This is a genomic window from Bradyrhizobium sp. SZCCHNRI20481, assembly GCF_032485055.1.
Lineage (GTDB): Bacteria > Pseudomonadota > Alphaproteobacteria > Rhizobiales > Xanthobacteraceae > Bradyrhizobium.
This window is the reverse complement of the sequence record NZ_JAUEUE010000004.1, coordinates 1-56,185: the sequence shown is the minus strand read 5'-3', so window position 1 is coordinate 56,185 and position 56,185 is coordinate 1. Positions and strand designations below refer to the sequence as shown.

The 56,185-nt window shown below is 66.3% G+C and carries 54 protein-coding genes (1 of these 54 cut by a window edge); 30 read left to right on the top strand and 24 right to left on the bottom strand.

The genetic code is table 11. From position 1 onward, the window contains the following. Positions 1-200: the 5' end (the start) of a hypothetical protein gene (locus QX132_RS07065; protein WP_316160551.1), read on the bottom strand. Its footprint begins 361 nt before the window's first position; only the first 200 of its 561 coding nucleotides appear in the window; it begins with the start codon at positions 198-200; the stop codon falls past the left edge of the window. A gap of 608 nt (positions 201-808) precedes the next feature. Here QX132_RS07065 and QX132_RS07060 point away from each other — a divergent pair. Then, positions 809-2,104: a cystathionine gamma-synthase family protein gene (locus QX132_RS07060; protein WP_316160549.1), complete on the top strand. Its 1,296-nt coding sequence runs from the start codon at positions 809-811 to the stop codon at positions 2,102-2,104. A gap of 18 nt (positions 2,105-2,122) precedes the next feature. On the opposite strand, the gene QX132_RS07055 is transcribed toward QX132_RS07060, so the two are convergent. After that, the gene (locus QX132_RS07055) at positions 2,123-2,476 is read right to left on the bottom strand and encodes a putative quinol monooxygenase (RefSeq protein WP_316160548.1); all 354 of its coding nucleotides are present in this window, start codon (positions 2,474-2,476) and stop codon (positions 2,123-2,125) included. Between the two features lie 544 nt (positions 2,477-3,020). Here QX132_RS07055 and QX132_RS07050 point away from each other — a divergent pair. The 3 genes from QX132_RS07050 (at position 3,021) to QX132_RS07040 (ending at position 6,109) form a co-directional block, all read left to right on the top strand. Next, a complete protein-coding gene (locus QX132_RS07050) occupies positions 3,021-4,259 on the top strand; it encodes an FAD-binding protein (protein ID WP_316160546.1) in 1,239 nt (412 codons plus the stop codon). After that, on the top strand, positions 4,256-5,578 hold the full coding sequence (glcF, locus tag QX132_RS07045) for a glycolate oxidase subunit GlcF (protein WP_316160545.1): 1,323 nt from the start codon (positions 4,256-4,258) through the stop codon (positions 5,576-5,578). Before QX132_RS07050 ends, glcF begins: the two co-directional genes overlap by 4 nt. Before the next feature lie 75 nt (positions 5,579-5,653). Continuing rightward, entirely contained in the window at positions 5,654-6,109 is a 456-nt protein-coding gene (locus QX132_RS07040) for a hypothetical protein (protein WP_316160544.1), read from the top strand. A gap of 281 nt (positions 6,110-6,390) precedes the next feature. On the opposite strand, the gene QX132_RS07035 is transcribed toward QX132_RS07040, so the two are convergent. Then, positions 6,391-6,663, bottom strand: a complete 273-nt coding sequence (locus tag QX132_RS07035; RefSeq protein WP_315779399.1) for a hypothetical protein — start codon at positions 6,661-6,663, stop codon at positions 6,391-6,393. Between QX132_RS07035 and QX132_RS07030 the strand changes: the two genes are divergently transcribed. Then, positions 6,587-7,582 (top strand): TorF family putative porin, encoded by a 996-nt coding sequence (locus QX132_RS07030; RefSeq protein WP_315736549.1) that lies wholly within the window; start codon positions 6,587-6,589, stop codon positions 7,580-7,582. The two genes, QX132_RS07035 and QX132_RS07030, sit on opposite strands and share 77 nt — an antisense overlap. A gap of 329 nt (positions 7,583-7,911) precedes the next feature. On the opposite strand, the gene QX132_RS07025 is transcribed toward QX132_RS07030, so the two are convergent. Beyond that, positions 7,912-9,672, bottom strand: a complete 1,761-nt coding sequence (locus QX132_RS07025) for an ABC transporter ATP-binding protein/permease (RefSeq protein ID WP_316160542.1) — start codon at positions 9,670-9,672, stop codon at positions 7,912-7,914. A 321-nt stretch (positions 9,673-9,993) separates the two neighbouring features. On the opposite strand from QX132_RS07025, the gene QX132_RS07020 reads away from it, so the two are divergent. After that, complete coding sequence (locus QX132_RS07020) at positions 9,994-11,658, top strand: L-lactate permease (RefSeq protein ID WP_315736551.1); 1,665 nt, start codon at positions 9,994-9,996, stop codon at positions 11,656-11,658. Positions 11,659-11,808: 150 nt separating this feature from the next. Then, a complete protein-coding gene (locus QX132_RS07015; RefSeq protein WP_315777951.1) occupies positions 11,809-12,216 on the top strand; it encodes an META domain-containing protein in 408 nt (135 codons plus the stop codon). Between the two features lie 329 nt (positions 12,217-12,545). On the opposite strand, the gene QX132_RS07010 is transcribed toward QX132_RS07015, so the two are convergent. The 3 genes from QX132_RS07010 to groES form a co-directional block, all read right to left on the bottom strand. After that, positions 12,546-13,736, bottom strand: coding sequence for a hypothetical protein (locus QX132_RS07010; protein ID WP_315779067.1), 1,191 nt, complete (start codon positions 13,734-13,736; stop codon positions 12,546-12,548). Positions 13,737-13,878: 142 nt separating this feature from the next. After that, positions 13,879-15,522 carry a chaperonin GroEL gene (gene groL / locus QX132_RS07005; RefSeq protein WP_315736554.1) on the bottom strand — a complete coding sequence of 548 codons (1,644 nt, stop codon included), beginning with the start codon at positions 15,520-15,522 and terminating at the stop codon, positions 13,879-13,881. Between the two features lie 121 nt (positions 15,523-15,643). After that, positions 15,644-15,940: a co-chaperone GroES gene (groES, locus tag QX132_RS07000; protein WP_008961387.1), complete on the bottom strand. Its 297-nt coding sequence runs from the start codon at positions 15,938-15,940 to the stop codon at positions 15,644-15,646. A 331-nt stretch (positions 15,941-16,271) separates the two neighbouring features. Here groES and QX132_RS06995 point away from each other — a divergent pair, with 331 nt between their 5' ends. Then, positions 16,272-16,778, top strand: a complete 507-nt coding sequence (locus QX132_RS06995) for a hypothetical protein (RefSeq protein ID WP_315736555.1) — start codon at positions 16,272-16,274, stop codon at positions 16,776-16,778. 141 nt (positions 16,779-16,919) lie between these two features. On the opposite strand, the gene QX132_RS06990 is transcribed toward QX132_RS06995, so the two are convergent. Continuing rightward, entirely contained in the window at positions 16,920-17,699 is a 780-nt protein-coding gene (locus QX132_RS06990) for a protein phosphatase CheZ (RefSeq protein ID WP_315716668.1), read from the bottom strand. 307 nt (positions 17,700-18,006) lie between these two features. Here QX132_RS06990 and QX132_RS06985 point away from each other — a divergent pair, with 307 nt between their 5' ends. Next, positions 18,007-18,798 carry a L,D-transpeptidase gene (locus QX132_RS06985; RefSeq protein WP_316160541.1) on the top strand — a complete coding sequence of 264 codons (792 nt, stop codon included), beginning with the start codon at positions 18,007-18,009 and terminating at the stop codon, positions 18,796-18,798. 89 nt (positions 18,799-18,887) lie between these two features. Here QX132_RS06985 and QX132_RS06980 read toward each other — a convergent pair whose 3' ends face one another. From QX132_RS06980 to QX132_RS06955, 6 genes are all read right to left on the bottom strand, one after another. Then, positions 18,888-19,688 carry a DUF2076 domain-containing protein gene (locus tag QX132_RS06980; RefSeq protein WP_315777955.1) on the bottom strand — a complete coding sequence of 267 codons (801 nt, stop codon included), beginning with the start codon at positions 19,686-19,688 and terminating at the stop codon, positions 18,888-18,890. 223 nt (positions 19,689-19,911) lie between these two features. Next, on the bottom strand, positions 19,912-20,754 hold the full coding sequence (locus tag QX132_RS06975) for a ChbG/HpnK family deacetylase (protein ID WP_315811150.1): 843 nt from the start codon (positions 20,752-20,754) through the stop codon (positions 19,912-19,914). After that, a complete protein-coding gene (locus QX132_RS06970; protein WP_315736560.1) occupies positions 20,751-21,794 on the bottom strand; it encodes a glycosyltransferase family 2 protein in 1,044 nt (347 codons plus the stop codon). Before QX132_RS06970 ends, QX132_RS06975 begins: the two co-directional genes overlap by 4 nt. A gap of 70 nt (positions 21,795-21,864) precedes the next feature. Next, positions 21,865-22,842, bottom strand: a complete 978-nt coding sequence (gene hisG / locus QX132_RS06965) for an ATP phosphoribosyltransferase (protein ID WP_315777956.1) — start codon at positions 22,840-22,842, stop codon at positions 21,865-21,867. Then, positions 22,839-23,999 carry an ATP phosphoribosyltransferase regulatory subunit gene (locus QX132_RS06960; RefSeq protein ID WP_315777957.1) on the bottom strand — a complete coding sequence of 387 codons (1,161 nt, stop codon included), beginning with the start codon at positions 23,997-23,999 and terminating at the stop codon, positions 22,839-22,841. Before QX132_RS06960 ends, hisG begins: the two co-directional genes overlap by 4 nt. Positions 24,000-24,116: 117 nt before the next feature. After that, the gene (locus QX132_RS06955) at positions 24,117-24,869 is read right to left on the bottom strand and encodes a 16S rRNA (uracil(1498)-N(3))-methyltransferase (RefSeq protein ID WP_316160540.1); all 753 of its coding nucleotides are present in this window, start codon (positions 24,867-24,869) and stop codon (positions 24,117-24,119) included. A 209-nt stretch (positions 24,870-25,078) separates the two neighbouring features. On the opposite strand from QX132_RS06955, the gene QX132_RS06950 reads away from it, so the two are divergent. The 3 genes from QX132_RS06950 to ubiA all read left to right on the top strand — a co-directional run bounded on the left by QX132_RS06950 (position 25,079) and on the right by ubiA (position 27,364). After that, entirely contained in the window at positions 25,079-25,498 is a 420-nt protein-coding gene (locus QX132_RS06950; protein ID WP_315777959.1) for a hypothetical protein, read from the top strand. A gap of 283 nt (positions 25,499-25,781) precedes the next feature. After that, positions 25,782-26,435 carry a hypothetical protein gene (locus QX132_RS06945; RefSeq protein ID WP_315778006.1) on the top strand — a complete coding sequence of 218 codons (654 nt, stop codon included), beginning with the start codon at positions 25,782-25,784 and terminating at the stop codon, positions 26,433-26,435. Further along, positions 26,432-27,364, top strand: coding sequence for a 4-hydroxybenzoate octaprenyltransferase (gene ubiA, locus QX132_RS06940; protein ID WP_316160539.1), 933 nt, complete (start codon positions 26,432-26,434; stop codon positions 27,362-27,364). Before QX132_RS06945 ends, ubiA begins: the two co-directional genes overlap by 4 nt. Here the strand turns inward: ubiA and QX132_RS06935 are convergent, their stop codons facing one another. Next, a complete protein-coding gene (locus tag QX132_RS06935) occupies positions 27,365-27,889 on the bottom strand; it encodes a DUF6101 family protein (protein WP_316160537.1) in 525 nt (174 codons plus the stop codon). A 284-nt stretch (positions 27,890-28,173) separates the two neighbouring features. On the opposite strand from QX132_RS06935, the gene QX132_RS06930 reads away from it, so the two are divergent. Genes QX132_RS06930 through lpxK form a run of 6 tightly spaced genes read left to right on the top strand, consistent with a single transcriptional unit; the run spans position 28,174 to position 33,742 of the window. Then, on the top strand, positions 28,174-29,562 hold the full coding sequence (locus tag QX132_RS06930; protein WP_410052850.1) for a TldD/PmbA family protein: 1,389 nt from the start codon (positions 28,174-28,176) through the stop codon (positions 29,560-29,562). Between the two features lie 58 nt (positions 29,563-29,620). Further along, positions 29,621-30,367, top strand: coding sequence for a 3'(2'),5'-bisphosphate nucleotidase CysQ (locus tag QX132_RS06925; protein ID WP_315777962.1), 747 nt, complete (start codon positions 29,621-29,623; stop codon positions 30,365-30,367). A 59-nt stretch (positions 30,368-30,426) separates the two neighbouring features. Then, positions 30,427-30,666, top strand: a complete 240-nt coding sequence (locus tag QX132_RS06920; protein WP_009031572.1) for a DUF4170 domain-containing protein — start codon at positions 30,427-30,429, stop codon at positions 30,664-30,666. A 17-nt stretch (positions 30,667-30,683) separates the two neighbouring features. Beyond that, positions 30,684-31,424: a lysophospholipid acyltransferase family protein gene (locus tag QX132_RS06915; protein WP_315716682.1), complete on the top strand. Its 741-nt coding sequence runs from the start codon at positions 30,684-30,686 to the stop codon at positions 31,422-31,424. Continuing rightward, the gene (locus QX132_RS06910) at positions 31,417-32,724 is read left to right on the top strand and encodes a 3-deoxy-D-manno-octulosonic acid transferase (protein WP_315777963.1); all 1,308 of its coding nucleotides are present in this window, start codon (positions 31,417-31,419) and stop codon (positions 32,722-32,724) included. Before QX132_RS06915 ends, QX132_RS06910 begins: the two co-directional genes overlap by 8 nt. Continuing rightward, complete coding sequence (gene lpxK / locus QX132_RS06905; protein WP_315811154.1) at positions 32,717-33,742, top strand: tetraacyldisaccharide 4'-kinase; 1,026 nt, start codon at positions 32,717-32,719, stop codon at positions 33,740-33,742. Before QX132_RS06910 ends, lpxK begins: the two co-directional genes overlap by 8 nt. On the opposite strand, the gene QX132_RS06900 is transcribed toward lpxK, so the two are convergent. Further along, entirely contained in the window at positions 33,712-33,939 is a 228-nt protein-coding gene (locus QX132_RS06900) for a DUF2093 domain-containing protein (RefSeq protein WP_315736570.1), read from the bottom strand. The two genes, lpxK and QX132_RS06900, sit on opposite strands and share 31 nt — an antisense overlap. A gap of 201 nt (positions 33,940-34,140) precedes the next feature. On the opposite strand from QX132_RS06900, the gene QX132_RS06895 reads away from it, so the two are divergent. After that, positions 34,141-34,971 carry a dienelactone hydrolase family protein gene (locus QX132_RS06895; protein ID WP_315736571.1) on the top strand — a complete coding sequence of 277 codons (831 nt, stop codon included), beginning with the start codon at positions 34,141-34,143 and terminating at the stop codon, positions 34,969-34,971. 7 nt (positions 34,972-34,978) lie between these two features. Here QX132_RS06895 and xseA read toward each other — a convergent pair whose 3' ends face one another. Further along, a complete protein-coding gene (xseA, locus tag QX132_RS06890; protein ID WP_315811155.1) occupies positions 34,979-36,595 on the bottom strand; it encodes an exodeoxyribonuclease VII large subunit in 1,617 nt (538 codons plus the stop codon). 125 nt (positions 36,596-36,720) lie between these two features. Here xseA and QX132_RS06885 point away from each other — a divergent pair, with 125 nt between their 5' ends. The 8 genes from QX132_RS06885 (at position 36,721) to QX132_RS06850 (ending at position 45,860) form a co-directional block, all read left to right on the top strand. Beyond that, a complete protein-coding gene (locus QX132_RS06885) occupies positions 36,721-37,707 on the top strand; it encodes an alpha/beta hydrolase (protein ID WP_315811156.1) in 987 nt (328 codons plus the stop codon). Between the two features lie 13 nt (positions 37,708-37,720). After that, positions 37,721-38,269, top strand: coding sequence for a hypothetical protein (locus tag QX132_RS06880; RefSeq protein ID WP_315736574.1), 549 nt, complete (start codon positions 37,721-37,723; stop codon positions 38,267-38,269). Positions 38,270-38,273: 4 nt separating this feature from the next. Further along, complete coding sequence (locus QX132_RS06875) at positions 38,274-38,588, top strand: transcriptional regulator (RefSeq protein WP_315771257.1); 315 nt, start codon at positions 38,274-38,276, stop codon at positions 38,586-38,588. A gap of 69 nt (positions 38,589-38,657) precedes the next feature. Then, complete coding sequence (gene purD, locus QX132_RS06870; RefSeq protein WP_316160535.1) at positions 38,658-39,941, top strand: phosphoribosylamine--glycine ligase; 1,284 nt, start codon at positions 38,658-38,660, stop codon at positions 39,939-39,941. 116 nt (positions 39,942-40,057) lie between these two features. Beyond that, positions 40,058-43,288 carry an AAA family ATPase gene (locus QX132_RS06865; protein WP_316160534.1) on the top strand — a complete coding sequence of 1,077 codons (3,231 nt, stop codon included), beginning with the start codon at positions 40,058-40,060 and terminating at the stop codon, positions 43,286-43,288. Positions 43,289-43,339: 51 nt separating this feature from the next. Further along, complete coding sequence (locus QX132_RS06860) at positions 43,340-43,837, top strand: hypothetical protein (protein ID WP_315754702.1); 498 nt, start codon at positions 43,340-43,342, stop codon at positions 43,835-43,837. Then, a complete protein-coding gene (locus QX132_RS06855; protein ID WP_316160533.1) occupies positions 43,834-44,550 on the top strand; it encodes a class I SAM-dependent methyltransferase in 717 nt (238 codons plus the stop codon). The genes QX132_RS06860 and QX132_RS06855 overlap by 4 nt, the downstream gene beginning before the upstream one ends. Next, entirely contained in the window at positions 44,550-45,860 is a 1,311-nt protein-coding gene (locus tag QX132_RS06850; RefSeq protein WP_316160532.1) for a cytochrome P450, read from the top strand. The genes QX132_RS06855 and QX132_RS06850 overlap by 1 nt, the downstream gene beginning before the upstream one ends. A gap of 12 nt (positions 45,861-45,872) precedes the next feature. Here the strand turns inward: QX132_RS06850 and QX132_RS06845 are convergent, their stop codons facing one another. Further along, positions 45,873-46,319 (bottom strand): nucleoside deaminase, encoded by a 447-nt coding sequence (locus tag QX132_RS06845; protein ID WP_315771265.1) that lies wholly within the window; start codon positions 46,317-46,319, stop codon positions 45,873-45,875. 133 nt (positions 46,320-46,452) lie between these two features. Here QX132_RS06845 and QX132_RS06840 point away from each other — a divergent pair, with 133 nt between their 5' ends. Both QX132_RS06840 and rsmD read left to right on the top strand, forming a co-directional pair. Then, positions 46,453-48,564 (top strand): pseudouridine synthase, encoded by a 2,112-nt coding sequence (locus QX132_RS06840; protein ID WP_316160530.1) that lies wholly within the window; start codon positions 46,453-46,455, stop codon positions 48,562-48,564. Positions 48,565-48,573: 9 nt separating this feature from the next. Then, positions 48,574-49,125, top strand: coding sequence for a 16S rRNA (guanine(966)-N(2))-methyltransferase RsmD (gene rsmD, locus QX132_RS06835; RefSeq protein WP_316160528.1), 552 nt, complete (start codon positions 48,574-48,576; stop codon positions 49,123-49,125). Between the two features lie 212 nt (positions 49,126-49,337). On the opposite strand, the gene mutL is transcribed toward rsmD, so the two are convergent. Then, positions 49,338-51,182: a DNA mismatch repair endonuclease MutL gene (gene mutL / locus QX132_RS06830; protein ID WP_316160527.1), complete on the bottom strand. Its 1,845-nt coding sequence runs from the start codon at positions 51,180-51,182 to the stop codon at positions 49,338-49,340. Positions 51,183-51,356: 174 nt separating this feature from the next. On the opposite strand from mutL, the gene QX132_RS06825 reads away from it, so the two are divergent. Beyond that, complete coding sequence (locus QX132_RS06825; protein ID WP_315754714.1) at positions 51,357-51,668, top strand: ribbon-helix-helix domain-containing protein; 312 nt, start codon at positions 51,357-51,359, stop codon at positions 51,666-51,668. Positions 51,669-51,861: 193 nt separating this feature from the next. On the opposite strand, the gene QX132_RS06820 is transcribed toward QX132_RS06825, so the two are convergent. From QX132_RS06820 to arfB, 5 genes are all read right to left on the bottom strand, one after another. Further along, positions 51,862-53,430: a GMC family oxidoreductase gene (locus tag QX132_RS06820; protein WP_316160526.1), complete on the bottom strand. Its 1,569-nt coding sequence runs from the start codon at positions 53,428-53,430 to the stop codon at positions 51,862-51,864. A 36-nt stretch (positions 53,431-53,466) separates the two neighbouring features. Beyond that, the gene (locus QX132_RS06815) at positions 53,467-54,015 is read right to left on the bottom strand and encodes a gluconate 2-dehydrogenase subunit 3 family protein (protein WP_316160525.1); all 549 of its coding nucleotides are present in this window, start codon (positions 54,013-54,015) and stop codon (positions 53,467-53,469) included. 49 nt (positions 54,016-54,064) lie between these two features. Beyond that, positions 54,065-54,460, bottom strand: a complete 396-nt coding sequence (locus QX132_RS06810; protein WP_315754721.1) for a VOC family protein — start codon at positions 54,458-54,460, stop codon at positions 54,065-54,067. 1 nt (position 54,461) lies between these two features. After that, entirely contained in the window at positions 54,462-54,779 is a 318-nt protein-coding gene (locus QX132_RS06805) for a c-type cytochrome (protein ID WP_316160781.1), read from the bottom strand. Positions 54,780-55,226: 447 nt separating this feature from the next. Beyond that, entirely contained in the window at positions 55,227-55,646 is a 420-nt protein-coding gene (gene arfB / locus QX132_RS06800) for an alternative ribosome rescue aminoacyl-tRNA hydrolase ArfB (RefSeq protein ID WP_315777980.1), read from the bottom strand. Positions 55,647-56,185: the final 539 nt, after the last annotated feature.

Below are 56,185 nucleotides of genomic sequence, written 5' to 3'. Positions count from 1 at the left end.
GCACGTCTTTCCGCTGCTCGCCGATAGAAATCGGCAATTGAGCTGCACCACTCCTTGTTTTTCTTTGCCTCCTCTTCCGTGCACGTCGCCATCCCCGCTTGTGCAACAGATATAAAATTAAGAACCAAGGATAACGAGACAAAAATCAATCCGATTAGCTGCTTTCGCATTTGCTCGCCTGTACTTACCGGAATCCCCATGCTATGCTACCAGAGCTTGCGCGCATGGTATAGTAGTCACGTATGGATGCACTCACAGAATTTCGTAGCAAGGGCGGCAAAGCGCGCACCGCAGACTAACGAAAAAGCGCCGTCTCGAAATCTCCGGCAAAGCGAACGAAGCAAAAGCAGCGAAGCGCCGGAAACTTGACAAATAGCTATCCCTACGCCTGATGCTAACCTTGCTTGCAAGGTCGCCGCGGCGTGAGAAATCATCGCAGGACAGAAGGGGCGTGGCGGCGAAATGCAGTGCCATCATGGGCGCGAAAGCCACGAGTGAAATCCTCGGGATTACGGTGTGCACTTAATTGTGGTAGCTCACGGGGCGGGTGCCTTACCGCATTGTCCGAGTTCTCGGCCATATCAAATGCTGTCACGGCTATTCCGCGTTCAAGCACCAACGCGCAGCCGCTTCGCGTCTTCGCATTGACGATTGCCCCGGAATGACGGTGAAAACGCGACCGCTTAGCTCTCGCGGAACTTTGACGACGCTGCAGGCGCACCGCCCATCATCTGGTAGACTAACGACATGATGGCGGCCGCGCGATGTTTGCGGCTGCGGTCCGATCATTCGCACAGTAGGGTGAACCATGACAAAGCCGTTTCCGTCAAAAACCCATATCGGCAACCATGCGCTGCATCCGGAAACGCTGATGCTGAACTACGGCTACGATCCGCAGCTGTCGGAAGGCGCGGTCAAGCCGCCGGTGTTCCTCACGTCGACCTTCGTGTTCAAGAGCGCGGAGGATGGACAGGACTTCTTCGATTTCGTCTCGGGCCGCCGCGAGCCGCCTGAGGGCGGCGCGGGCCTGGTCTATTCGCGGTTCAACCACCCAAACAGCGAGATCGTCGAGGACCGGCTCGCCATCTACGAACGCACCGACAAATGCGCGCTGTTCTCGTCCGGCATGTCGGCGATCGCGACCACGATCCTCGCCTTCGTGCGTCCGGGCGACGTGATCCTGCACTCGCAGCCGCTCTATGGCGGCACCGAGACGCTGTTCAGCAAGACGCTGGCCGGCCTGTCCATCGGCGCGGTCGGCTTCGCCGACGGCGTCGACGAGGCCGCGGTCGACGCGGCGGCGCAGGATGCGATGCGCAAGGGGCGGGTCGCGATGATCTTCATCGAAACCCCGGCCAATCCCACCAACGGCCTGGTCGACATCGCGATGGTGCGCCGTGTCGCCGACACGATCGGCAGGGCGCAGGGACATACGCCGCTGGTCACCTGCGACAACACGCTGCTCGGCCCGGTGTTTCAACGGCCGATCGAGCACGGTGCGGACATCTCGCTCTACTCGCTGACCAAATATATCGGCGGTCATTCCGACCTGATCGCCGGCGCCGCGCTCGGCGCCAAGTCCATCATGAAGGACGTGAAGGCGTTGCGCGGCGCCATCGGGACCCAGCTCGACCCGCACTCTTGCTGGATGCTGAGCCGCTCGCTCGAGACCTTGAGCATCCGGATGGAGAAAGCCGATGCCAACGCGCGCATCGTCGCGGACTATCTGCGCGACCACCCCAGGGCGGCCCAGGTTCATTACCTCGGCCATCTCGACCAGGCCTCGGCCGCAGGCCGCGTCTTCCGGCGCCAGTGCACCGGCGCCGGCTCGACCTTCTCGTTCGACATCGAAGGCGGTCAGGCAGCCGCCTTCAAGTTCCTCAACGCGCTGCAGATCTTCAAGCTGGCCGTCAGCCTGGGCGGCACGGAGTCGCTCGCAAGCCTGCCCGCCAGCATGACCCATTCCGGCGTGCCGGCTGCCGTCAGGCAGAAGATCGGCATCCTGGATTCGACGATCCGATTGTCGATCGGCATCGAGCATCCCACCGACCTGATCGCCGACATTGCCCAGGCCTTGAACGCGGCCGCGCCCTCTCCGGCGTGACTGCGCTGAGGGCCGGTTTCAGGAAAGCGGCGTTTCAATCAGCTCGTACTGCACCCGCTCGCGCCGTGCCAGCAGCGGCAGGGCCTGGCCGGCGATATAGGTCTTGAAGTGGTCGCTGTCTTGGTGGGCCTTGAACGCGGCTTCGTCGCGGAACAGCTCGTAGAACAGGAACTGCGCCGGGTTGTCCTTGGCGCGGGAGATCAGGAACAGTTTTGCGCCGGGCTCGCGCTGCGCCTCGGGCAGGAAGCGCGACAGGATCTCGGCGACGCGGTCGGCTTCGCCGGCCCTGGCCTCCCATTGCGCCACCACCAGCAGGCCGCCGCCGCTGACGGCCTCGTTCACGGTTTTCGTCTCGACTGCATATCCGGTCATCGTGATCGGTCCTTTCGTTGAAGTGCTGCAAGGGCAACGATACCGCGGTTCCTGCACCAGATCCTTCGATGGCGGACGAAGGATGAATGTGCACATGAGGGCGTAGGGCGGATTAGCCGAAGGCGTCATCCGCCATGTGTCTCGGAAGGTCGGCAGGTTACGCTTCGCTAACCCGCCCTACGGGCTGGGGAGTACGCGATGCCTGGGCTTGTTCCGCCTGCGGGGCCTGGCGCCTCGCGGGGCGAAGGCCCGGCATCGACGTCTTTCCTTCTCCGGATTCGACGACGTGGATGGCCGGGACAAGCCCGGCCATGACGACGTTGAAACAGCTCGGCCGGACTCTGACGGCGTCATATGCGATAGTCCTGCAGGGCAGCGAGGCCTCGATGCCGCAGAGCACGACGGCGGGGCCATGCAGATCGCTCGGGAACGTTCCGTCTTGCCCGCCCTTGTGTCCGGCCCGCAACGCTTTAGAAAGGCCCCAACGTCGGTGGCCGCGTCGCGCTGGACCGCCTGTCATCATCAACAAGCAAGGCGAGCAGCGGTGGACGCCCTCAAAGTACGCAACGCAGCCGACGTGGAGGAGGTGGTTCGCGCCGCGATCGCGAGCGAGCAGCCGCTGGATGTCATCGGGCACGGGTCGAAGCGCCGGATCGGCCAGCTCACCGCAACCAACGCCGTGCTCGACCTGTCGGCGCTGAAAGCGGTCGTCGGCTACGAGCCGAACGAGCTGATCATCACGGCGCAGGCCGGGGCGCCGCTCGCCGACCTGCTGTCGCTGATCGATTCGAAGAGCCAGCAATTCGCGTTCGAGCCGATGGATACGGGACCGCTGCTCGGCACGGCCGGCCGCGGCACGCTCGGCGGCATGATCGCGGCGGGCCTGGCCGGTCCGCGGCGCATCCGCGCCGGCGGGGCGCGCGACCATCTGCTCGGCGCCCACGCGGTCTCCGGCTTCGGCGAGAGCTTCAAGACCGGCGGCAAGGTCGTCAAGAACGTCACCGGCTATGATCTCTGCAAGCTGCTGGCGGGCTCCTGGGGCACGCTCGCTGTCATGACCGAGGCGACGCTGAAGGTGATGCCGCGGCCGGAGTCGGAGCGCACCCTGGTGCTGCGCGGGCTCGACGACCTCAAGGCCAACCGCGCCATGACGGCGGCGCTGGGATCGCCGTTCGACGTGTCGGGGGCTGCGCATCTGCCGGCCTCCACGCTGCGGCCGGAGGTCGATGGGCTGGGCCCGATCGGCTCGCCGCGCGAGGCGGTCACGGTGATCAGGCTCGAGGGCATCACGGCGTCCGCGGCGCATCGGGCGGCGTCGCTCGCCAAGCAGCTCGCGACCTTCGGTCCGGCCGAGATCATCGCGGACGACGCCTCCGCCGATGTCTGGAGCGCGGTGCGCGACGTGCTGCCGTTCGCGGCCAATGGCCCGCTCGGCGCCTGGCCGGTCTGGCGCATCGTCTGTCCGCCCGTATCCGGCGGCGTCATCGGGCAGGCGCTGACGCGCCAGACCGGCGGCGAGGTGATCTATGACTGGGGCGGCGGGCTGATCTGGGCGTCGCTGCCGCCGCAGCCCGATGCGTCCGCGGGGCTGGTGCGCAAGCAGGCCGAGGCCGTTGGCGGCCACGCCACCCTGCTCCGCGCGTGGGACGAGATGCGTCTGGCGGTCGACGTCTTCCACCCGCAGCCGCCGGGTGTCGCCGCGCTGGAGGAGCGGGTGCGCGTCTCCTTCGATCCCAAGACCATTCTCAACCGCGGCCGTATCCGGCGGAGCGTTGCGTCATGAAGACCGAGTTCACCCTGGCGCAGCTCGCCGATCCCGACATCGCGGTGGCCGACAAGATCCTGCGCGCCTGCGTCCATTGCGGCTTCTGCACCGCGACCTGTCCGACCTATGTGCTGCTCGGCGACGAGCTCGACAGCCCGCGCGGCCGGATCTACCTGATCAAGCAGATGCTGGAGAAGGACCAGGCGCCGACCGCCGACGTCGTCAAGCACATCGACCGCTGCCTGTCGTGCCTGTCCTGCATGACGACCTGTCCGTCGGGCGTCCACTACATGCACCTCGTCGACCAGGCGCGGGGGCGCATCGAGCAGAGCTACCAACGCCCGCTGATGGACCGGCTGCTGCGCGCCGTGCTCGCCTATGTGCTGCCGCGGCCGCGCGAGTTTCGGCTCGCGATGACCCTGGCGCGGCTCGGCCGGCCGTTCAAGGCGCTGCTGCCGGCGTCCTCCGCGACGCGGGGACCTGTGCCGAGCCTGCTGCGGCGCGTCAGGGCGATGCTCGACCTGGCGCCGGCCGCGGCGCTGCCGCCGCCGGGGCCCGCGGGCGGCAGCGTGTTTCCGGCGCAAGGCGAGCGTCGCGGCCGCGTCGCGCTGCTGCAGGGCTGCGCGCAAGCGGCGCTGGCGCCCCGCATCAACCAGGCTGCGATCAATGTCCTGACGCGGCACGGCGTCGAGGTGGTGCTGGTCAGGGACGAGCAATGCTGCGGTGCGCTGACCCATCACATGGGGCAGGACGCCGACGCGCTGGCGCGCGCCCGCGCCAATGTCGGGGTGTGGGCTGCCGAGGCAAAGCGTGGCGGTCTCGACGCCATCCTGGTGACGACCTCGGGCTGCGGCACCGTCATCAAGGACTACGGACACATGCTGCGCGAGGACCCGCAATATGCAGCGCCCGCGGCGGCCGTGTCGGCCATGGCGAAGGACATCAGCGAGTATCTCGCAGGTCTCGATCTGGTCTCCGCATCTCGGTACGACGACCTCGTCGTGGCCTATCACTCCGCCTGCTCGCTGCAACATGGGCAGAAAATCACGAGCATTCCGAAAGAATTGCTTTCCAAGTGCGGATTCGTGGTGAAAGATATACCGGAGAGTCATTTGTGTTGCGGTTCGGCGGGGACCTACAACATTCTCCAGCCTGACATCGCGATGAAGCTGCGCGATCGCAAGGTCGCCAACATCGCGACCGTCAAGCCGAATGTGATCGCGGCAGGCAATATCGGCTGCATGATGCAGATTGCCAGCGGCACCACCGTTCCCGTCGTGCACACCGTTGAGCTTCTCGACTGGGCGACGGGCGGTCCGCGACCAGGAATGATTTGACGGACGGGCGCGTGCTGACTGCCGGCCCGTCCCGCCGGATGAGTTGATCGATCGGCGGCAACTGGAGGGTTTCTGATGGCGAAGGACAAGAAGGCGAAGAAGGACAAGAAAGAGAAGAAGAAGCTGATGGCGCAGGCCAAGACAGCCAAGAAGGCGACGAAGAAGTCCGCCAAGAAGGCTGCCAAGAAGTCCGCAAAAAAGGCTTCCAAGAAGGCTGCAAAGGCGCCGGCCAAGAAGGCGAAGAAGACCGTGAAGGCCGCGGCGAAGAAGGCGGCCAAGAGCCCGGCCAAGGCTCCTGCCAAGAAGGCTGCTGCGAAGAAGGCTCCTGCCAAGAAGGCCAAGACGTCGGCCGCGAAGGCCCCCGCTGCGCCGAAGAAGAAGGCCGCCAAGAAGCGGGCCCCCAAGATGGCTCCCCTGGTCGAGACCCCCGAAGCGAGCGCAACCGAATCGGCTGCCGAAACCAGTTGGGCGATGCCGAGCGTGGCACCCGAGGCGCACGAGGACGGAGAGGGGACTGCCTCCGGAAGCTGATCTTTCCGGATCGGATCGTTCTCACCACCGAACGAATTCACATCGGGAGGCCGCGGCGGCAACGCTGCGGCCTTCTCGTTTGTTGTTGCCACCGTCTGTTGGCTCTGTTTTGGCTGGCCGTTTTGTCGATCTGCTCGTCGCCAGCGTCGCCCCCGCAGATCTACGGCCGGGCGAATCCGATCCCGATGCGCTGCGGCATTTCGCTTGCGGCACGACGAGTCAGCGTGCCGGCACACCCGAATGTGCGTCCTGGGCTGCTCTAGAACACGGAGATTTGTTGTTCAAATGCAACACGCGCTGACTACCTGCCGTGGAATTGTCAAAACGCCCAAAAAGGCGGCAGATGCCGCGCTTTTTTGCTTCACCTGCGGCGAGACCCTGGCACAAATTGCGTCTGGATGACGCAGCCGGTCTTGTTTGCGCCCTGGGGGGCCAATGTGGGGCAGGCTTTTTCGAAATAGGGTGATGGGGATCGTCATGAAAAAGTGGGCTTTGCTGGCAACGGCGCTGGCAATGGTTTCGGGATCGGCTTCGGCGGCGGACATGGCGGTCAAGGCCTATAAGGCTCCGCCTCCGGTGGCGTTTGAACCATGGGATATCGCGTTCGGCGCGGCGATCATGAACGACTACGTCTTCCGCGGCATCACCCAGTCGAACCACAAGCCGTCGGTCGCCGCCTATTTCGAGCCGCGCTTCAACGTCAACAAGGACCTGCAGTTCTACGTCGGCGTCGCTGGCGAGAGCATCTCCTTCCCGAACCGGGCTGCGGCCGAGATCGACATCTACGGCGGTATCCGCCCGACCTTCGGCGCCTTCGCCTTCGACATCGGCGTCTGGGGCTACCTGTATCCGGGCGGCACCTGCTATTACGGCGGCGGCGCCACGACGGACTTCGCCGGCCGCGCGCTGAGCGCCGAGTGCCAGGCCAACACCTTGACGAACTTCAACACCATGAAGAAGGACGTCAGCTTCTTCGAGGTCTACGGCAAGGGCACCTATACGGTGAACGACAACTGGTCGTTCGGCGTCACCGAATTCTATACCCCGAGCTTCCTGAACTCCGGCGCCTGGGGCAACTACGCCTCGGTCACCGGCAAGTATACCGCTCCGAGCACCCTGTTTGGATCGAGCGGCGTCGGCATGTACGTCTCGGGTGAGTTCGGTCGCCAGTGGTTCGGCACCACCGACAGCTTCTACGGCACCGCGGCCTTCCCGAACGGCATCCACTACGCCGACTACAACACCTGGAACGTTGGCGTCGGCTTCACCTACAAGGTGTTCACGCTGGATCTGCGCTACTCCGACACCAACCTGTCGAAGGGCAATTGCAACGCCTTCACTGGCGACTTCACCGCCAGCGGCACCACCAACGTCACCGCGATCAACCCGGGTGGCCTGGGCTCGAAGTGGTGCGGCGCCACCGGCATCGCCAAGCTCTCGGTCGACCTGACGGCGATGACCAACCTGAAGTAATCGTCCCAAGGCGGATCGAAATTCCTGACGAGGGCGGCAGAGCAATCTGCCGCCCTTCTGCTTTGGTGACGGCAGCTCGCCGTGGTCGCTCGGGCGTCTTGCCGTCCTTCTGGATCGCCATCTTCTGGATCGCCATCTTCTGGATCGCCATGGCTCGGACGCCGCCCGGGCAATTGGACTTCTCATCATGGGCGCAGGGGCGCGATGAGATCCCTGGCGGCGCCCTCGGGACGATGGGCTGGGTTCGGGGCGGATCTCTCAGGCCCCTTGCTGTTGGAGACGCGCCGCTTTGCAGCGCGTCTTAATCCATGAGGTCCGCAGCGTTCGCTTCAGTTGCCTCCACCCGCGGTCGCGTCGGCAGCCTGTCCCGCCGGCCGCAGCGAGAACCGGTCGCCATCCCGAATCAGCTCGACCCTTCGATCATGGAGATCGTGCAGGGTCGAGCGGTGCCCGATCGAGACGACTGTGGTCTGCGGCAGCCGCTCGGCGATGATCCGATACAGCCGGGCTTCGCTCGGCTCGTCCAGCGACGCCGTGGCCTCGTCGAGGAAGAGATATTGCGGCTGATGCAGCAGGGCGCGGGCGATGCCGAGTCGCTGCTGCTCGCCCAGCGACAGCATCCGGTTCCAGTGTGCGTCCTCGTCGAGCCGGTCGGCGAGCTGCGGCAGGCCCACAGCGACGAGCGCCTCCTTGACCAAGTCGATGCTGAACGCGTCGGCCGCTGCCGGATAGACGATCGCGGCCTTGAGCGGGCCGATCGGGAAGTAGGGCCGCTGCGGCAGCATCATCAGCTTGGCATGCGCGGGCACGCTGATCGCACCGCTGCCGAACGGCCAGACCCCGGCGATGGCGCGGAACAGCGTCGACTTGCCGGCGCCCGACGGCCCGGTCAGCAGCGTGCGTTCGCTGCTCTTGAGGCTGAAACCGTCGGCCGCGATCAGCGGCAGCCCGTTCGGCAGCTTCAGCAGCAGCTGGGCGAGGTCGATGCTGTCGTCCGCGTGGTTGACGACATCGATCGTCCGCGGCTCGCCCGAGAGCTTGGCGGCGCTCTCGATCGACATGTCGAAGCCGTCGAGGCGGGCGACGGTCGAGCGCCAGTCAGCCAGTGTACGATAGGCCGACACGAAGAACGACAGCGCGCCCTGCACCTGCGAGAATGCCGACAGTGTCTGCATCACGCCGCCTAGCTGAACCTTCTTGGCGAAATAGGCCGGCGCGACCAGCACGTAGGGAAAGATCGTGGCCGCCTGCGAATAGCCGGCGGTGAAGGCCGTCAGCCGTTTGGTCCGGCTCATGATCTGATACCAGTTCTGGACCACGCGACCGAACCGGCTCGCCAACTGGCCCTGCTCGACGGCTTCGCCGCGCAACAGCGCGATCTGCTCCGAGCTCTCGCGTACCCGCACCAAGTTGAAGCGGAAATCGGCTTCATAGCGCTGCTGCTCGAAATTCAGATTGACAAGCGGCCAGCCGATCCAATGCGTTAGTGCCGTGCCGAAGATCGAGTACAACAGGGCTCCCCAGACCAGATAGCCGGGTATCCGATACTCCGTACCGAACAGCGTCAACGGAGCCTCTTCCGACAGGCCCCAGAGAACCACGACGAACGAGGCCAGCGTCACGATCGAGCTCAGCAGGCCGATCGTGATCGTGAGCGTTTGCTCGATGAACTGCTTCACATCTTCGGCGACGCGCTGGTCAGGGTTGTCTGCCGCGTCTCCCTTGAGCTGCATGCGATAGTGGTTGGCCTCGCCGAGCCAGCGCTTGAGGTAGGCCTCGGTCATCCACCGCCGCCAGCGGATCTGCAGCCACTGATTGAGATAGAGCTGGTACACGGCCAGAATGATGAAGACGGTGGCCAGCACGACGAACACGCCGAGCTCCCAGATGAAGCTGTTCCAATCATACTGCTGCAGCGCGTTGAAGAACCTGTTCTGCCACTGGTTCACCAGCACCTGGATCGCAACGAGCGACAGTTCGATCGCAATGACGGCGGCGAGCAACACGCGGCCGGCGACCTTGTCCTCGGAGCGGAAGTAGGGAATGGCGATCCGCCAGACGGTGGCGACGGTCGAGCGCAGATTGTTCACAGAGGGGCTGCTCCTGAGAAAAGGTCTTAACGGGCTGACGAAAAACGAGAAAATCGCAGTGATTGCCGCCTGTATAGACTAAAGTCGTAATGTGGCGGGTGACCGCCGGCTTGTCGGTCGCGTGTGACAAACCGTAGCATGGGGTAGGGGAGAGGGACTGCGACCGCCGCCAGATTTCGCGAGAATTTGAGCAGAGTTGGGCGTTGCCGGTTTTGTGATCTCCTTTTCCGACCTTTGCCAGGCTTGGGGGCCTGGGCGAGCAGACCTGATCCGTCCCGCCGGACCGGGTCCAACAACAAGAACGTGGGGGGAGAAGTCACGATGTGGAATCAAATCTACGACCCGATGGGGAGCCCGGCGCTGTCGACGCTGGCCGCCGCCGTCCCAGTGGTGACGCTGCTGGTGCTGATCGCCAGCGGCAAGGTGAAGGCACACATCGCGGCGATCATCGCCGTGATCCTGACCAACCTGATCACGATCTTCGTGTTCACGATGCCGGCCAACATGTCGCTGCGCGCGACGTTTCTGGGCGTCATCACCGGCTTCTTTCCGATCGGCTGGATCGTCCTGAACGTCATCTTCCTCTACCAGGTGACAGTCTCGACCGGCCGCTTCGAGTTGCTCAAGCGCGCCATCGGCGGCGTCACGGAAGACCGGCGGCTGCAGCTGCTGCTGGTCGCCTTCTCCTTTGGCGCGTTCTTCGAGGGCGCGTCGGGCTTCGGCACACCGGTGGCGATCACCGGTGCCGTGCTGATCGGCCTCGGCTTCTCGCCGCTCGCGGCGTCCGGCCTGTCGCTGATCGCCAACACCGCCCCGGTCGCCTATGGCGCCTTGGGCACGCCGATCCAGGGCCTCGCCTCGGTCACCGGTCTCGATCCCTACATCCTGGGCGCAATGGTCGGCCGGCAGCTGCCGGTGTTCTCGCTGATCGTGCCGTTCTGGGTGATCTGGGCGTTCGCGGGCTGGAAGGGCATGAAGGACGTCTGGCCGGCGATCCTGGTCACCGCCGTCTCGTTCGCGGTCCCGCAGTTCCTGATCTCCAACTACATCAATCCGTGGATCGTCGACATCGGCGCCTCGCTGATCTCGATGGGCGCGCTGATCCTGTTCCTGAAGGTCTGGCAGCCGAGGCAGCTGTGGCTGTCGCCGGCGTTGCGCGGGCGTGACGAATCGGCCGCCACGATGACGGCGGCGAAGCCGCTGGACCGCACGCCGCTGACGCAAGCCGAGCTCTGGGGCGCGCTGCTGCCCTGGATCATCGTCTGCGTGATCATGCTGATCTGGGGCAACGGCGCCTTCAAGGCCTGGGCGAACTCGATCTTCACCTGGAACTATCCGGTGCCCGAGCTCGACAAGCTGATCAACAAGATGCCGCCGGTGGCCGCGAAGCCGACACCGGAAGGCGCGGTGTTCTCGTTCACCTACCTGACCTTCACCGGCACCGGCATGCTGATCGCCGCGATCATCTCCGGCTTCCTGATGGGTGTCGGACCGGGCAAGCTGATCGCGGAATATGGCCGCACCATCCGTCTGTGCGCGATCTCGCTGATCACGATCTCGGCGATGCTGGCGATCGGCACGCTGACCCGGCTGTCCGGCGTCGACGCAACGCTCGGCCTCGCCTTCGCCGCGACCGGCGTGCTCTATCCGTTCTTCGGCACCTTGCTCGGCTGGTTGGGCGTGGCGCTGACGGGATCGGATACGGCCTCGAACGTGCTGTTCGGAAACCTGCAGAAGATCACCTCCGAGCAGCTCGGCCTGTCGCCTGTCCTGATGGCGGCTGCCAACTCATCCGGTGGTGTCATGGGCAAGATGATCGATGCGCAGTCGATCGTGGTCGCTTCGACCGCCACCAACTGGTACGGCCACGAGAGCTCGATCCTGCGCTACGTCTTCCTGCATTCGATCGTGCTGGCCTGTCTGGTCGGCCTGTTCGTCACCTTGCAGGCCTACGTCTATCCGTTCACGGCGATGGTGCTGAAGTAGCAACACCGGCAGCGACAAAAGCCCCGCGCCGCAGCTGCGGCGCGGGGTTTGCTATGTTTGGAACACATTTGTGCGGGAGCCGTGGCGGCGGGGATCACGGTCGTCGCCTGGAAGGCGCAGCCCTGCGTGTGATTGGTCTGAAGAGGAACGATGCAAGTGTTGAAGCGTGGCTGCGCCGTGGCGATGATGGCGTTGTCGATGTCGGGCCTGCCGCTTGCCGGCGCGTCGGCGGAGGAGTTTCCCTTCGGAATGGAGATGACGCTCGATGCGTTACCAATGCCCGGCTCGAAGCGCGTGCCGGATCTCGACATCGGCGACAACGGCGAGACCGTGCTGGAGCTCTGGTGCAAGGGCGGCAAGGGGCAGTTCTCGGTCGCCGGCAACACCATCGTGTTCATCGCCAGCAAGATCGACGACCGCAACTGCCCGGCGGCACGCGCGCAAGCCGATGACGAGCTGATCGCGGCGCTGAGCGCGACGACGAACTGGAAGCGTCAGGGCGACCTGATCATCTTCATCGGACCGAAGACGCTGCGCTTCCGGCTCAACACCAATTGAGCCGAGACGGGCGTATCGAAAGTCCTAGTCTTGGTCACATCGATATATCGGCATGTGGACCTCGCTGTCATGGTCCGGCACCTGGTCCCGCTTCATGCACGTTCGCGATTCCGGAGCACGCAGCTTTGAGGTCAGCCCCGCTGCCACCCTCCCCTGGAGGGGGAGGGGCGCCTCTCATGAGCGCAGCGAATGGGAGGCGGGGTGGGGTGATCTCTCCACGTGCACCGGTGCCCGCGGCGTCACCCCACCCCGCTCGCCCGCTTCGCGTGCGATCGACCCTCCCCCTCCAGGGGAGGGTGGCATCTGAGATCGCGGCGCCTGCCGTCGCCTTACTTCCAGACGGAGTTGTCCGCATCCCAGCGCTTGGCCTTGAAGGCCTTCGCCAGCTCGTCGATGGCACCGCCGTCGTCGCGGGTATCGCTTTCCTCGTCGCCTGACGATTCGTCCGACAGGATCAGCTTGGCGGCCGAGGTCTCGTCGACGGTGGTCGTCGTCGGGCTGCTGATCCACAGCATCAGCGCGTCCGCGCCGCCCGGCTTGTCCGCCGAGACGAGGCCGGTGACCTCGATGACGTCGGTCAGCTCGAGCGCCGGCATCAGCTGGCTCGGCCGCTTCAACGTCAGCTTCAGCTTGCCGCTGACCGGATTCCACGCCGCACTCGTCGGCCTGGCATTGTAGGTCTTGGCCAGCACGTCGGAGATGGCGCCCGCCAGCTTGTCCTTGTTGATCTTGTCACCGTCGCGCCAGTCGGCCGCCGCAAAGCGGATGGTGCGGTCCATCTCGACCGTGCCGGCGGTCCAGCCGGCGGTGACGACGCCGTTCATGGTCCGCGCCTTCGCGATCAGTGCGCCGGCTCGTTCGGGGTCGACGGTCATGCTGATGGTCTGCTCGCCCGCGCGCAGTGCGTCGCAGCTCACGATGAGGCTCGACAGCGAAACTTCGACGTTCTCGCCCTTCAGGCTCTTGAGGAAGTCGGTCACCGCGTCGAGCTTGAGCCGGACCGAGACCGCCTCGGGCGAGACGTCGGTGAAGTCCTTCGGCTGGGCGCTGATGCCGTCGTCGCTCGACTGGCTCTCCTGGAACTCTTTCTCGCTGACGTCGGAATTGTCGGTCGACGCCACCTCGGTGACGGTCTTGCCGATCGCGATCTGTCCGCGGAACTCGAACGTGTCGCCGGTCGGCTTGCGATTCAGCTTCACCGTGACCGGCTCCTTGGCGCCGTTGCTCTGGGTCGCACCGGTCAAGGTCTGGCCATTGACGGTGAGGCTGACCACGAAGCGGTCCTTGCGATCCGAATTCTTTGCGACGGGATAGCAGACGTCGAGCGTGGCGGCGGTGACGGTCTTGCCCTGGCGCGTCTCCTTCAGGATCACGTCGGCATTGCCGTCCATCAGGCCGTCGATCGCGGTGAAATACCGAGTCTCGTTGGCGGGGGCCTTGGTCCCGCTCTTGCTCTGGGCCCAACCGAGTTCCGGCGCGGCCGCTGCAATCACGGCCAGCGCAAGCAAAATCGCGCGCATCTGAAAATCCTTGTGGGGGCAGAATCGGCCTTAAGCTGTAGCGCCGATTTGCGATCGCTGCACCCCCGGGCGCGGACACTCGGCCAAAAAGAAGGCCGCCCGGAGGCGGCCTTCCTGAACGTCTCGGTGATGCAAGGGGGGCTCAGAAGCCCATGCCGCCCATTCCACCCATGCCGCCGCCGGCCGGCATCGCGGGAGCTGCGTCCTTCGGCAGCTCGGCGACCATCGCCTCGGTGGTGACCAGGAGGCCGGCGACCGACGAGGCGTCCTGCAGCGCGGTGCGGACCACCTTGGCCGGGTCGATGATGCCCTTGGCGACCATGTCGACATAATCTTCGGTCTGGGCGTCGAAGCCGAAGGTCTCGGACTTCTCGTCCAGGATCTTGCCGACCACGATCGAGCCTTCGACGCCGGCGTTCTCGGAGATTTGGCGAATCGGAGCCTCGAGCGCCTTCAGCACGATGTTGATGCCGGCCTGGACGTCCGAATTGGCGTTGGTGATGCGGCCGACCGCCTTCTTGGCGCGCAGCAGCGCCACGCCGCCGCCGGGGACGATGCCTTCCTGCACCGCAGCGCGGGTCGCGTTGAGGGCGTCCTCGACGCGGTCCTTCTTCTCCTTGACCTCGATCTCGGTCGCGCCGCCGACGCGGATCACCGCGACGCCGCCGGCGAGCTTGGCCAGACGCTCCTGCAGCTTCTCACGGTCGTAGTCCGAGGTGGTCTCCTCGATCTGCGCCTTGATCTGGCCGACGCGCGACTCGATGTCGGCCTTCTTGCCGGCGCCGTTGACGATCGTGGTGTTCTCCTTGTCGATCACGACCTTCTTGGCGCGGCCGAGCATCTTCACCGTGACGTTCTCGAGCTTCATGCCGAGATCTTCCGAGATCAACTGACCACCGGTCAGGATCGCGATGTCCTCGAGCATGGCCTTGCGGCGATCACCGAAGCCCGGCGCCTTGACGGCGGCAACCTTGAGGCCGCCGCGCAGGCGGTTGACGACCAGCGTCGCCAGCGCCTCGCCCTCGACGTCCTCGGCGATGATCAGCAGCGGACGGCCCGACTGTACCACGGCTTCGAGCACCGGCAGCATGGCCTGCAGGCCGGACAGCTTCTTCTCGTGCAAGAGCACGTAGACGTCGTCGAGCTCGGCGGTCATCTTCTCGGCGTTGGTGACGAAGTAGGGCGAGAGATAGCCGCGGTCGAACTTCATGCCTTCGACGATGTCGACCTCGGTATCGAGCGACTTGTTCTCCTCGACCGTGATGACGCCCTCGTTGCCGACCTTCTGCATCGCCTGGGCGATCATCTTGCCGATCGCGGCGTCGCCATTGGCGGAGATGGTGCCGACCTGGGCGACCTCGGAGGACGAGGCGACCGGCTTGGCACGCTTCTCGATGTCCTTGATCACGGCGGCCACCGCGATGTCGATGCCGCGCTTGAGGTCCATCGGGTTCATTCCGGCGGCAACCGCCTTGGCGCCCTCGCGCACGATGGCCTGGGCCAGCACGGTCGCGGTGGTGGTGCCGTCACCGGCGGTGTCGTTGGTCTTGGAGGCGACCTCGCGCAGCATCTGCGCGCCCATGTTCTCGAACTTGTCCTCCAGCTCGATCTCCTTGGCGACGGTGACGCCGTCCTTGGTGATGCGCGGAGCGCCGAAGCTCTTCTCGATGACGACGTTGCGGCCCTTCGGGCCGAGCGTCACCTTGACGGCGTTGGCGAGAATGTCGACGCCGCGCAGCATGCGGTCGCGTGCGTCGCCAGCGAATTTGACGTCCTTGGCTGCCATTTCAAAATTCTCCTGGAGTAGACCTCGACGGCGAGGGGCGTGATCGCCCGTCTGTCGCCGGAACGAGGTTGCAGAGCATTTTCGCCCGGGGCGGCTGATCGCCGCCCCCGGCAGGTCGGGATCAGGCGACGACGCCCATGATGTCGGACTCCTTCATGATCAGGAGCTCCTCGCCGTCCAGCTTGACCTCGGTTCCGGACCACTTGCCGAACAGCACGCGGTCGCCGACCTTGACGTCGATCGGGATCAGCTTGCCGCTCTCATCACGGCCGCCCGGGCCGACGGCGACGACTTCGCCCTGCGAGGGCTTTTCCTTGGCGCTGTCGGGAATGATGATGCCGCCCTTGGTCTTCTCTTCGGCGTCGATGCGCTTAACCACGACGCGGTCGTGCAGGGGACGAAACTTCGATTTGGCCATGACGGATCCCTTTTGGGGTGCTTGGATAAGTTGTTGCTGTCGGAGGAAATCTGAATGCGGCCACATTTGACGCCCACTTGGCGCCAACTGGCTCGCAGCCTTAGCAATCGCGCCCTCCGAGTGCTAAAGACCGCTCGGGGAAATATGGCTTGCGGCTGTTCCTGTCAAGCAACGGCCGGCAGTTAAGCCGTTCTTGAGGCTGTTAGGGGATGTTGTCCCGGGCCAGACATGTTAGTGGAGCGGCGTCGTCATCCGACGTCATTGCTCTGACGAGCGTTTTGGGTTTGGTTGCCGGACGGGGCAGCCACGATCTTGTTCCTAAGGGGATGCCATGACGAGTTCACGGTGCGCGCGGCCGGTTGCCAATCTCGCGATCGCGTCGGCGCTCACGATGCTTCTGGGAGCGTGCACGGGCTTCAGCCTGTCGCCGTCGCCCCCCATGCAGACCGAGGCGCCGGTCGAGCCCGAGGTTCCGGCGACGATCCGCCCCGAGGATCTCGTCGGCAAATGGGGTCTCGCAGCTTACAACAACCCCAACGACCGTCCGCGCACCGAGAAGATGGCGTTGGCGCAGTGCAAACAGCCCTATGTCATCGGGGCGGGCACGTCCGGCGGTGTCGTGATGCATCTGGCCGACCAGGCGACCCCCCAGGAGCTGCGCCTGAAGGGCTCGGCCAGCGGCAAGAACTATATCGGCCCGGCCGGACCGCCCGGCGGCGAGCAGGACCGCGAGGTCGTCTCCTTTGACGGCCGTGTGCTGATCACCCGCTTCGTCGACAAGGATGCGGCGACCCGTTACCAGACGATGGTCTACGTCCGCTGCGGACCGCGCGCCTGAGATCCGGGCGAAGCCCTCGCGACAAGCCCCCGGCCACACCCAAAAGCCAAACGAAAAACGCGGGCGAAAGCGCCGGCGTTTTGCTTGGTGCTGCTCGGTGCCATCCCTGGCCGGCGTGGCCGCCGGTCAGGCAGGATGACGTCAGTTGAACATTGCGTCGATGTCGTCCTGCGAGGCGTGGCCGACGTCGCCTTCCGCCTTCGGGCCGTTCAGCAGTCTGGCGTCGCCCTCGCGGTGGTCGACGATCGGCGGCGTATGCGCCTTGATGGCGTCGACGCCACCCCAGATGTCCATCATCACCACGATGTGGTGCTCGATGAACTTCATCGTGGTCATGACCTTGTTGATGCGCTGGCCGGTCAGGTCCTGGAAGTTGCAGGCCTCGAAGATCGAGACCACCCGCTCCTGGATCTCTTCGCTCAGGATCTTCTGCTGGTCGGCCGAGTCCACCTTGGACAGCGCGCTGGCGGCCTGGTCGATCGCCTCCGCGGCTTCGAGGATCTGCTGCGTCGCCTGCTCGGTGCCGCCGACGACCGCGCCGAGCTCGCCGTTGACCTTGGCCATCTCCTCGCCGTTGAAGCTCTTGGCATGGAGGGTCGCGATCTCGCCCTTGGTGCGGTTGATCGCGTCGTGGATCAGGTCGAGCTCGACCTTGAGCTTTTCGCACTGCTCGATCTGGGCACGATAGGTCTCGAGCAGCGCGCGCGCTTCGGCGACCTCGCGTGCGGCGGACTCTTCGATGGCGGCGTTCGCCGTGTTGCTGCCGCCGCTGCGGATCGCATTGGCCATCTGGGAGCGGATCGCGCGGAGCTCGTCCATGATTTCCTTGTGGTTGGGGCCGATCTCGCCACCCACGAATTCAGGCTCCGGCATATGGCCGACGATTGCTTCTTCGATACGGAAACGCTTGCGAACAGCCATGATAGTATCCCTGACCTTTTGCTCGGATCAGTTCTACGCAAAGGCTATTTAACATCGCGTTCACGCCAGGAACCGCCGTTGAGCAACGCTGGCGTGCATCGTGCGTCAACGATTAACCATGCTCCGCCGGCCTTCACGCAAAATAAACGCTAGCGATCAAAACCGCCGACGTATGCAGCGATGGTGAATCCCGGCGCCTCCCGCGTTTACCAAAGCGATCGGGTTTTGCTCTTTATTGACGATACGCGGCGGCGCATTTGCCTCGCGCGATGAACAGTCTTCAGACGAAACAGTACAGAGTACGTCGATGTTCAAATCAGTATCCGCAGCGCTGCTGGCCGGCGCATGCGTTTTCCATGCAGGTCTGGGCCGCGCCGCGGCCCAGGGATTTCAGCAGCCGACCGTGATCTATAGCGGCCCGCCGCAGCAGTCCGCGCCGGTGCGCACCGCCTATGTCGAACGCTCGCGCATGGGCGGCGGCTTCATCGAATTCCTGTTCGGGGATCCGCAAGGCGGCCGCGGCGCGCCTCCGCCGGGACAGCCGATGTACCAGCAGCAGCCGTCCTACTACGAGCCGCAGCGGCTGGCGCCGGGCATGGTCCCGCAGCAGGGAGTGCCGGATGAGGAGGCCTATGAGCAGACGCAGCGGCCACTCGATCCGAAATACGAGAAACAGATCGTTGACTATGACGGCAAAGAACGGCCGGGCACGATCGTCATCGATACGCCGAACAAGTTCCTCTATCTGGTCCAGGGCGAGGGCAGGGCGCTCCGCTATGGCATCGGCGTCGGCCGCCCCGGCTTCACCTGGTCGGGCGTGAAGACGATCTCGGCCAAGCGCGAATGGCCGGACTGGACGCCGCCGCCGGAAATGCTCGCGCGTCGGCCCGACCTGCCGCGGCACATGGAGGGCGGGCCGCAGAACCCGCTCGGCGCACGCGCGATGTATCTCGGCTCGTCGCTGTATCGGATCCACGGTTCGAACGAGCCATGGACGATCGGCACCAACGTCTCGTCAGGATGTATCCGGATGCGCAACGAGGATGTGATCGATCTCTATGGCCGGGTGAACGTCGGTGCCCGGGTCATCGTGATCTGACGACCGCCGCTGCACGACATCAGCAACAGAAAAAGGCCGCCCGCAGGGGGCGGCCTTCGCATTCTTCAGTTCGTTGCGACCCGGGAACTTCACGCGTAGTCGCTGCCACCGTCGTCGTCGCCATAGCCGTCATCGGCATCGAAGTCGGCCGCGTCGCTGTCATTGCCGCTGTCGTCATGGCTCGCCTGGTCGAACAGGCCGGCCCGGCCGCCGTCGCCGCCCGGGCGGCCGATGTCGTCGAGACCGGCGTCGCGCGCCAGCGAGCCGCCGGACTGGTCGCCGCTCCACGGGCTGGCACCGCCGCCCCGCTCCTCGATGATCGTGGTGTCACCGAACGCCTGATGCGACCCGCCGCCCATCATCGAGCGGATGCCGCCGAGCAGCAGCGAGCCGCCGACCATGCCGGCCGCTGCGGCCGCTGCCGTGCCGAGGAACGAGCCGCCTCCACCGCCGAACATGCCGCCGCGCGGCTGGCCGAAGCCGCCCTGGTCATAGGAGCTGGGCTGACCGGGATAGCCGGGCTGGCCCTGGTAGCCCGGGGGCATCGCCTGGCCGCTGTTCCAGACCGGGCGGCTCTGCGACGGCGGCGGCACGTTGGGGACCGAGCCGCGACTGCCCGAGCCGAAGATGCTGTCGCGCATCGAATCGAGGAAGCCGCCGGACTGGCCCTGCGGGGCCTGGGCGTGCTGCAGCTCCTCGATGCGGGCGTTGGCGCGCTTCAGGGCCTCGTCCTGCACCAGCACCGTCTGCACCAGCGCATAGACGGCATTGGGAGCCCGCTGCAGCGCCTGGGCGATGGCGGCGGCAGCCTCCGGATCACGCGGTGCACTCTCCAACGTGGCAAGCCGGTCGAACAGATCGTCGATGAGTTGGCGTTCTTGCGGTGTCATGTCGTTCTCCTGCCGCTTGCCTTGTTCCGGCCAAGCGCGGCCAAGATTTAGGGGGACTTTGTGGCCCGGCCAGCCGGGGCGCGGATTAAATTTCCGTATGCGACAAAGCGTCTTTGCATTTGCGAGGCGTTTCGGAAGCCGAAGGCGGACGGCATGCCTGCCTCCCTCCCACTTCGAACGCCGCCGCGCCGGGTTTTGTTCGCCGGGGCACGCGAAACATCCATCAGTCGAGCGTCACCTTGCGGCGCTCCAACAGGCCCGGAAAATGCTCGCCGGCAAGATAGGCGTGCTCATGCTCGCGCTGCACCGTCAGCGGATCGAGCTCGATGAGGACGTCATCGACGAAACCGGGGTGGCACATCACCAGCCCATGCTCGGGCAATTCGTCGAGGAAGCCATCCATCAAAGCTCCGAAGTCGGAGGCCTTGGTGAAGTCGTAGGCGCCCGCGAAGCCGGGGTTGAAGGCGATCTCGGCCCGCCTGGCCTGACGGCGGAATTGCGCGCTGAGCACGTCCAGCAGCAGCGCCTTCGGCGCCGTCAGCCGCTGCATCAGGGGCAGATTGCGGCCGCCCTGGCGCACCCAGGCCGTGGGCGCAGTTTCCTTGACGGCGGCGAGAAAGCCCTCGCGCACCTGCGGATAGAGCTGGGCATGCTGGTGGCCGTCGACGAAATCGGGGGCGCGACCGAACAAATCGCCGAACGCTGCAAGCTGAACCAGGACCTCGGCACGGATCATCTCGGGATCGAGCCGGCGGGTCAGTCCGGCGCGCAGCAGCTTCGGGAAGGGCAGGAACATGCCGCCTTCCGAGGGACGGAAATGCATCGTCAGGGGCCGGAATGGCGCGGTCAGCGTGACGTGCAGGCCGATGGCGCAACGCGGGCTGTCGGACGCGACCTTGGTCAGCTCCGTCACCTCGTCGCGCCCGATCGCGGCGCCCACGGTCATCACCGAGGTTGCGTTCAGCCGACCGCGCGCGATCAAGTCTCGGATGGCGCTGTTAACCCCGGGGCTGATGCCATAGTCATCGGCGCACAGCCAGATGCGCCGGTGCGGCGTCGCGCTCATTCGGCGGCGTTCCTCTCGGCGCCGTCGCTGCGCGCATCGAGCGCTGCACGCTTCTCGCTGTGCTCGGCGACGAAGTAGATCGGACGCGCCTTCAGCTCGGACAGGATCTTGCCGATATACTCGCCCATGATGCCGATCATGATCAGTTGCACGCCGCCGATCGTCATCAGGCCGACCATCAGCGAGGGATAGCCGGGCACCGACTTGCCGGTAGCTAAAGTCTCCCACAGGATCGAGAGGCCGAACAGAAAGGCCGCCGAGGCGAGCAGGATTCCGAGCAGGCTGGCGAACCGCAGCGGGGCGACTGAGAACGAGGTCAGGCCTTCGATCGACAGGCCGAGCAGGCTGGTCAGGTTGAAGGCCGTCACGCCATGGGCACGCGCGGCAGGCTCGTAGTCGACGCGGATCTGGCGGAAGCCGATCCAGCTCGCCAGGCCCTTGAAGAAGCGGTTGCGCTCCGGCAACTGCCGCAGCGCGGCCACCGCGCGCGGCGAGAGCAGGCGGAAGTCGCCGGCATCCTCCGGGATCTTCTGCCGCGCGCCCCAGTTGATGAGCGCGTAGAAGCCGTGCACGGCGACGCGGCGCAGGAACGGCTCGTTGTCGCGATGTGCCTTGGCGGTATAGACGACGTCATAGCCGTCCTTGATCCAGTGCGTGACGAGCTGCTCGACCAGGGCCGGCGGATGCTGGCCATCGCCGTCCATGAACAGCACGGCGCCGCGCCGGGCATGATCGAGGCCGGCCATCAGCGCGGCCTCCTTGCCGAAATTGCGCGACAGCGAGACGACCTGGATGTCGAGCGCATCGGCCTGCAAGGTGCGCGCAATCGCGAGCGTATTGTCGCGGCTGCCATCGTCGACATAGACGAGCTCACAGGCGAGACCGAAGCGCTGGCGCAGCGTACGGGCGAGATTATTCAGCCGCTCGTGCAGCGCCGTCAGTCCCGCGCCCTCGTTGTAGACGGGGATAACGATCGACAATCCCTGCGACGCGGCGTCGGCCGCAGTCGTGGTCAGATCCGACACGTCAGTTCCCAGCATTGCTCAGCGTCCTCGTTCTGCTACCAACATATGGTAGCTGCGCTCGCCTGTCGCTACGATGAACGGCGATTTATGATCGCAGGAAGGCCTCGAGGCGAGCAAACAGCGGATTTTCGCGGTCGAGCACATAGTCGAGCGAGGCGACCGAGACGGTCTCGGCGCCATGCGCGCGCAGAAAGCTGCCGAGCGCGTAGATCTGCGCCGGCGGGCAGTGCAGGGTGAGCATGCCGGACGAGGTCGGGCCGCCGAACGGCGCCACGACGCCGAAGCGGTTGTGCGCCTCGGTCAGCATTGCTGCGTCGCACCCTTTGAAGCGGGTGCGGACCTCGCGGTATTTGCTGGCGCGGGCGCGGGCATGGATGTGGTCGAGAATGATCCGGGCGCTCTCGCGCGGCCCCTCCGACCAGTCGGCGTCGCGGGAGGCGACCAGATTGGCCTGGCTGCGCAGGATCACGCCGTCGTCCAGCACCTTCAGCCCGTTGGCGGCGAGCGTCGAGCCGGTGCTGGTGATGTCGACGATCAGCTCGGCGGTGCCGACCGCCGGCGCGCCCTCGGTGGCGCCGGCGCTCTCGACGATGCGGTAATCGACGATGCCATGGGCGGCGAAGAAGCTGCGCGTCAGGTTGATGTACTTGGTGGCGACGCGCATGCGGCGATTATGCTGGGCGCGAAAGCCGGTGGTGACGTCGTCGAGATCGGCCATGGTGCGGACGTCGATCCAGGCCTGCGGCACGGCGACGACGACGTTGGCGCCGCCGAAGCCGAGCGTATCGATCAGCAGCACGCGCTTGTCGGCATCGGTGATGCTCTCGCGAACCAGGTCCTCGCCGGTGACGCCGAGATGCACGGTGCCGCGCGCCAGTTGCGAGGCGATCTCACTCGCAGAGAGATAGGCGATCTCGACATTGTCGAGACCTGCGATGGTGCCGCGATAGTCGCGCGCGCCGCCGGGCTTGGACAGGTTCAGCCCGGCGCGGCCGAAGAAGGCTTCGGCATTCTCCTGCAGACGTCCCTTGGAGGGAACGGCGAGGACGAGGGGGCCGCTCATGATGCTCTCCCGCGCGGGGACTTGCCGACGGCGCTGCTCTGGGCCAGGCGCTCGATCCAGATCGAGAAGCCGACGGCCGGAATCGACTCGGCGGCGCCAAGCTGGCTCAGCAGGCCGTCATAACGGCCGCCGGCGACCAGTGGCTCGTCGCCATTGCCCGGATGATGCAGCTCGAACTCGAAACCGGTGTAGTAGTCGAGGCCGCGGCCGAACGACGTGGCGAAGCGCACCTTGGTGATGTCGATGCCGCGCTGGGCCATGAAGCCGGCGCGGGCCTCGAACGTGTCGATCGCCGCTGAAATGTCGAGCTTGGCGTCAGCGGCGAGCGCGCGAAGCTGCTGGACAGCCTCAGTCGGGCTCCCGCTGATGGCGAGGAAGCGCTTGATACGGTCCAGCGCGTCACGCGGCAGCGCGCCGCTCTTGAGGGTGGACTGCTCGAGGAAGCGGTCGGCGATCTCCGCCACCGTGCGGCCGCCGACCGCCGTTGCGCCGGCAATCGACATCAGGTCGGTGACCAGGGCGAGCGCCGCCTTGCGGTCGGAGCCGGCCAAGGCGGCGAGCACCCCTTCATACTCGTTGCGCGGGGCCACCGAGGCGATCGCCAGCCGCTCGAGGTCCTGCGCCAGGGTGCGCTTGCGGTTGAAGTCCTTGATCAGCCGCCGTCGCCATACCGGATAGAGATCGAGCGCGTCGATCAAGGCCGTGAACAGCGCGACGTCGCCGGTGCGGATATCCACCGCGGCAAGGCCGGCGGTGGCGGTCGCCTCGATCGCCAGCGCCAGCATCTCGGCATCCGCGGCGGGCCGATCCTGACGGCCGAACGACTCGATGCCGGCCTGCAGGAACTCGCTCGGGCGGCCCTCGCGGTAACGAAATACTGGACCGAGATAGCTGAAGCCGGCCGGATGCCCGGCGCGGGCCGAGGCGAGGTAGTCACGGGCGACGGGAATGGTCAGGTCGGGGCGCAGGCAGAGCTCTTCGCCGGCGGCGTCGCCGGTCAGATAGAGGCTCTTGCGGATGTCCTCCCCGGAGAGATCGAGAAATGGCTCGGCCGGCTGCAGGATCGCCGGTTCGGCCCGCTCATAGCCGGCCTGGGCGAAGGATTGCAGCAGCATGTCCGCCCACGCGGCGGGTCCGGTTGGAGCGGGTCCGGTCATGTCGATCGAGTTCCAAAGTGGAGTGGGCGCCTCTGGAGGCCGCGGCTGCCCCTTAGCATGGCCGTTTGACGGTTTCGACTGCGAATGGCCGCGGCAAGCCACAATTGGCCGGATGCCTTAACCGCGGGGGCCGGTCCAGTCCCCGAGCGTCGCCTGGATCACGGCGAGGGCGGCAACGCCGGCCGTATCCGCGCGCAGGATGCGCGGGCCCAGCGCGAGTCTGATCACGTGCGGCTGGCGGAGCAGCAGCGCCCGCTCGTCGTCGGCAAAACCGCCCTCCGGTCCGATCAGCAGGTCGATGCCGGCCGGATCCTTGCCGCCACGCAGCGCCTGCAGCGGATCGGCCAGTTCGGCGGCCTCGTCGCAGAACACCAGCAGCCGCTCAGGTTGCCGCTGCGCGAGGAAGCGCTCCAGCGGCACCGGGTCCTTCACCTCGGCGAGGCTGAGGATGCCGCATTGCTCGGCGGCCTCGACCACGTTGGCGCGCATGCGCTCGCCATTCACGCGCGACACCTGGGTGTGACGGGTGATGACCGGCTGCAGGCGCGAGGCGCCCATCTCGACCGCCTTCTGCACCATGTAGTCCAGCCGCGCGTGCTTGAGCGGTGCGAAGACGTAGGCGATGTCCGGCAGGTGATCCTGGGGCCGGCTCTGCTGCTGGATCGTCAGGCCATCTGGCCGCTTGCGGCCCTCGATCACGGCCCGCCATTCGCCGTCGCGGCCGTTGAAGACCAGGACGTGATCGCCGGTGCCGAGACGCAGGACGTTGCCGAGATAGTTGCCCTGATTGCGGTCGAGCGCGACCGTGCCTCCCTCCTGCAAGGGGGCGTCGACGAACAGGCGCGGGGCGGTGAAGTCGTATGCGGGCATGGAGCGAAGCGGTGCCGATGATGGATGTTGCTTAACCAGACCACGCGCCGGCCGCAAAGCCGGCGGAGCCGTCACGGGGTGTTGTATCGGGTATTGGCGATGGCGCCTTTCGGCCGTGCTGTCGACAGATTTTACCGGTTCGATCCCGCCGGTCGTCCCTTGGGGACGGACATCCGACGATTCCGTGAGCCTTGAAGCGGAGAACGGCCTTGATCTTGAGACATTCGACTTGGGCGCTTGCCGCGGTCATCGTGGTGACGGTCGCCGGGCCGTCCCGGGCCGACGACAAGGCGATCGCTGCTCCGCCCCAGCAAGCGGCTCCCGCGGTGCCGGGTGGTGCCGCAGCGGCCGGCTTTCGCCCGCCCGAAACCTGCCTGAAGGAATTCACCCCGCTGCGGGACGAGACCGCCCGCCGGGCCAAGCTGCTCAAGGCGGCGACTGGGCGGCGTTTCGCGCCCGGCGAGGCTTGCCAGCTGGTGCATGACTACGAGCTCGCCCAGACCAAGATGATCGACTACGCGGTCGCCCATGCCTCACTCTGCGGCATCCCGCCCAAGATCACCGATCAGCTGAAGGCGAATCACGAAAACACCCTGGCCGTGATGCGCAAGGTCTGCACGGCGACGTGAACCGTCCCGCCGGCCGCCGAACTGGCGACTCCGGCCTGACCAGGTGGGCGAGGGCGCGGAGTGAACGGATTTTGGGCCCCGACGTTCGGGAAGGGCCTCGTTTTGGGCCTCCGCGCCGGTTGGAACCCGGCTGCGTCCCTCCGCCGCGGCTGTGATCAACTCCGCGGTTGTGCTGGACGGGCGAGAATCGTAAAAGCCCCGGATCGGATCGTGCTTTCATCCGGAAGTGTTGAGGATTCTTGGTCTTACCGGAGAACCAGCCTTGATCGTCCGCCAGTCTTTCATGCCGCTCGCCATTGCCGCCCTGGTGCTCTCCACAGGGCAGCTCTTCGCGCAGAGCTCGTTTCCCGCGCCGATGCCTGGTCAGGCCCAGACCAGCAACTCGCCGTTTCCGCCCATCAACGGCGCGGCGCCGACCCGGGCCGCAGCCCCGGCAAGTCCGTTCCCCAGTCCAGGCGCCTCGGCGTTCGGCGGCGGTGGTGGCTTCCAGCCGGCCCCGATGGGAGCCGCGCCGCAGGGGGGCCCGCCGGAGAGCTGCATGAAGGAGTTCATTCCGCTGCGCGAGGAAGCCGAGCGTCGCGGCAAGCTGATCAAGGCCGCGAGCGACCGCAAGGCCTCGCCTGACGAGGCCTGCAAGCTGATCGCAAATTTCGGCAAGGCCGAAGTGAAGATGATCAAATATGTCGAGGCGCATTCGGCGAGCTGCGGCATTCCTCAGCAGATCGCCGATCAGCTGAAGGCCGGTCACAAGAACACCGACGCGCTGGAAAAGAAGGTCTGTGCCGTGGCGGCGCAGATGCAGTCGGGGGCCGGAAGGCCCTCCGCTCCGAGCCTGAGCGACGTCCTGGGCTCGTCGGCCGCGTTGCCTGAGGCCAACACGACCAAGAAGGGCGGATCCGCCTTCGACACCATGACCGGCAACGTTCTCACCCGATGAGCGACACGGCCGTCCGCGTTGCTGACGCGACCGGCAATTGGGTCGATACGCTGGCGCCGGTCTGGAGCCGGCCCTACCTGCGTCTCGCCCGCTTCGATCGCCCGATCGGATCGTGGCTGCTGCTGATGCCGTGCTGGTGGTCGGCCGCTCTGGCTGCTGGGATCGCCGGGAATCTATCCATGTTGCCGGCATGGATCGGGCTCTATTTCGTCGGCGCGTTCGTCATGCGTGGCGCCGGCTGCACCTGGAACGACATCACCGACCGCGATCTCGACGCCAAGGTGGAGCGCACACGTTCGCGACCGATTCCCGCCGGTCAGGTCGGCGTGAAGCAGGCGCTCGCCTTCCTGGTGGCGCAGGCCCTGATCGGCCTGGTGGTGCTGCTGCAGTTCAACCGGTTCGCGATCGCCACCGGCATCGCCTCGCTGCTGATCGTCGCGATCTATCCGTTCATGAAGCGCATCACCTGGTGGCCGCAGGTCGTGCTGGGTCTCGCCTTCTCGTGGGGCGCGCTGATGGGATTTGCGGTCGCGTTCGGCCGCATCGATGCCACCGCGCTGCTGCTCTACGCCGGGTCGATCTCGTGGGTGATCGCCTACGACACGATCTACGCGCATCAGGACGCCGAGGATGACGCGCTGATCGGCATCAAGTCGACCGCGCGCCTGTTTGCCGACCGCACGCATCTGGCGCTGGTCATCTTCTACGGTCTGGCCGTCATCCTGATTGGGGCCGCGTTCGCGACGGCCCACGTGCATGTCGCGGCGTGGCTCGGGCTGGCGTGTTTCGCCGCCCATCTCGGCTGGCAGATCCGGCGTCTGGATATCGCCGATCCGGCGCTGTGCCTGCGGGTGTTCAAGTCGAACCGCGATGCCGGACTGCTGCTGTTCGCAGGGCTGTTGGTCGATGCCGTGCTGCGCGCAACCTGATCAGTTGCGCGCGATGATCTCGCGCTCGCCGCGATGGATCGAGGTTGGATTGAGCTGGTAGCCGACACGGCGTCGCATCAGGAAGCGCGGGCGGCGCGAACGGATCGCGTTGCGGCGGCGGCGGCGCGGCGTGGCCTCCCGGCGCGTGTCCTGCAACTGGGGCAGCGCGAAGGTCTCGCTCCACATCGCCCACGCAGCAACGATCTCGTTCTGGTCGTCGCTGACGCAGAGCGGGATGGTCAGGGAAGGGTCGCGGTGGACGAGCACCAGCATCACCTGTGTGTCGTCGATCTCGCGCACGCCGATGCCGAGGAAATCGCTGACGCGGAGGTTCAGGGCCATGCGCATGCCGCTGACGGCACGACGCAGGACCACGCGCTCCCGGTGCAATTCGATCTGCCGGATTCCGCCATCGGCACGGGTATCGTGCGCGCTGTACGAGACGGGCAGGGAAAGAGGGTCGAGCCGCAGGGCGCGGCCCGACCCAGCGGAATGGCTTCCGCCTGTTGCTGTTTGACGCCTCACGGCTTGGTCTCCCCGCCGGGATTATGCTCCCGGTCGATGCGTGTGACCTTGCCACGCGGATCGCCCGTATCGGCTTAACAAGCCTGGTTAATCAGATCTCACGCGTGATCCTCCTACCGTCATGATTGACAAGCGCTTGCCCCGCATGATTGACGAGACCTTGCCGATTTGCCGACAATCCGATGTGCCGTCTGCCGTCCTGCTTGAAGTCGGCGTGAACAGGCCACATTTCCTTTGGATTGAGCCGTCTTCGCCGCCCACCTGACATCGATCGGATCGTGTTCGTGACCTCTTCCCCAGCCTCATCGTCGACCTCAGCCCAATCAGATCTGCTCGACCAGTCCGCCCTGCGAGCGCTCGCCGAGCGGCTGGTTGAAGCCGCGAGGAAGGCCGGCGCCGATGCCGCCGACGCCATCGCGGTGCGCGGCATCTCGCAAGGCGTCGAGGTCCGTGACGGGCGGGTCGAGGAATCCGAGCGCTCGGAAGGCGACGATGTCGGCCTGCGCGTTCTCGTCGGCAAGCGCCAGGCCGTGGTGTCGACCAACGACGTCAGCGGGGACGGCGTGGCGCGGCTGGCCGAGCGGGCCGTGGCGATGGCGCGGGTGGCGCCTGACGACCAATATGTCGGCCTCGCCGATCCGGCGCTGCTGGCGCGCGACATTCCCGAACTCGACCTGCTCGATCCGCAGATTCCCTCGACCGCAGAGCTGGAGCGCCGTGCCCAGGAGGCGGAGGCTGCCGCGCTCGGCGTGAAGGGCGTGACGAAGTCCGGTGGTGCGTCGGCCTCGACCGGCATCGGCGGCATGGTGCTGGTGACGAGCGACGGTTTTCACGGCGCCTATCTGCGCTCGAGCCAAAGCATCTCGACGACCGCCATTTCCGGCGAAGGCACCGGGATGGAGCGCGACTACGACTACACGGCGGCTCCGCACGGCGCCGACCTGCTGGCGCCCGCGGCCGTCGGGCGCAGCGCTGGCGAACGCGCGGTGGCGCGCGCCAATCCGCGCAAGGTTGCCACGTGCCAGGTGCCGGTCGTGTTCGATCCCCGCGTGTCCGGCTCGCTGGTCGGACATCTGGTCGGCGCCATCAATGGCGCCTCGATCGCGCGCAAGACCAGCTTCCTCAAGGACAAGCTCGGCGCGCAACTGTTCGCCAAGGGTATCCGCATCATCGATGATCCGCTGCGCAAGCGTGGGCTGCGGTCGCAGCCGTTCGACGCCGAGGGCGTGAAGGTGAAGCAGACCGCGCTGGTCGACGATGGCGTGCTGACGACGTGGCTGCTGGATTCGGGCACCGCGCGCGAGCTCGGCATGGTGACGACCGGCCACGCCCATCGCGGCGTGTCGTCGTCGCCTTCGCCCGGTCCGTTCAATCTGCATCTCGAAGCCGGCGTCGTGACAGCTAAGGAGCTGATCTCGGACATCAAGCAGGGCTTCTACGTCACCGACCTGATCGGCTCGGGCGTCAACGGCGTCACCGGGGACTACAGCCGTGGCGCGTCCGGCTTCTGGATCGAGAATGGCGAGATCGGCTATGCCGTGAGCGAGGTGACGATCGCCGGGCATCTGTTCGAGATCTTCAAGTCGATGACGCCTGCCAGCGATCTGGAATTCCGCTATGGCGTCAATGCGCCGACGGTGCGCATCGAAGGATTGACGCTTGGCGGACGGTGAGATCGAGAAACCGGACGAGACCAGCCTCGCGGCAGACGCCAGGCTCCTGAAGGAGGCGGTGCGCGAAGCCGGCGAGCTCGCACGTTCGATGTTCGGAACGGAGTTGCGCAAATGGACCAAGGGTGCGTCGTCGCCCGTCTCCGAAGCCGACATGGCGGTCAATGCGCTGCTTGAGCTCAGGCTGCGATCGGCAACGCCGGATTACGGCTGGCTGTCCGAAGAGAGCGCGGATGATCGGGCGAGACTCGGTCGGTCGCGGGTCTGGATCGTCGATCCGATCGATGGCACGCGGTCCTATCTCGGCGGCCGCAACGACTGGTGCGTGAGCGTCGCGCTGGTCGAGCACGGCGCGCCGATACTCGCCGCGGTGCATGTCCCGGTCAGCGAGGAGTTCTTCTTTGCCGCCCGCGGCAGCGGCACCACGTTGAACGACGAGCCGGTTCAGGCCTCGACCGGACGCGTGCTCGACTTCGCGCGGGTGGCCGGTCCAAAACCGTTGGTTGAGCGGTTGGCTCCGAGTTCTGCGCGGATTGAACTCCATCCGCGAATCGGATCATTGGCGCTGCGCCTGTGCCGTGTCGCGCATGGCGGGCTCGATGCCGCTTTTGCAGGCGGGCAAAGCCGCGATTGGGATCTTGCGGCGGCTCATTTGATCGTGCAGGAAGCGGGGGGTAAAATGACCGCGTTGTCCGGCGAGGCGATCCTCTATAATCGTCCGGAAGTGGTGCACGGGATGCTGGTGGCAGCGGGCCGCGACCGACATGCCGACATCGTCGCGCAGTATCGCAGGTTACCGCCGGACTGAACGCCCCTGGATCGCACCCTCCACGTCGCCTGCAAGGCGTTGACTAGGAAACAATACCGATGACAGATAGCGCCTCGCAGCAGCTCCTTCACCTCGTGATCGGCGGCGAGCTCATCAATCTCGACAAGAACGAATTCAAGGATCTCGACAAGGTCGATATCGTTGGCGTCTATCCGAACTACGCGGCGGCCCACGCCGCCTGGCGCGCCAAGGCGCAGATGACGGTCGACAACGCCCACATGCGCTATTTCATCGTCCACCTGCACCGGCTGCTCGATCCCGGTCAGGATGCGAAGTAAGACGCAAAGCTCGCGACTTGAAACACCTGATCCGCAATACGCTGCGTAGCGGCTGGTTCCAGCGCGCCGTCGGGTTCCTCGCGGCCGAGTACCTGCGCCTTGTGTGGCTGACCAATCGCTTCACCTATGAGCCGCCCGAGGTCTACGACATCGTCGAGCCGCAGATGCCGGCGATCTTCGCGTTCTGGCACGGCCAGCATCTGCTGACACCCTTCATCAAGAACAAGCCGAGCTATCGCGCCAAGGTGCTGATCTCCCGCCATCGCGACGGCGAGTTCAACGCGATCGCCGCCGAGCGGCTCGGCATCGGAACCATCCGCGGCTCCGGCGATCATGGCTCCTCCTTCCACCGGAAAGGCGGGGTGGGGGCGTTCAAGGAGATGGTGCGGGCGCTCGAAGACAACTATAATGTTGCATCGACCGCCGATGTGCCGAAGCGGGCGCGGATTGCGGGTCTCGGCATCATCATGCTCGCGCGCGAATCAGGACGTCCGATCATGCCGTTCGCAATGGTCACGAGCCGCTTCATCCGCCTGAAGAACTGGGACAGCACCACCATCAATTTGCCATTCGGCCGCGGCGCATTGGTGGGAATCAAGGAAATCAACGTGCCGCGCGATGCCGACGCCGCGATGATGGAAGAGGCGCGTCTCGACCTCGAGGCGACGCTGAACGAGTGCATGCGCCGCGCCTATGAGATCGTCGGCCGTCCCGAGGCCTGTCCTCCGCCGGTCGCGTCGGGAGCATCAAGTGCCTAGGCCGCTGCCGATGGCCCTGCGTGTCTACCGCGGGTTGTCCTCGGCGGCGGTGCCGCTTGCGCCGGCACTGATCAGACAGCGGCTCAAGCATGGCAAGGAGGATCCCGAGCGGACCGACGAGCGGCGCGGCCTGAGCCACGACACGCGCCCGCTGGGTCCGCTGGTTTGGATTCACGGTGCCAGCGTCGGCGAGGTGCTGGCGGCGGCGGCGCTGATCGAGCGGCTGCGTGAGCTCAACATCCGCATCCTCATCACGTCCGGCACCGTGACGTCGGCCGCCATCGTGGCCAAGCGCTTCCCGCCCGACGTGATCCACCAATACGTGCCCTATGACACGCCGCGCTTCGTCGAGCGCTTTCTCGATCATTGGCGTCCCTCGCTCGGGCTGTTCATCGAGTCGGACCTCTGGCCGAATCTCATCCTCGCCGGCGCCTCGCGGCGGGTGCCGATGGTGGTGATCAACGGCCGCATGTCGCCGCGCTCGTTCCCGCGCTGGCGCCGCATGTCCGGCACCATCTCCGCTTTGCTGGGACGCTTTGATCTCTTCCTGACGCAGTCGCAGGCGGACGCCGACCGGTTCTCCGCGCTCGGCGCGCGCACCGTCATCACCACCGGCAATCTCAAGCTCGACGTGCCGGCGCCGCCCGCCGATCCGGCGAAGCTCGATCGGCTCACGGCGATGACGCGCGGCCGTCCGGTCGTCGTCGCCGCCTCCACGCATCCCGGCGAGGACGAGATCCTGATCGCGGCCCACAAGGCCTTGTCGGCTACCTATCCGTCGCTGCTCACCGTGATCGTGCCGCGCCATCCGCATCGTGGCCCGGCCGTCGCCGAACTCGTCGCAAGCGCCGGCCTGCAGGGCGCCTTGCGTTCGCGCGAGGAACAGCCGCTCGCCGGCACCGACATCTACGTCGCTGACACGATGGGTGAGCTCGGCCTGTTCTACCGGCTGGCGCCGGTCGTGTTCATGGGGGGGTCGCTGGTCGAGCATGGCGGTCAGAATCCGATCGAGGCCGTCAAGCTCGGCGCGGCCATCGTGCACGGACCCCACGTGTTCAACTTCACCGACGTCTATGAGTCGCTGGACAAAGCCGGGGGAGCCAGGCTCGCCCACGATCAGGAGGCGCTGATCCGCCAACTCCGGCAGCTGCTCGCTGATCCCGCAGCCGGCAACAGCCTGGTTGCGGCAGGAACGCGCGTGGTCGATCAGCTCGGTGGCGCGCTGGAGCGGACGCTGTCGGCGCTGGAGCCGTATCTATTGCAGGTCAGGCTCGAAATGGGGGCAGCCGGCGATGCGTGAGCCGGCCTTCTGGCATCGGCCGCCGTCCTGGCAATCGCGTCTGCTGTTCCCGCTCTCGAAACTCTACGGCGCCGTTGCCGCACGCCGCATGGCGCAAGCCGGCGTCGATGCCGGCTTGCCGGTGATCTGCGTCGGCAATTTCCATGTCGGCGGAGCCGGCAAGACGCCGACCGTGCTGGCGCTGACCGATATGCTGCGTGACCTCGGCGAGCAGCCGGTGGTGCTGAGCCGTGGCTATGGTGGCCGGCTGCACGGGCCCGTTGTCGTCGATCCAGCTGTCCATGAGGCTGCCGATGTCGGCGACGAGCCGCTGATGATGGCGGCGCGGGTGCCGGTCGTCGTGGCGCGCAGCCGCGCCGACGGCATCGGTCTCGTCAAGGCGCAGGGCGCCTCCGTCATTCTGATGGACGATGGCTTCCAGAACCCGTCGATCACCAAGGATCTCGCGTTGATCGTGATCGACGGCGCGCGCGGTCTCGGCAATTCCGAGGTGTTTCCCGCGGGCCCGTTGCGCGCGCCGCTGCCACCGCAGCTGGCGCGCACCGACGCGTTGGTCGTGATCGGTAGCGGCCGAGCCAGCGAGGCGGTCGCCTCACATGTGTTGGCGGCCGGCAAGCCGGTGTTTTCAGCCGCGTTGCAGCCCGATGCGCAGATCGTCGCGGCGCTGCAGGGCAGGCCGCTGCTGGCGTTTGCCGGGATTGGCGATCCCGCCCGCTTCTTCCGCACCCTTCGCGGCGCCGGTCTCGACGTCAGGCGCGAGCGTGCCTTTCCGGATCACCACCCATTCACGACGGCCGACGTCGTAGCCCTTGCCAACGAAGCCAGGCGTGATGGATTTGCCCTGGTGACCACGGAAAAAGATCTCGTGCGGTTCCGCAGCCACGAGGCCGCGCCCGATGTCATGGCATTCCCGGTGACACTGCAGTTCGGCGATCTCGCCGCGTTGCGCGCGTTGGTTGTGCAGCGGCTGTCAGCGAAGCGGAACGGTCAGCCGCTGGCTTTCAATGCGCCCGGATAATGCCGCTGCAGCACGGCGCTCGGCAGGGCGTAGGCTTCCTGCAGATCCACGCTCCAATATTTCAGCTCGTCCAGCGGAATCCGCACATCGGTGACCGCGCAGCGCACATAGCTTCCCGGTGAGATCACGCGGAAATCGCCGTCCAGATACTGCACCTGCGCCTCGCCCTGGCCCGAGGGACCAAACTTGTTGAGCACGTCCGCGATCTCCAATTCCTTGACGTGAAGTCCCCCTACGCAGGCGCAGCGCGCACACGACAGGCCGAATTTCGATGATTTCCTAGCATAGATGGGGGGCCCTGTCCCCCCGCGCAAACCCACTGATTTGTGATGCTTCTGCTCGAAACTCCGTGCTAGCTAGGTTTCAATATCCGCCGCTTGTCCCGCCCGGCTGGTTTGATGCGCTCCCTCGTCGCCATCGTCGTCTCAATGCTCTGCGCCACGGCGTTTTCAGCCTTGGCTGAGCCATTGCCGGCGCCCGTCGCGGTCGAGATCCCCTCGGGAAGCTATGTGCTGCGCGCCCAGCTCTACCGGCCGAAGGGGGCCGGCCCATTTCCGGTCGTCGTCGCGCTGCACGGCTGCGGCGGGCTTTCCGGCCGCTCCGAGCCGGTGCTGCCGCGCTATCGCGACTGGGCCGAGGAACTGGTCAAGGACGGCAAGGCCGTCCTGCTGCCGGACAGCTACGGCTCGCGCGGACTGGGCCCGCAATGCCGCGTCAAGGAGCGTCGTATCAGCGGCCGGCGCGAGCGTGTCGCTGACATCGTGATCGCGCAGAAATGGCTGGCGGAGCAAGCCTGGGCGATGCCCGACCGGGTCAGTCTCGTTGGCTGGGCCAGCGGCGCGAGCGCGCTGTTGTGGGCGGTGCGCCCGCAATTGCCCGAGCATGTCTCGCCGGATTTCCGCTCCGCGGTGGCGTTCTATCCGGATTGCCGAGCCTCGTCCGGCCTCGGCTGGAGCACGCGCGTCCCGACATTGGTGCTGATCGGCGGCCTGGACGACGTCTATTCGCCGCCGGCGTGCCGACAGATGATCGATGGCGCGCGCGGCCGCAGCGCGCTGACCCGCATCGTCATCTATCCCGGCGCCTATCACGATTTCGATCGTGTGAACCTGCCGCTGCATCAAGTCGCAGGGTCGGACGCCGGGGCGCCCGAGCGCGGCCATGTCGGCTCGGATCCCGAGGCGCGTGCCGATGCGCAGAAGCTCGTGGCCGATTGGCTCGCGCGCTGAGGACCACTCAGAACAGGCTGCCCTGATCGGCGGGATCGGGCGTGCGCTTCGGCGCCGAAGGCTTGCCCTCACGCGGGGCTTTTGGCGATGCTGGCGCCGCGGCTGGAAGCGGGCGGTCCGCGCCCGCCGTGGCCGCGACCTTGCCGTCCGCAAATTCGATCGAGAGTGCGGCGCCCGGACCGATGCTCGCGGCATGGTGCAACGGATGGCCGGCCTCGTCGCGCACCAGCGCAAATCCACGCGCCAGCACGCTGCGATAGGACAGCGCGGTGAGGAGCTTTTCGTTCTGTCCCACGCGGGCCGTCAGGCGCTGGAGCTGAGTCTGCAATGCGCGCCGAGCCCGCTCGGCAAGACGTTCGGTTCGGTCGCGCTCGCGACCGATGGCCTGGCGCTTGGCCTGCGCATAGGCCTGGCGCGAGGCCTTGAAGCGGGCGTCGAGCGCCTCGAATCGCTCGCGCCGCCGGTGCAGCTGGCCGCGCGACGACAGCGACAGCCGCTCGGACGAAGCGATGAGGCGATGGCGCGATTGCGCGATCTGCGCGTGCAGCACGCGCAGAGTGAGCTTGGCGCTCGCCGCTGCGAACTGGCGAAAGTGCACATGCGTGTTGGTCTTGAGCGCGCGCGGCAGGCTGGCGGCCGCCGTATCCAGCCGCTGCCTGGGAATGGCGAGCAGATCGCCGGCGCCGGGCAGGGCGCGCGCGGCGGCGCGCAGCTCGTTGCGGCGGCTCTCCTGGCCGCGCTGCCAGCAGACGCTGACACGGCGCGCGAGGCTTGCGACCTCCTGCATCAGCTCGCTGCGCACCGGCACCGCCATTTCCGCGGCTGCTGTCGGCGTCGGCGCACGTTTGTCGGCGGCGAAATCGATCAAGGTCACGTCGGTCTCGTGGCCGACCGCCGAGATCAGCGGGATCATGCTCTCGGCCGCGGCGCGGACCACGATCTCCTCGTTGAACGACCACAGGTCCTCCAGCGAGCCGCCGCCGCGCGCGACGATCAGCACGTCGGGCCGCGGGATCGGGCCATCCTGCGGCAAATCGTTGAAGCCGCGGATCGCGGCGGCAACCTGCTCGGCCGAGCCTTCGCCCTGCACCTTCACGGGCCAGACCAGCACGCGGCGAGGAAAGCGGTCCTCGAGCCGGTGCAGGATGTCGCGGATGACTGCCCCGGTCGGCGAGGTGACGACGCCGATCACCTCGGGCAGCCACGGCAGCAGCTGCTTGCGTGCGGGGTCGAATAGTCCTTCGGCGCCGAGCTTCCGCTTGCGCTCCTCCATCAGCGCCATCAGCGCGCCGATCCCAGCTGGCTCCAGCGCCTCGATGACGATCTGGTACTTCGACGAATTCGGGTAGGTGGTGAGCTTGCCGATGGCGATCACCTCGAGCCCTTCCTGGGGCTTGAAGCGCATGCGGCCATGCACGCCCTTCCAGATCACCGCTTCGATCTTGGCGCTCTCGTCCTTGAGCGCGAAATAGCAATGCCCCGAGGAATGCGGCCCGCGAAAGCCGGTGATCTCGCCGCGCACCCGGACATGGCCGAACTGGTCCTCGACCGTGCGCTTCAGCGCCGAGGACAGCTCGGTGACGGTGAATTCGGGCGCGTTGGGCAAGGCTTCCGCAGGCGGCATCGCTGTCTGATTCGGTTCGGGGAGCAGTTGCCAAGGTAGGGGCTTTCCGCGTCCGCCGCCAATCAAGCCGTTGCCTTTTCGATAGCTCTGTGTTATAGAGTACTCTATAGAAAATGGAGAGGGGTATGCGGGCAAGCATCAAGATCGTGCGTCAGCTCGTCGGTTGGAGCTTCGGCCTCGCCGGGGCCCTTGCCCTTCTTCTGGGCGGGATGATCGCGACGCCGTTGGTGCGCCCGCCCGAGCTGAAATCGATCTCGGAGACCGTCGGGCGTGTCGATCGGAGCACCATGCCGGCCCTACAGCGCTTCAGCGCCCGGGACGGCACGGAGCTCGCCTACCGCCACTATCCGGCGCGGGCGACGCCGACGGGCAAGGTTGCCGTCCTCGTGCACGGCTCCTCCGGCTCGAGCGTCGCTGTGCATGCGCTGGCGGATGGGCTCGCCGCCCGGGGCATCGACACGTTCGCGCCCGACATCCGCGGCCATGGCGGCTCAGGCACCCGCGGCGACATCGGCTATCTCGGCCAGCTCGAGGACGATTTGGCCGATCTCGTCGCAGAGGTCAGGAGGACCGCGCCGTCGCAGCCGATCGTGCTGCTCGGCCATTCGGCCGGCGGCGGCTTCGCGCTGCGCGCGGCCAGCGCGCCGACCCAGGACCTGTTCGCGCGCACCGTGCTGCTGTCGCCCTATCTCGGCTATGACGCGCCCACCAACCAGGAGAACTCGGGCGGTTGGGCCAGTCCCGACATTCCGCGCATCCTCGCGCTCGGCGTGCTCGATCGCGTCGGCCTGAGATGCTGCGAGGCGCTGCCCGCGCTGGCCTTTGCTGTCAGGCCGAACTCGGAGAAGTTCGTGGCCTCGACCTACAGCTACCGGCTGTTCCGCAATTTCGCGACCCGTGGCTACAAGGCCGATCTCGCTGCGGCCAAGCACCCGGTGACCCTCATCGCCGGCGCCGACGACGAGCTGATGCGCGCCGACAAATATGCCGGCGCGGTGCAGGCCGTCGCGCCCGGTATTGACGTGAAGCTGATCGCGGGCGTCAATCACATGGAGATCGTGTCGGCGCCGCAGGCGGTGAGCGCGATCGCCGATGACGTGGCGACGCGCTAGGGGTTCAAGCCGCATGATCGACAGCCTGGAAGCCGCGCGGGCGCTCAGCGACATCGAGGATGTCACGAAGCGCGTGCGGCAGTCGCAGATCTATCGGCTGTCGAGCCTGATGATGATCCTCTGGGGCGTCCTCGTCTTTGCCGGCAATCTCGTGACCTATCTGGCGCCTTACTACGCCGACAAGGCTTGGCTGTCGGTCTATGTCCTCGGTCTGGCCGGATCGGTGGTGTTGGGCGCGACGGAGAAGGCGCGTTCCGGCGTCCGCAGCTTCGATCTCCGGGCCCTGCTCGCCTTCGTCATGTTCTTTGCGTTCGGCTTCTTCGTCGAAGCGATTGGCCATTTCGGACCGCGTGAAATGGGCGCGTTCTGGCCGGTCTATTTCATGCTGTTCTACGGTCTTGCCGGATTGTGGTTCGGCGCGGCCTTTACGGTGTTCGGCCTGTGCGTCACCGCGTTGACCCTGGTGGGCTACCTCTTCATTGGCGCGGCTTTCCCGTTGTGGATGGCGTTCGTCAATGGCGGCGGCCTGGTTCTCGGCGGCTTGTGGATGCGGCGGAGCTGACGGTTTGGCGGAGCTCGACGAGATCATCCACCAGCCGCTGCGGCTGAAGATCATGGCGGCGCTGAATGCCCTGCCTGCCGGGGCCGGGCTGGAATTCGTCCGGCTGAAGAAGCTGACCGGCGCCACCGACGGTAATCTCGGCGCCCATATCGACACGCTGGCGCGCGCCGGCTACGCCGCCGTGGACAAGGCCTTCGTCGGCAAGAAGCCGCAGACCACGGTGACGGCGACCGCGGCCGGCCGGGCGGCGTTCGCCCGCCACGTCGCCAGCCTGCAGGAGATCATCGCCGGCGCCGCCGTCAAGCCGTCCGAGCCATGATTTGACTCTGTAGCGATGGCCGGGCAATTGGGGCGTCCAAATTGGCCCACCCCTGCGACGGCATCGACGATGAACATTCTGCTCCTTGGTTCCGGCGGCCGCGAGCACGCGCTCGCCTGGAAGATTGCCGGCTCGCCGCTGCTCACCAAGCTGTGGTGCGCGCCCGGCAATGCCGGGATCGCCAAGGAGGCGGAATGTGTCGCGCTCGACGTCGCCGATCATGCGGCGGTGATCGCCTTCTGCCGGGCGAACAAGGTGGATCTGGTGGTGGTCGGCCCCGAGACGCCGCTCGCTGCCGGCATCGTCGATGATCTCGAGGCTGCGGGCATCAAGGCGTTCGGCCCATCCAGGCTTGCCGCCAAGCTCGAGGGCTCCAAGGGCTACACCAAGGATCTCTGCGCCGAATACGACATCCCGACCGGCGCCTACTGCCGCTTCGACAATGCCCCCGAGGCGCTCGCTTATGTCCGCGAGCACGGGGCGCCGATCGTCGTCAAGGCAGACGGGCTCGCGGCCGGCAAGGGGGTCGTCGTGGCCAAGACGGTTGCCGAGGCCGAGGACGCCATCAAGATGATGTTCGAGGGCGGCTTCGGCGTCGCTGGCGCCGAGGTCGTCATCGAGGAGTTTCTCGAAGGGCGGGAGGTGTCGTTCTTCGCGCTGTGCGACGGTGAGACCGCGATTCCGCTGGCCTCCGCCCAGGATCACAAGCGGGTGTTCGATCACGACCAGGGACCGAACACCGGCGGCATGGGGGCGTATTCGCCGACGCCGTTCGTCACGCAGGAGATTCATGACAGGATCATGAATCAGATCATTCAGCCGACCATCGCCGGAATGAATGCGCGTGGCACTCCGTTCAAGGGCATTCTCTATGCCGGCCTGATGCTGACCGCCCAGGGGCCGAAGCTGTTCGAATACAACGTGCGCTTCGGCGATCCGGAATGTCAGGTGCTGATGCTGCGGATGATGTCGGATCTCGTGCCCGCCATGCTGGCCGCCTGCGACGGACAGTTGAAGAATTTCGACCTGCGCTGGTTTCCCGACGCCGCCGTCACCGTGGTCATGGCCGCGAGTGGCTATCCCGGCGACTACGCCAAGGGCGGTGTCATCGAGGGGCTCGACGACGCCGCGCGGATCGAGGGCGTGGAGATCTTCCACGCCGGCACGGTGGCGAAGGACGGCGCCATTCTCGCCAATGGCGGGCGCGTCCTCAATGTCTGCGCGTCGGGAAGGAGCGTCACCGAGGCTCAGGCGCGGGCCTATCAGGCCGTCGACCGCATCAAATGGACCGACGGCTTCTGCCGGCGCGACATTGCCTGGCAGGCGGTGGCGCAGGAAAGCGCTCAGGGCTGAGCATCGTGATCGCCGTAGTCGGCCCTGCAAGGCTATTTTTCCCGCGAGAATTGTGGCAGTTCCATAGACTCATGCCGTGATGGGATGAATCAGTTCCGCCGTGGAACGGAGGGGCCATGGAATGCGCGCGGTGCGGCAGGCAGAATCAGCCAGGGAGAGCCTCGTGCGACCGGTGCGGCGAGCCGCTCGGCCTCAGATGTGAGGCTTGCAACCAGACCAACAGCCCGTCGAATCGCTTCTGCGGCCAATGCGGTGCGCCGTTGCCCGGCCGGCCGGCTCCGCCCGACCAGGCGGCGCAGCGCGTCCTGAGGACGCTGAGCAGCAAGGGCGGAGAACGCAAGCGTCTCACCATCCTGTTCGCCGACATCCGCGATTCCACTCAGCTGATCGATAGCCTCGGCGATCCCGAGCTCGCGATGCAGCGGCTCGACCCGGTGCTCAACCTCATGAAGGAGGCGGTTCACCGCTATGATGGCGTCGTCAACAAGACGCAGGGCGACGGCGTCATGGCCCTGTTCGGAGCGCCGGTGCCGCATGAGGATCATGCGGTTCGCGGCTGCCTCGGCGCGCTGGCGATGCAGGACTCCATCGCGCGCCTCGCCGACCCGCATTTGCAGGTCCGGGTCGGACTGCACACCGGCGAGGTGATCGTCCAGGTCGTCGAGAACAGCATGTACCAGACCTACGACGCGGCCGGCGCCAACGTCCATCTGGCCAATCGTCTGGAGCACATGGCCGAGCCCGGGACCATCCTGATCAGCAAGGAGACCTACACCGGCGCCAGGCAGTTCGTCGAAGCCGAGCCCCTCGGCACCCACACGCTGCGCGGCATTGCCTCGCCGGTGTCGATCTACAAGCTGATCGGCCGCCTCAGTGCGCCGGCGAGCGACGTCTTTCGTAGCGGCCAGCGCCTGTTGCCGCTGATCGGGCGCAACGCTCAGCTCGCCGTGCTCGAACGCGAGCTCGACGACGTCCTGGCGGCGCGCGGCGCTGTCGTCGGCATTGTGGGTGAGGCCGGCATCGGCAAGAGCCGGCTGTGCTTCGAGTTCGCCGAGCACTGTCGCCGCCAGGGCATTCGCGTCTACGAGGCGCGCGTGCTGGCACATGGCCGCGCCACCCCGTTCCAGCCGGTGCTCGAATTGCTGCGCGACTTCTTCGGCATCCGGCCGAAGGAGCCGGTGGAGGTGTCGCGCCAGCGCGTGGTCGACCGGCTCGAAGCCATTGCCATGCCCGACACGGCGCTGGTCCTGCTCTTGGACTTCATGAACCTCGCCGATCCGTCACGTCCGGCGCTCCGGCTCGATCCCGGCGTGTTCAAGACCCGTCTCCTGAACGTGTTCAAGACGCTGTTCCGCGCCGCGCCGGCTGATGGCGCCATGGTGATCATGATCGAGGATCTGCATTGGATCGACGAGGCCAGCGAGGAGTTCGTCGAGGCGCTCGCGGAGGCCACGATCGGCACCAAGACGCTGCTGGTCGTGAACTACAGGCCGGGTTTCGCCGCCTCCTTCATGCAGCAGGTCCCATTTCACGAACTGCACATCGTTCCGCTGGCCTCCGAGGAGGCAAGCGAGCTGCTACGCGGGGTGTTTGGTGACGATCCTTCGCTGGAGGTGCTGGCGCGCGACATCGTCGAGCGCGCTCAGGGCAATCCGTTCTTCCTCGAGGAATTGGCGAGCGCGGTCTCCGAGAGCGGCGGGTTCGAGGGTGAGCGCGGCGCCTATCGGCTGAAGGGCGGGATCGGCCCGATTCCGCTGCCGCCGACGGTGCATGCCGTGGTAGCGGCCCGCATCGACCGTCTGAGCGAGACCGCCAAGAGCGTCCTGGAAACAGCGGCTGTGATCGGCCGCTCGGTCGCGCTCGCCGTGCTCAAGCCGGTCGTCGGGCTCAGCGAGGCGGACCTGTTCGACGCGCTCGCACAACTGAGACATGCCGATCTTCTCTATGATCTGCCGCCGTTCGACATGGGCGTGCTCGCCTTCCGCCATCCGCTGATCCAGGAGGTGGCCTATGCCATGCAGCTGCGCTCGCGTCTGAGCGGCGTGCACGTGGCCGTGGCCAAGGCGATCGAGGCGCTGGATTGGGGCACGCAGGACGAGTTCGCCGCCCTGATCGCCTCGCATTACGAATTCGCCGGCCAGACCATGCAGGCCGTCGAGCATCTGCAGCGCGCGGCGCGCTGGATCGGCCGCACCAACACGGCGGAGGCGCTGCGGCTTTGGAAAAAGATCCGCTCCATGCTGCAGACGGTGCCGCCATCCGAGCACGTCGATCGCCTGCGCGCCCTGGCCAGCGGCCAGATCCTCAACTGCGGATGGCGCGAGGGCATCTCGGCCGAGGAGGTGAGGCCTTTCGCTGAGGAGGCGCTGCGCTATGCCCGCTCCTCCGACAAGATGCATGAGCCGATCCTGCTCGGCGCTTACGGCCGCGTCCTCGCATCGACGGGCGCGGCCGACGACTACGTTAACCTCGTGCAGAACGCGGTCAAGCTGACCTCGGAGGAGGGGGATGTCGGCCGCTACGCGACTGTCAACGCCATGCTGGCGCAGGCACTTCTTATGTCAGGCAGGGCACGAGAAGCGCTGGCGGCGGCCGACACGGCCCAAGAGGCGATCGCCAGCCAAGGTGGTTTTGACAGTAATGTGACCCTGGGTCTGACGCCAAATCAGATCCTGGGGTTCGATGTCGAATACTGGATCAAATGCCTCAAGACGCGAATCCTGGTGCAGCTCGGCCGTTTCGCCGAACTTGAAATCCAGCTTTTCGAACTGTTGAACACCCCTCCCGAACAGTTGGCTCCCGTCATACGCTTTATCCCGCACTTCGCTGCAATCGAGTTTGCGCGATGCCAAGATCGTGCTGAGGCCGCAGCCCTGCACTCGGCCGAACTGTTTCAGATCTCTGAAGCGTCGGGGATGCCGTATATTCGTGTGCAGGCGTTGGCGGGGGCTGGTCTTGCCCGGGCGGCCGCAGGCGATTTCACTCACGCTGCGTATGATCTCCGGGAGGCGATCGAGTACTCGAGGCGCGCCAGAGCAGGCCTCGAGTTCGAGGCGCGCATGATGAGTGATCTGGCTGACGTCCTGTATCGCGCAGGAGACCTGCGTGGCGCGTTCGATGTTGCTGAGGAAGCCAGCGTCATCGCCCGGCGCAGGACTGATCGGATCGGCGAACTCCATGCCGTGCTGCTGCAATGTTTGGTCAGCGCGACCGATTCCGACTTGCGCAACGACGCAGCAGCTTTCGTCTCGCTGCTCGACGCCGAGCGCCTGCTGGACGTCTCCGGTGCCGAGATCTACAGACCCATGTTGATAGCGTGCCGATCGTCCCTTGAAGGTACTAGATGACCCGTGCAGTATGCCCGCTTTCCATGAAGCGTTATTAGGAGGGCTGGGCACATGGGGATGATGATTAAAGACAGTACGACACTCGATATTTTGGTGCAGTTGAATAGGCGTTTCGAGGCCGAAGCATTGCCGGAGATGGTCGAGCTGCAGCGCGAGTTCGGAGTTTTTTCCCTGCAGCATGGTTTGCAGCAGTCTTTCGCCTTGCTGGGAATCGTGCCGCAGGATTGGACTGAGCGTCGCCGCTGGTACCGCTTCTTGGAACACCTCAGGACCTATCCGTCGGATCATGATGGCGTGAATGGTCACGACCGTGTCATCCGTGCTTTCAAGGACGACCTCGAATCCGAGAAGCCCTTGCCTGTTTCGATCGTCTGCCATTCGGCAGCGGACGATCCTCGGGTGACGGTTACGCAAGGCCGTCCGGTCGTTTTCTCGCTCGAAACGCACGTGATCGTTTCGATACCGACCACTCCCGGACGGGAGGCGCGTCAGAATCTGGCCGAGGTTGCGCGCACCAGGCGTGTTCAGAAGCGCGGCAAGAAGAAATGAGTGGGACCTCGGGCAGCGTCGTCGGACACGAGGCTCCTTCTGGTGAAGCCATCTGCTCCGACGTCGATGCCTACTACACAGCGTGCGTCGCGCGTCATGGCGCGACGCCGCGCGGCGTCGACTGGTCGTGCGAAGCGACGCAGGGCCTGCGCTTCGTGCAGCTAATGAAGCTATGCGATGCGTCGGCGCCGTTCAGCCTCAACGACATCGGCTGCGGCTATGGCGCGCTGGTGCCGTTTCTTGAATCGCGATTTGCGTCCTGTGAGATTGACTATCTCGGCATCGACCTGTCCCGCGCCATGATCAGCCGGGCGCGGCGCCGCTTCGCCGCCCCCTTGCGGCGCTTCGTCGTCGCTTCGGAGAGCCCGCGCATCGCCGACTATTCGGTCGCCTCCGGCATCATGAACGTCAATGTCGGCTATTCGCGCGACGCCTGGGAAGGCTACATCAAGGCCATGTTGCAGCGCATGTTCGCGACCAGCCGGCGCGGCTTTGCGGTCAATTTCATGCGAGCTGCCGCTGACGAGGAGCAGGACGGCGATCCCGCCAAGGCGCGCCTGTATCGCACGGCGCCGGACGTTTGGGCCGCTTATTGCGACCAGGAATTTGCAGCGGCAGTCGAGATCGCCGGCAACTATGGCATGAAGGAATTCACGCTCCTGGTACGCCGGCCGCCTCACGCCGCTCAGCCGCAGGCGGGGCTCTCGCGCTGATGTCGGCAGCTCCGCCGCCTGCTTCGAAAGCCGGTCACAGCGCTGCCATCGACAGCGCGATCGACGTGCTGATCTCCTCGCAAGGTCACGCCAGTCCCGCGCGGCTCGAACGGGCCTGCGCGCTGCTCCGCAGACGGTCACCGCTGCATTGGGTGGAGCGTGAGGGCGTGCGCCCGTTCTGGGCCGTCATGCGCTACGCCGACATCGTTTCGATCGAGACCCGAAGCAGGGAGTTTGCCGCGGGCCCGCGCACCTATCTTGCCAGCGAGACCGCCGAGGCCGTGCTGCAGCGTGTCACCGGCAAGCCGCAACTCGTGCGCGGCCTGACCGAGATGGATCCGCCGGATCATGGTGTCTATCGGGCCATCATCCAGGCGGCGTTCGCGCCGCCGGCCTTGCGCGCGATGGAAACCTGGCTGGCACAATGGGCAGCCGAGATCGTCGACCGGGTTGCCGCGCACGGGGACGCATGCGATTTCGCTGTTGACGTGGCGCTGCCCTTCACCTTCCGGGTGATCGGCCGCATGCTGGGCACGCCGGAGGCCGACGATGCCCGGCTTGCGCGGCTGGCCCAGGCCTTCGTGGGCGCCGAGGATCCGAAGCGCCGTCTGGCCGAGTCGCCGGGCGATACGATGCGGACGGCCATGCTGGCGCTGCGCGATTATTTCGAAGCCGTCGTGGCCGATCGGCGCGCCCAGCCGCGCGACGATCTCGCCAGCCTGATTGCGCATGCCGCGCCGCATGGCGCAGCGATGCCGCATTACGAGCTGATCTCCTACTTCATCCTGCTGGTCACGGCGGGCCACGATACGACGGCGCTCGCATTGGCCGGCGGCCTGGCGGCGCTGCTTGCAGCGCCCGAGCAGATGGCGCGGCTGCGGGCCGAGCCCGAGCTGCTCGATCCGGCGATCGAGGAAATGCTGCGCTGGACCTCGCCGGTGCGGCACTTCATGCGCACCGCGGTCCGCGACACCGAGGTCGCGGGGCAGCGCATTCGCGAAGGCGATGCGCTGGCCTTGTTCTTCCATTCGGCGAACCGCGACGAGGCCGTGTTCGAGGATGCCGGCGCGTTCCGGATCGATCGCAGTCCGAACCCGCACATCGCCTTCGGCCGTGGCCCGCACATCTGCATGGGACTGCAGCTGGCGCGGATGCAGATGCGGGCGCTATTTGCGGAGCTGCTGCGCCGGACCGACCGGATCGAACTGGCCGGGCGGGTGCGCCGGGTGCGGTCGCCCTTCATGAGCGGCGTCTCCAGCCTCCCTGTTCGCATGAGCTTTCGCGCGCTGCGCAAGGAGGCGGCTGCATAGGCTGACCGAGCCTCATCGCCGCGCCTTGAAGAACTCCTTGAGCATCTGCGCCGCCTGTTGCTCGCCCACGGCCGAATAGACCTCCGGCGCGTGATGGCAGGTCGGCGCAGTGAAGAAGCGCACACCCGACTCGACCGCACCGCCCTTCGGATCGGCGGCCCCATAATACAGCCGTCGGATGCGCGCGAAGGAGATCGCGCCAGCGCACATCGTGCAGGGCTCGAGCGTGACGTAGAGGTCGCAATCGACCAGCCGCTCGCTGCCGACGACCTGGGCCGCCTGCCGCAGTGCCAGGATCTCGGCATGCGCGGTCGGGTCGCGGTCGGTCAAAGTGCGGTTGGCGGCGGTGGCGATCACCGCGTTGTTCCGCACCACGACGCAGCCGATCGGCACCTCGCCGGAAAGTGCGGCCGATTCGGCCGCTTTCAGCGCCAAATCCATGAAAGAAGGGCCGTTCATGGCTCGTCACGCCCGCCCAAGTCTGCTACTGGATCGCCCTTCAGCACAACCGGACCCCGATTTCCTGCGTGACATGCGCTGCTTCAGAAGCGCGCGGTTCACGCCTCGTCCTGCACCTCGAAGTGAGACCTTCATGCCCCGCACCACCGACAAAGACAACGATTCCCGCGGCCGCCGCGGCGGCGCCCCGCGGGGGCGGTCCGAGGGCGGCAAGGGACGCTCGGGCGCCGCACGCGGGCCGGAGAAGAAGTTCGCCAAGCGCGGCTTCGGCGACAAGGAAGCGGGTGGCCGGGGCAAGCGCGCCTTCGACGAGGGCCGCGCGCCGCGCCGCCGCGACGAGGGCGATGCGCCGCGCAAATCCTTTGGCGACAAGCCACGGTTCAACCGCGATGAGCGGCCGCGTGGCGATCGGCCCTATGCCGCTCGCCCGGCGAGGGACGGCGATGGCGAGAAGCGCGCCTTCAAGCCGCGGGGTGACCGGCCCAAATTCGATCGGGACGAGCGGGGCGGCGAGAAGCGTCCCTATACGCCGCGCACTGGTCGCGACGAGGCTCGTCCTGCCGGGCGATCGTCCGAGCGCAAGTTCGGCGAGCGCAAGCCCTACGCCGCGCGCGAGCGTGACGGTGACAAGCGGCCCTATACGCCGCGCGGCGAAGGCGCCCGCGATCGCAGCGACCGGCCGCGGGCGGAGCGCAGCTTTGGCGACCGTCCGTCGCGCAGCGGCGATCGGCCGGAGCGCAAGTTCGGCGGCGAAAGGAAGTTTTCCCGCGGTGCTGATGGCGATCGTGGCGAACGCAAGTTCGGGGCCGGACCGCGTGGTCCGCGCAAGGAATTTGGCGATCGTCCGGCCCGTGGCGAGAGCAAGCCGTGGCAGAAGCGCGGCGCGGAGGGAGATCGTCCGGAGCGCAGTGCGCGTCCGCCGCGAGAAGGCGGGCGCAGCTTTGACCGGCCGCGCACCGAGCGCAGCCGTGAGGATCGTCCCAAGTTCGACAAGCCGAAGTTCGACAGGCCGAAATTCGATCGTCCGCGTGATCGCGGCGACGACCGTGGCTTCGACAAGCCGCGTCGCCGTCCCGAGGGCCGCACCGATTGGCAGGAGCATCCGCGCAGCGAGCGCCGCGGCGGCGAAGGCTTCTCCGAGCGGCCGCGCCGCGACAACGAGGACGACAGCAAGGTCTTCGCCAAGCGCCCGGCGTTCGGCGGCCGCGGCGCCTATCGCGAGCGCAAGCCGGAGACGGACAAGCGCAGCCCCCGCGTCGCGGTCGAGCCGGCCGCGCCGAAGAAGGCGGGCGAGCGCATCGCCAAGGTGCTGGCGCGCGCAGGGCTGGCCTCGCGGCGCGACGCCGAGGAGATGGTCACGCAGGGCCGCGTGACGGTGAATGGCCGCATCATCAACTCGCCGGCGCTCGACGTCACCGAGAATGACGTCATCCAAGTCGACGGCGCGCCGCTGCCGGAGCGCGAGCGCACGCGGCTGTTCCTCTATCACAAGCCGCGCGGGCTGATGACGACGCACAGCGACCCGGAGGGGCGACCGACGGTATTCGACAATTTGCCCGAGGGCCTGCCGCGGCTGATCTCGATCGGCCGGCTCGACTTCAACACCGAGGGCCTGCTGCTGCTCACGAATGACGGCGGGCTGGCGCGCGTGCTCGAATTGCCGGACACCGGCTGGACGCGGCGTTATCGCGTTCGCGCCCATGGCGAGATCACGCAGGCGCAGCTCGATCAGCTCGCCGCAGGCGTCGAGGTCGACGGCGTCAAATACGGACCGATCGAAGCCACGCTCGAACGCGACCAGGGTGCGAACGTCTGGCTCGTGGTTGCGATCCGCGAGGGCAAGAACCGCGAGGTGCGCAACGTGCTCGCTCATCTCGGCCTCGAGGTGAACCGCCTGATCCGCGTCTCCTACGGCCCATTCCAGCTTTTGGAGCTGCCCGAGGGCGAGGTGCAGGAGGTCAAGACGCGAGTTCTGCGCGAGCAGCTCGGCGAGAAGGTCATCGCGCAATCGGGCGCCGATCTCGGTCCAGCCGGCAAGGGCAATCGCGAGCCGTTGCCGGATCCGAAGCCCAAGCCGAAGCGCGAGGTGGTCGCCGATCGCAAGGGCCGCCGCGTGCTGGTCCAGCGTACCGGCAGCGACGAGGCGCGCGAGCGCCACGAGGCCGAGGCGCGCTTTTCTGGCCCGCCACGGCGGCCGAAGCGCGGCTATCACGGCAAGCGCGATATCACGCCGCAGGACGAGTAGGGCGTTGCGATGCGTGTCGTCGGTGGACGGCTGAGAGGCCGCAACATCGCTTCGCCTGCGTCGCGCGAGATTCGGCCGACGCAGGATCGGCTGCGCGAGGCGCTGTTCAACATCCTCGTCCACGCCTACGACGATCCGATCGCCGGCGCGCGCGTGCTCGACCTGTTTGCCGGCACCGGCGCGCTCGGCATCGAGGCTGTCTCGCGCGGTGCGGCGTTCACGCTGTTCGTCGACAACGGCGCCGAGGCAAGGGCGCTGCTGCGCAACAATGTCGAGGCGCTCGGCCTCGGCGGTGTCACCAAGGTCTACCGCCGCGATGCCACCGATCTCGGTCCTGCGCATCCGGTCGAGCCGTTCTCGCTGGTGTTCCTCGACCCGCCCTATGGCAAGGGCCTGGCGGAGAAGGCGCTGGCCTCGTTGCGCGACGGCGGCTGGCTGACGCCATCGGCGCTGCTGGTCGTCGAGGAAGCCAAGGCCGCGTTCAAGGTGCCTGAAGGCTTCACCGAGCTCGAGCGCCGCACTTATGACGACACGGAGTTCGTATTTTTGCGCAGCGCGTGATCCTTGCTCACTGTCGCCCCTGCGAACGCAGGGGCCCATAACCATAGGATCGGGTTGGGACGCGCGACGCTCGCGACGGCGTACTCGCCCATCACTTCTGCTGCGGCGTATGGGTCCCGGGTCGGCGCCGTCGGACAACGCTGCGCGTTGCCGGTGGCTTGCCCGGGACGACAGCCAGTTTGTCGCTCTCGTCGTGCTCCAATTCGTGGCCGCTATCTCCTCCCGAACAGCTTCTCGACGTCGGCGAGCTTGAGCTCGACGTAGGTCGGGCGGCCGTGGTTGCATTGGCCGGAGTTGGGCGTGTCCTCCATCTCGCGGAGCAGCGCGTTCATTTCCTCCGGCTTGAGGCGGCGGCCGGCGCGGACGGAGCCGTGGCAGGCCATGGTGGCGGCGACGTGCATCAGGCGGCGCTCGAGCGGCAGCGCCTCACCCCATTCCTCCATATGCTCGGCGAGATCGCGCAGCAGCGCGGATGCGTTGATCTTGCCGAGCAGCGACGGGGTCTCGCGCACGGCAACGGCGCCGGGGCCGAAGGATTCAATCGCGAGCCCGAATGAGGCGAGCTCGTCGGAGCGCGCGAGCAGCGCCTCGACTGTGGCTTCATCGAGCTCGACGATGTCGGGGATCAGCAGGATCTGCCGCTGCACGCCATGCGCGGCGAGCGAGGCCTTTAGCCGCTCATAGACGATGCGCTCATGCGCGGCGTGCTGGTCGACGATGACAAGGCCGTCGCGGGTCTGCGCCACGATGTAGGTGTCGTGGATCTGGGTACGCGCGGCGCCGAGCGGGCGGTCGAGCAGGTCGGGCGCGGCCGGCTGCTCATGCAGCCGCAGATCGGCGCGCGGCGTGCCGACGTCGAATGCGGACTGCGTCGACTCGGCGAGACCAAATGATGTGGCAGCGGGCGAGGGCGCGGCTGATGGGAACGAGCCGCCGAAGTGCGGCATCACGGGCGCCGACGGCGAGCGTTGCCAATCCCAATTGGCAGGCCGCGGCTGCGGCGCGAACGCCGGGCGGAACGCGGCGATGGTCGCGCCACCGTCATTGGCTGCGGTGCGGCGGCCCTCGCGGGCGAGGCCTTCCTTCAGCGCGTGAATGATCAGCGCGCGCACGAGGCCGGCATTGCGGAAGCGCACCTCGGTCTTGGCCGGATGCACGTTGGCGTCGACCTCGCGCGGGTCGAGCGTCACGAACAGCGCTACGACGGGATGGCGGTCGCGCGGCAGATAGTCGGCATAGGCTGCGCGCACCGCGCCGATGATCAGCTTGTCGCGTACCGGGCGGCCGTTGACGAACAGATACTGCCCGAGCGCATTGGCCCGCGTCAGCGCCGGCGCCGCGGCGAAGCCTTCGATCATCACATGATCGCGCTCACTGCGCACGGCGATCGCATGGCTACGGAAGTCGGCGCCGAGAATGTCGCCAAGCCGCGTCAGCTGGCCCGGCGCGCCGGGCAGCGCGGCCGCCCAGGTCACCGGCGCGCGCTCCTCGCCGGCCAGCGTAAACGCAATATCGGGCCGCGCCATCGCCAGCCGCCGCACCACCTCGCGGATCGCCTCGGCCTCGGTGCGGTCGGTCTTGAGGAACTTCAGCCGGGCCGGCGTGGCGTGGAACAGATCGGCGACCTCGACGCGGGTGCCCTGGTTGAGCGCGGCCGGCACGATCGGAGACTTGTCGCCACAGTCGATCGCGAGCGCCCAGGCATGCGGCTCGCTCTTGTGCCGCGTCGTGATCGACAGCCGCGCCACCGAGCCGATCGAGGGCAGCGCCTCGCCGCGGAACCCGAGGGTGCGGATCTGCAGCAGGTCCTCGTCGTCGAGCTTCGATGTCGCGTGGCGCTCGACCGCGAGCGCAAGATCGGCCGCAGTCATACCGCCACCGTCGTCGGTGATCGCGATCTTTCGCCGGCCGCCGCCATCGGTGAAGATGTCGATGCGGCTCGCGCCGGCATCGATCGCATTCTCGACCAGCTCCTTGACCACGCTCGCCGGCCGCTCGACCACCTCGCCGGCGGCGATGCGGTTGACGATCTGTTCGGGAAGCTGGCGGACGGGCATGGTGCGGCTCGGAACGTTGATGCGACGCCGCTGTCGCGGCGCCACTTGTGTTGCCGGGAGAATAGCGTTTTTCACGCAGTGCGGCAGACGAATGCGGCGTTCTCCAACGGGATTGTGAGGCGGGCGGGGCCAGTATATCGTTTCGCAAAAATAACGATCAGCCGGAGGAAGCCCATGTGCCATCTGTTCGCACACCAGCCTCAGCGCGACTATGCATCGCAGACCCGCTCGTTGCGGATCGGCGGCCATAGCACCTCGATCCGGCTCGAAATGGCGTTCTGGGACACGCTCGAGGAGATCGCCGCCAAGGAGGGCATGAGCCTCGCCAAGTTCGTGACCACGCTCTACGCCGAGGTGCTCGATCATCACGGCGAGGTGAAGAATTTTGCGTCGCTGTTGAGGTGCTCCTGTCTGATCTACCGGGCCAAGGCGACCGCGGCGCTGCCGGATTTTCCCGCGGCCGCGATCATGGACGCGGCAGAGTAGCCGCACGCCGGCTCTGTCGTCTCCCTCCCCCGCCTGCGGGGGAGGGCGGGGTGGGGGCGCCACATCAGTAGTCCCGCCGGAGCGTTCCCCCACCCGCATCGCATCTTTGATGCGATGCGACCTCCCCCGCAAGCGGGGGAGGCGCTGACCGAGTGTGGAGCGCCAAGTGTGCCCCATCGCACGACCTTGTCCCTCAGATCTCCTTCTTCTGCATCGCTCCCGCAATGTAGTCGGCCTGCCGGATCGCCAGTGCCACGATGGTCAGCGTCGGATTGCACGCCGCGCCCGTGGTGAACTGGCTGCCGTCGGAGACGAACAGGTTCTTGATATCGTGCGTCTGGCCGAACTTGTTGACGACGCCGTCCTTGGCCTTCTCGCTCATCCGGTTGGTGCCGAGATTGTGGGTCGAGGGATAGGGCGTGGTCGGGTAGGTCACGGTTGCGCCGACCGCCTCGTAGATCGCCGAGCCCTGCTTGTAGGCGTGGGCGCGCATCGCGACGTCGTTGGGATGATCGTCGAAATGCACTGACGCCACCGGCATGCCGAACTTGTCCTTGGCGGCCGGATCGAGCGTGATGCGGTTGGTCTCCTGCGGCATGTCCTCGCCGACCAGCCACATGCCGGCCATGCGCGGATAGGTCTCCATCGCGGCGGTGAAGCTGCGGCCCCAGGCGCCGGGATTGAGGAACGCCGCCATGAACGGCAGGCCGAGCGACAAGGTCTCCATCTCGTAGCCGCCGACGAAGCCGCGCTTCGGATTGAATGCCGCCTCGTCGCGGACGATGCCGGCCATCGTGGTGCCGCGATACATGTGCACGGGATTTTCGAACGTCGCATAGACGCTGCCGGTCATGTGCCGCATGTAGTTGCGGCCGACTTGGCCGGAGGAGTTGGCGAGACCATCCGGGAACAAATTGGAGGCGCTGTTGAGCAGCAGCCGCGGGCTCTCGATCGAATTGCCGGCGACGGCGACGATACGGGCCTTCTGCAACTGCATCTTGCCCTGGCTGTCGGCATAGACCACGCCGGTCACCTTGCCGGAGGCGTCATGCTCGATCTTGATCGCCATGCTGCCCGGCCGCACCTCGAGATTGCCGGTGGCCTCGCCCTTCGGGATCTCGGTGTACAAGGTCGACCATTTCGCACCGGACTTGCAGCCCTGGAAGCAGAAGCCGATCTGCTGGCAGGCGCCGCGGCCGTCGCGCGGCTGCGAGTTGATCGCCATGTTGCCGGTGTGCACGGTCTTGTAGCCGATCTTCCGGGCACCGGCCTCGAGCACCTTGAAATTGTTGTTGCCGGGCAGGCCGGGAATGTCGTTGGTGCGGGTGACGCCCATCTTGAACTCGGCCTTGGCGTACCACGGCTCCATCTCGGCCAAGGTCACCGGCCAGTCCAAGAGGCTCGTGCCGGGCACTCCGCCATAGGTGGTGCGCGCCTTGAACTCGTGCTCGTCGAAGCGCAGCGAGGCGCCGGCCCAGTGCACGGTCGAGCCGCCGACCGCCTTGACGATCCAGGCCGGCAAATTGGCAAAGTCCTTTGCCACCCGCCAGGTGCCGGACGTGGTGCGCATGTCGGTCCAGGCGAGCTGGGTGAAGCTTTCCCATTCGTCGTTGATGAAGTCGGGAATCTCGTAGCGATTGCCGGCTTCGAGAATGACGACCTTGATGCCCTTCTGCGCGAGCTCGTTGCCGAGCGTGCCGCCGCCGGCGCCCGAGCCGATGATGACGACGACGCTCGAATCGTTCTGATCGAATTTTGCCATGGTGGTTTCCTCCGTGTTCTCTGTTGTTCGCCGGCGTCAGGCTTTCGGCAGCCAGTCGATGTCGGAGAAGCCACGGTTGATGTAGCCGCCATGCTCGGCGGAGGAGCCCTCGTAGCCGAATTTCGGCCAGAGCTCCTTCTGATTGTAGAGCGAAACGACGAGGTCGCCGCGGATGGTCTTGAAGAAGGTCGTCTGCTCGATCCCTTGCAGCAGCGCGACGCGATCGACCTCCCACGGCACCTGCGCATACGGCACCTTGTGGCGGTCGCGCGCATCCTGGTCGAGCCGGGCGATGCCGTCATTGATCATCGCCTTCACGGCGGCATCCTCGGCGGCCTTGCCGTCCCACGGCTTGACCGCTGTGATGTAGTAGCGGTCGGCGAGGAAGTCGTGCGGGTAGATGTCGCGCGCGACCTTCACCAGCGTCTTCAGGGTCGCCGGCGTCAGCGCCTTGGCGTCCTCGGCCCAGGCGTCGGTGACGCCGAGGCCTGTCGCGGAGGCGACGGCCGCGGCCGGCACGGTCGCGGCCGCGCCCTTGAGAAAGACGCGGCGGTCGTATTTGTTGCGGCGATCGACTTCTCTCATGGGTATCCTCCGTGTGATTTTGTTGATGTATGGTCGTAGTTCAGCGGCTTCAGCCGAAGCGGCCGCCGCGCTGGATCACCTCGATCTTGTAGCCGTCGGGATCGGTGACGAAGAAGAAGCGCGCGAGCGTCGCACCATTGTGCTTGAAATCGCGCAAGGGGCCTGGCGCCAGGTTCTCGCGCTCGAAGCGGGCATGCTCGGCATCGAGATCGTCGACCACGACAGCGAGATGGCCGTAGCCGTCGCCGAGCGTATAGGGCTCCTTGCGGTCGAAGTTGACGGTCAGCTCGACCTCGAACGGCGATGACGGATGGCGCAGATAGATCAGCGCGAAGCCGTCGAAGCGCAGATTATCGGCGATCTCCAAGCCAAAGGCGCGCGTGTAGAAGTCGAGCGCCTTGGCCTCGTCGAGCACGCGGATCATGGAATGAACGGGTTTTGCCATCTCAATTGTCCTTCAAATAGGTGATGATCGCGGCGCGCAATTCGGGCTTGACCTGGCGATAGGCCATCACGGCGCCGGGGATCAGCTCTTGCGGATTGGTCAGCCATGCGTCGAGCTTGGCTTCGTCCCAACTGAAGTCGGCCTTGGCGAAGCCGGCCGAGTAGCGGAAGCCGTCGATCGATCCGGCGCGGCGGCCGACGATCTTCGATAGCGGCGGTCCCTGTCGCATCGGTTCGCCGCTGCTTAGCGTGTGGCAGACGCCGCATTGCTGCTTGAACAGGGTGGCGCCGTCGGCCGGCTTGGGTGCGGGCAGCGCCATCTGCGCCGAGGCGATCGTGGTGCTCAGCACCGCGCCAACGAATGACCCGCACAGAAGAGGCGCATATCGCGCCGCACGCCGTCCCGACATTGGTCCTCGCTCTCAATTTTTTCTGAGCGTAGGTCGCGGTCGGAGCGTCGTGGTAGTAGCCGGCTGTTTCAGTGAGAACAAAGCATGCGCAGGTGTTTGCGGTGCGCAAGGTGCGTCAGCAATGCAGACTCATCGTCATGGGGCGTCGTGCGGTGTGGTGGGGACGGGCGTGGTGCGATCTTATCTTCTGCCTCAGCACCAGCGTCATTCCGGGGCAAGGCCGCAGGCCTTGAACCCGGAATCGCGCGTTTGGCTGGCGCTCATTCCCACCCATCTCGGGATTCCGGGCTCAATCGTCGATGCGCGGCGGCGCATCGACGATTGCCCCGGAATGACGGTGGGTGTGATGCAGCCCAACTAATCGTCGAAGCGACGCCCGCCGCGTCCCGCTTTGACGTCGCTGCGGATCTTCTTGCCTTCGAGCCGGCGCTGCTTCGAGCCGAAGGTCGGCTTGGTCGGGCGCCGCACCTTCGGCCTGATCATCGCCTCCTTCAACAGCGCCAGCAGGCGGTCGATCGCGTCGGCCTTGTTGCGCTCCTGAGTCCGAAAGCGCTCGGCCTGGATCACGATGACGCCGTTCTTGGTCATGCGCTGGCCGGCCAGCCGCGCCAGCCGTGCCGCGGCATCCTCGGGCAGCGTGATCCGGGTCGTGTCGAAGCGCAGCTGCGCCGAGGTCGACAGCTTGTTGACGTTCTGGCCGCCGGGCCCGGAGGCGCGGACGAACGAGATCTCGATGTCGTTCTCGTCGATGGCAAGGTCGCGGGAGATCCGCAGCATGGGGCACCAGGTGGAATCGAGGCTTTCGCGCGCACCATAGCGGGTTTAGGGCCGGTGTGCGCGGGTTCACACCATTGCGTCGCGGGTTGGCCAGGGGCCGGTGCGAAACCCTCCACTGTCATCCCGGCGAACGCCGGGATCCATAACCCCAGGGAGAAGTTTGAGGCAGGCTGGTCGTTGACACCTCCCGCATCACGTCGGCCGCGGAGTGTGGGTCCCGGATCGGCGCAGCGCCGCGCTGGCGCGCGTCGCCGCTTGTCCGGGACGACAGCGGTGGGGGTGGCGGATTCACGGCTCAAACAGCAGGTGTCGATCAGCTCAGCCATGACGCTGCGTTCTCGCGGCATCTCATGCCCGAGGTCTGCGATCAGTTCGTCCCTCTTGAAAGTGCAGAGGGCGCGGGGAATGCCGGGCGCTGGCCGCACCCATGGCCCGCCTGCGAAAAAAATGCAGGCGGCAGGTACCACAGATCCTATGGGGCGGCGGGTGGTCAAGAAGGGTTAGGATTGGATTTCCGAACCATCCGGCCCTCGGAGGAT

Bases quoted from the DNA above. Each gene is read 5' to 3' on its own strand.
- QX132_RS07060 (WP_316160549.1), top strand. From the start codon at position 809: ATGACAAAGCCGTTTCCGTCAAAAACCCATATCGGCAACCATGCGCTG.
- QX132_RS07055 (WP_316160548.1), bottom strand. From the start codon at position 2,476: ATGACCGGATATGCAGTCGAGACGAAAACCGTGAACGAGGCCGTCAGC.
- glcF (WP_316160545.1), top strand. From the start codon at position 4,256: ATGAAGACCGAGTTCACCCTGGCGCAGCTCGCCGATCCCGACATCGCG.
- QX132_RS07040 (WP_316160544.1), top strand. From the start codon at position 5,654: ATGGCGAAGGACAAGAAGGCGAAGAAGGACAAGAAAGAGAAGAAGAAG.
- QX132_RS07030 (WP_315736549.1), top strand. From the start codon at position 6,587: ATGAAAAAGTGGGCTTTGCTGGCAACGGCGCTGGCAATGGTTTCGGGA.
- QX132_RS07020 (WP_315736551.1), top strand. From the start codon at position 9,994: ATGTGGAATCAAATCTACGACCCGATGGGGAGCCCGGCGCTGTCGACG.
- QX132_RS07015 (WP_315777951.1), top strand. From the start codon at position 11,809: ATGCAAGTGTTGAAGCGTGGCTGCGCCGTGGCGATGATGGCGTTGTCG.
- QX132_RS07010 (WP_315779067.1), bottom strand. From the start codon at position 13,736: ATGCGCGCGATTTTGCTTGCGCTGGCCGTGATTGCAGCGGCCGCGCCG.
- groL (WP_315736554.1), bottom strand. From the start codon at position 15,522: ATGGCAGCCAAGGACGTCAAATTCGCTGGCGACGCACGCGACCGCATG.
- groES (WP_008961387.1), bottom strand. From the start codon at position 15,940: ATGGCCAAATCGAAGTTTCGTCCCCTGCACGACCGCGTCGTGGTTAAG.
- QX132_RS06995 (WP_315736555.1), top strand. From the start codon at position 16,272: ATGACGAGTTCACGGTGCGCGCGGCCGGTTGCCAATCTCGCGATCGCG.
- QX132_RS06990 (WP_315716668.1), bottom strand. From the start codon at position 17,699: ATGGCTGTTCGCAAGCGTTTCCGTATCGAAGAAGCAATCGTCGGCCAT.
- QX132_RS06985 (WP_316160541.1), top strand. From the start codon at position 18,007: ATGTTCAAATCAGTATCCGCAGCGCTGCTGGCCGGCGCATGCGTTTTC.
- QX132_RS06980 (WP_315777955.1), bottom strand. From the start codon at position 19,688: ATGACACCGCAAGAACGCCAACTCATCGACGATCTGTTCGACCGGCTT.
- QX132_RS06975 (WP_315811150.1), bottom strand. From the start codon at position 20,754: ATGAGCGCGACGCCGCACCGGCGCATCTGGCTGTGCGCCGATGACTAT.
- QX132_RS06970 (WP_315736560.1), bottom strand. From the start codon at position 21,794: ATGCTGGGAACTGACGTGTCGGATCTGACCACGACTGCGGCCGACGCC.
- hisG (WP_315777956.1), bottom strand. From the start codon at position 22,842: ATGAGCGGCCCCCTCGTCCTCGCCGTTCCCTCCAAGGGACGTCTGCAG.
- QX132_RS06960 (WP_315777957.1), bottom strand. From the start codon at position 23,999: ATGACCGGACCCGCTCCAACCGGACCCGCCGCGTGGGCGGACATGCTG.
- QX132_RS06955 (WP_316160540.1), bottom strand. From the start codon at position 24,869: ATGCCCGCATACGACTTCACCGCCCCGCGCCTGTTCGTCGACGCCCCC.
- QX132_RS06945 (WP_315778006.1), top strand. From the start codon at position 25,782: ATGCCGCTCGCCATTGCCGCCCTGGTGCTCTCCACAGGGCAGCTCTTC.
- ubiA (WP_316160539.1), top strand. From the start codon at position 26,432: ATGAGCGACACGGCCGTCCGCGTTGCTGACGCGACCGGCAATTGGGTC.
- QX132_RS06920 (WP_009031572.1), top strand. From the start codon at position 30,427: ATGACAGATAGCGCCTCGCAGCAGCTCCTTCACCTCGTGATCGGCGGC.
- lpxK (WP_315811154.1), top strand. From the start codon at position 32,717: ATGCGTGAGCCGGCCTTCTGGCATCGGCCGCCGTCCTGGCAATCGCGT.
- QX132_RS06895 (WP_315736571.1), top strand. From the start codon at position 34,141: ATGCGCTCCCTCGTCGCCATCGTCGTCTCAATGCTCTGCGCCACGGCG.
- xseA (WP_315811155.1), bottom strand. From the start codon at position 36,595: ATGCCGCCTGCGGAAGCCTTGCCCAACGCGCCCGAATTCACCGTCACC.
- QX132_RS06885 (WP_315811156.1), top strand. From the start codon at position 36,721: ATGCGGGCAAGCATCAAGATCGTGCGTCAGCTCGTCGGTTGGAGCTTC.
- QX132_RS06880 (WP_315736574.1), top strand. From the start codon at position 37,721: ATGATCGACAGCCTGGAAGCCGCGCGGGCGCTCAGCGACATCGAGGAT.
- purD (WP_316160535.1), top strand. From the start codon at position 38,658: ATGAACATTCTGCTCCTTGGTTCCGGCGGCCGCGAGCACGCGCTCGCC.
- QX132_RS06865 (WP_316160534.1), top strand. From the start codon at position 40,058: ATGGAATGCGCGCGGTGCGGCAGGCAGAATCAGCCAGGGAGAGCCTCG.
- QX132_RS06860 (WP_315754702.1), top strand. From the start codon at position 43,340: ATGGGGATGATGATTAAAGACAGTACGACACTCGATATTTTGGTGCAG.
- QX132_RS06855 (WP_316160533.1), top strand. From the start codon at position 43,834: ATGAGTGGGACCTCGGGCAGCGTCGTCGGACACGAGGCTCCTTCTGGT.
- QX132_RS06850 (WP_316160532.1), top strand. From the start codon at position 44,550: ATGTCGGCAGCTCCGCCGCCTGCTTCGAAAGCCGGTCACAGCGCTGCC.
- QX132_RS06845 (WP_315771265.1), bottom strand. From the start codon at position 46,319: ATGAACGGCCCTTCTTTCATGGATTTGGCGCTGAAAGCGGCCGAATCG.
- QX132_RS06840 (WP_316160530.1), top strand. From the start codon at position 46,453: ATGCCCCGCACCACCGACAAAGACAACGATTCCCGCGGCCGCCGCGGC.
- rsmD (WP_316160528.1), top strand. From the start codon at position 48,574: ATGCGTGTCGTCGGTGGACGGCTGAGAGGCCGCAACATCGCTTCGCCT.
- mutL (WP_316160527.1), bottom strand. From the start codon at position 51,182: ATGCCCGTCCGCCAGCTTCCCGAACAGATCGTCAACCGCATCGCCGCC.
- QX132_RS06825 (WP_315754714.1), top strand. From the start codon at position 51,357: ATGTGCCATCTGTTCGCACACCAGCCTCAGCGCGACTATGCATCGCAG.
- QX132_RS06820 (WP_316160526.1), bottom strand. From the start codon at position 53,430: ATGGCAAAATTCGATCAGAACGATTCGAGCGTCGTCGTCATCATCGGC.
- QX132_RS06815 (WP_316160525.1), bottom strand. From the start codon at position 54,015: ATGAGAGAAGTCGATCGCCGCAACAAATACGACCGCCGCGTCTTTCTC.
- QX132_RS06810 (WP_315754721.1), bottom strand. From the start codon at position 54,460: ATGGCAAAACCCGTTCATTCCATGATCCGCGTGCTCGACGAGGCCAAG.
- QX132_RS06805 (WP_316160781.1), bottom strand. From the start codon at position 54,779: ATGGCGCTGCCCGCACCCAAGCCGGCCGACGGCGCCACCCTGTTCAAG.
- arfB (WP_315777980.1), bottom strand. From the start codon at position 55,646: ATGCTGCGGATCTCCCGCGACCTTGCCATCGACGAGAACGACATCGAG.